Source organism: Inquilinus sp. CA228 (assembly GCF_052078665.1).
GTDB lineage: Bacteria > Pseudomonadota > Alphaproteobacteria > DSM-16000 > Inquilinaceae > Inquilinus.
Genome location: NZ_JBQJIK010000021.1, coordinates 54,759 through 100,006 on the forward strand (window position 1 = coordinate 54,759; position 45,248 = coordinate 100,006).

General features: G+C 69.5%; 45 protein-coding genes (1 of these 45 only partly in view). 22 read left to right on the top strand and 23 right to left on the bottom strand.

Annotated features, from left to right (window positions below; translation table 11 throughout):
- Positions 1–262 carry the final stretch of an MDR family MFS transporter gene (locus ACTOWL_RS12595; RefSeq protein ID WP_441321574.1) on the top strand. 1,229 nt of this gene lie to the left of the window's left edge, so the window shows 262 of its 1,491 coding nt (coding positions 1,230–1,491); its start codon lies off the left edge, out of view; its stop codon occupies positions 260–262.
- Between the two features lie 155 nt (positions 263–417).
- Here ACTOWL_RS12595 and ACTOWL_RS12600 read toward each other — a convergent pair whose 3' ends face one another.
- From ACTOWL_RS12600 to ACTOWL_RS12615, 4 genes are all read right to left on the bottom strand, one after another.
- Positions 418–1,257, bottom strand: coding sequence for a carbohydrate ABC transporter permease (locus ACTOWL_RS12600; protein WP_441321575.1), 840 nt, complete (start codon positions 1,255–1,257; stop codon positions 418–420).
- 9 nt (positions 1,258–1,266) lie between these two features.
- Positions 1,267–2,376 carry a carbohydrate ABC transporter permease gene (locus ACTOWL_RS12605; protein ID WP_441321576.1) on the bottom strand — a complete coding sequence of 370 codons (1,110 nt, stop codon included), beginning with the start codon at positions 2,374–2,376 and terminating at the stop codon, positions 1,267–1,269.
- 66 nt (positions 2,377–2,442) lie between these two features.
- On the bottom strand, positions 2,443–3,720 hold the full coding sequence (locus ACTOWL_RS12610; RefSeq protein ID WP_441321577.1) for an ABC transporter substrate-binding protein: 1,278 nt from the start codon (positions 3,718–3,720) through the stop codon (positions 2,443–2,445).
- Between the two features lie 131 nt (positions 3,721–3,851).
- Positions 3,852–5,492, bottom strand: a complete 1,641-nt coding sequence (locus tag ACTOWL_RS12615) for an alpha-glucosidase family protein (protein WP_441321578.1) — start codon at positions 5,490–5,492, stop codon at positions 3,852–3,854.
- A gap of 131 nt (positions 5,493–5,623) precedes the next feature.
- Between ACTOWL_RS12615 and ACTOWL_RS12620 the strand changes: the two genes are divergently transcribed.
- Positions 5,624–6,709: a LacI family DNA-binding transcriptional regulator gene (locus tag ACTOWL_RS12620; RefSeq protein WP_441321579.1), complete on the top strand. Its 1,086-nt coding sequence runs from the start codon at positions 5,624–5,626 to the stop codon at positions 6,707–6,709.
- 119 nt (positions 6,710–6,828) lie between these two features.
- Here the strand turns inward: ACTOWL_RS12620 and ACTOWL_RS12625 are convergent, their stop codons facing one another.
- Positions 6,829–7,899, bottom strand: a complete 1,071-nt coding sequence (locus tag ACTOWL_RS12625) for a glycosyltransferase family 4 protein (protein ID WP_441321580.1) — start codon at positions 7,897–7,899, stop codon at positions 6,829–6,831.
- A 299-nt stretch (positions 7,900–8,198) separates the two neighbouring features.
- Here ACTOWL_RS12625 and ACTOWL_RS12630 point away from each other — a divergent pair, with 299 nt between their 5' ends.
- The 4 genes from ACTOWL_RS12630 (at position 8,199) to ACTOWL_RS12645 (ending at position 12,581) form a co-directional block, all read left to right on the top strand.
- Entirely contained in the window at positions 8,199–9,992 is a 1,794-nt protein-coding gene (locus ACTOWL_RS12630) for an ABC transporter ATP-binding protein (protein ID WP_441321581.1), read from the top strand.
- A gap of 78 nt (positions 9,993–10,070) precedes the next feature.
- Positions 10,071–11,084: a D-cysteine desulfhydrase gene (locus tag ACTOWL_RS12635; RefSeq protein ID WP_441321582.1), complete on the top strand. Its 1,014-nt coding sequence runs from the start codon at positions 10,071–10,073 to the stop codon at positions 11,082–11,084.
- Positions 11,081–11,662, top strand: a complete 582-nt coding sequence (locus ACTOWL_RS12640) for a DNA-3-methyladenine glycosylase I (protein WP_441321583.1) — start codon at positions 11,081–11,083, stop codon at positions 11,660–11,662. The genes ACTOWL_RS12635 and ACTOWL_RS12640 overlap by 4 nt, the downstream gene beginning before the upstream one ends.
- Positions 11,663–11,693: 31 nt before the next feature.
- Entirely contained in the window at positions 11,694–12,581 is an 888-nt protein-coding gene (locus ACTOWL_RS12645) for a fatty acid desaturase (RefSeq protein WP_441321584.1), read from the top strand.
- Between the two features lie 6 nt (positions 12,582–12,587).
- Here ACTOWL_RS12645 and ACTOWL_RS12650 read toward each other — a convergent pair whose 3' ends face one another.
- Entirely contained in the window at positions 12,588–13,484 is an 897-nt protein-coding gene (locus ACTOWL_RS12650; protein ID WP_441321585.1) for a LysR family transcriptional regulator, read from the bottom strand.
- 108 nt (positions 13,485–13,592) lie between these two features.
- On the opposite strand from ACTOWL_RS12650, the gene ACTOWL_RS12655 reads away from it, so the two are divergent.
- Positions 13,593–14,594, top strand: a complete 1,002-nt coding sequence (locus tag ACTOWL_RS12655; RefSeq protein WP_441321586.1) for an aldo/keto reductase — start codon at positions 13,593–13,595, stop codon at positions 14,592–14,594.
- A 16-nt stretch (positions 14,595–14,610) separates the two neighbouring features.
- Here the strand turns inward: ACTOWL_RS12655 and ACTOWL_RS12660 are convergent, their stop codons facing one another.
- On the bottom strand, positions 14,611–15,510 hold the full coding sequence (locus tag ACTOWL_RS12660; protein ID WP_441321587.1) for a LysR substrate-binding domain-containing protein: 900 nt from the start codon (positions 15,508–15,510) through the stop codon (positions 14,611–14,613).
- Between the two features lie 102 nt (positions 15,511–15,612).
- Between ACTOWL_RS12660 and glyA the strand changes: the two genes are divergently transcribed.
- On the top strand, positions 15,613–16,929 hold the full coding sequence (gene glyA, locus ACTOWL_RS12665) for a serine hydroxymethyltransferase (protein ID WP_441321588.1): 1,317 nt from the start codon (positions 15,613–15,615) through the stop codon (positions 16,927–16,929).
- Between the two features lie 92 nt (positions 16,930–17,021).
- The gene (locus ACTOWL_RS12670) at positions 17,022–17,444 is read left to right on the top strand and encodes a group III truncated hemoglobin (protein WP_441321589.1); all 423 of its coding nucleotides are present in this window, start codon (positions 17,022–17,024) and stop codon (positions 17,442–17,444) included.
- Between the two features lie 6 nt (positions 17,445–17,450).
- Here ACTOWL_RS12670 and ACTOWL_RS12675 read toward each other — a convergent pair whose 3' ends face one another.
- From ACTOWL_RS12675 to ACTOWL_RS12705, 7 genes are all read right to left on the bottom strand, one after another.
- Entirely contained in the window at positions 17,451–17,696 is a 246-nt protein-coding gene (locus ACTOWL_RS12675; RefSeq protein ID WP_441321590.1) for a hypothetical protein, read from the bottom strand.
- 96 nt (positions 17,697–17,792) lie between these two features.
- Positions 17,793–18,362: a hypothetical protein gene (locus ACTOWL_RS12680; RefSeq protein ID WP_441321591.1), complete on the bottom strand. Its 570-nt coding sequence runs from the start codon at positions 18,360–18,362 to the stop codon at positions 17,793–17,795.
- Positions 18,353–18,988, bottom strand: coding sequence for a lysophospholipid acyltransferase family protein (locus tag ACTOWL_RS12685; RefSeq protein WP_441321592.1), 636 nt, complete (start codon positions 18,986–18,988; stop codon positions 18,353–18,355). The genes ACTOWL_RS12680 and ACTOWL_RS12685 overlap by 10 nt, the downstream gene beginning before the upstream one ends.
- 7 nt (positions 18,989–18,995) lie before the next feature.
- Entirely contained in the window at positions 18,996–19,928 is a 933-nt protein-coding gene (locus tag ACTOWL_RS12690; protein WP_441321593.1) for a phosphatidate cytidylyltransferase, read from the bottom strand.
- Positions 19,925–20,533, bottom strand: coding sequence for a CDP-alcohol phosphatidyltransferase family protein (locus tag ACTOWL_RS12695; RefSeq protein WP_441321594.1), 609 nt, complete (start codon positions 20,531–20,533; stop codon positions 19,925–19,927). The genes ACTOWL_RS12690 and ACTOWL_RS12695 overlap by 4 nt, the downstream gene beginning before the upstream one ends.
- Positions 20,534–20,608: 75 nt before the next feature.
- On the bottom strand, positions 20,609–20,938 hold the full coding sequence (locus tag ACTOWL_RS12700) for a YnfA family protein (RefSeq protein WP_441321595.1): 330 nt from the start codon (positions 20,936–20,938) through the stop codon (positions 20,609–20,611).
- On the bottom strand, positions 20,935–21,435 hold the full coding sequence (locus ACTOWL_RS12705) for a CinA family protein (RefSeq protein WP_441321596.1): 501 nt from the start codon (positions 21,433–21,435) through the stop codon (positions 20,935–20,937). The genes ACTOWL_RS12700 and ACTOWL_RS12705 overlap by 4 nt, the downstream gene beginning before the upstream one ends.
- A 153-nt stretch (positions 21,436–21,588) precedes the next feature.
- On the opposite strand from ACTOWL_RS12705, the gene ACTOWL_RS12710 reads away from it, so the two are divergent.
- Both ACTOWL_RS12710 and ACTOWL_RS12715 read left to right on the top strand, forming a co-directional pair.
- Positions 21,589–22,275 carry a fumarylacetoacetate hydrolase family protein gene (locus tag ACTOWL_RS12710; protein WP_441321597.1) on the top strand — a complete coding sequence of 229 codons (687 nt, stop codon included), beginning with the start codon at positions 21,589–21,591 and terminating at the stop codon, positions 22,273–22,275.
- Positions 22,276–22,288: 13 nt separating this feature from the next.
- Positions 22,289–22,864, top strand: coding sequence for a pyridoxamine 5'-phosphate oxidase family protein (locus ACTOWL_RS12715; protein WP_441321598.1), 576 nt, complete (start codon positions 22,289–22,291; stop codon positions 22,862–22,864).
- On the opposite strand, the gene ACTOWL_RS12720 is transcribed toward ACTOWL_RS12715, so the two are convergent.
- Positions 22,854–23,756, bottom strand: coding sequence for a LysR family transcriptional regulator (locus tag ACTOWL_RS12720; protein ID WP_441321599.1), 903 nt, complete (start codon positions 23,754–23,756; stop codon positions 22,854–22,856). The two genes, ACTOWL_RS12715 and ACTOWL_RS12720, sit on opposite strands and share 11 nt — an antisense overlap.
- Positions 23,757–23,897: 141 nt before the next feature.
- Here ACTOWL_RS12720 and ACTOWL_RS12725 point away from each other — a divergent pair, with 141 nt between their 5' ends.
- Both ACTOWL_RS12725 and ACTOWL_RS12730 read left to right on the top strand, forming a co-directional pair.
- Complete coding sequence (locus tag ACTOWL_RS12725; protein WP_441321600.1) at positions 23,898–24,896, top strand: DUF1254 domain-containing protein; 999 nt, start codon at positions 23,898–23,900, stop codon at positions 24,894–24,896.
- 141 nt (positions 24,897–25,037) lie between these two features.
- Positions 25,038–25,262: a hypothetical protein gene (locus ACTOWL_RS12730; RefSeq protein ID WP_441321601.1), complete on the top strand. Its 225-nt coding sequence runs from the start codon at positions 25,038–25,040 to the stop codon at positions 25,260–25,262.
- Positions 25,263–25,266: 4 nt separating this feature from the next.
- Here ACTOWL_RS12730 and ACTOWL_RS12735 read toward each other — a convergent pair whose 3' ends face one another.
- A complete protein-coding gene (locus tag ACTOWL_RS12735) occupies positions 25,267–25,617 on the bottom strand; it encodes a DUF4112 domain-containing protein (protein WP_441321602.1) in 351 nt (116 codons plus the stop codon).
- Between the two features lie 257 nt (positions 25,618–25,874).
- Between ACTOWL_RS12735 and ACTOWL_RS12740 the strand changes: the two genes are divergently transcribed.
- Positions 25,875–27,461, top strand: coding sequence for a DUF262 domain-containing protein (locus ACTOWL_RS12740; protein ID WP_441321603.1), 1,587 nt, complete (start codon positions 25,875–25,877; stop codon positions 27,459–27,461).
- A 325-nt stretch (positions 27,462–27,786) separates the two neighbouring features.
- Here ACTOWL_RS12740 and ACTOWL_RS12745 read toward each other — a convergent pair whose 3' ends face one another.
- Together ACTOWL_RS12745 and ACTOWL_RS12750 are read right to left on the bottom strand one after the other, a co-directional pair.
- Positions 27,787–28,695: a hypothetical protein gene (locus tag ACTOWL_RS12745; protein ID WP_441321604.1), complete on the bottom strand. Its 909-nt coding sequence runs from the start codon at positions 28,693–28,695 to the stop codon at positions 27,787–27,789.
- 62 nt (positions 28,696–28,757) lie between these two features.
- Positions 28,758–29,417: a hypothetical protein gene (locus ACTOWL_RS12750; RefSeq protein ID WP_441321605.1), complete on the bottom strand. Its 660-nt coding sequence runs from the start codon at positions 29,415–29,417 to the stop codon at positions 28,758–28,760.
- Positions 29,418–29,877: 460 nt separating this feature from the next.
- Between ACTOWL_RS12750 and ACTOWL_RS12755 the strand changes: the two genes are divergently transcribed.
- From ACTOWL_RS12755 to ACTOWL_RS12770, 4 genes are all read left to right on the top strand, one after another.
- Entirely contained in the window at positions 29,878–32,847 is a 2,970-nt protein-coding gene (locus tag ACTOWL_RS12755) for a hypothetical protein (RefSeq protein ID WP_441321606.1), read from the top strand.
- A 63-nt stretch (positions 32,848–32,910) separates the two neighbouring features.
- Positions 32,911–33,576 carry a winged helix-turn-helix transcriptional regulator gene (locus ACTOWL_RS12760; protein WP_441321607.1) on the top strand — a complete coding sequence of 222 codons (666 nt, stop codon included), beginning with the start codon at positions 32,911–32,913 and terminating at the stop codon, positions 33,574–33,576.
- Entirely contained in the window at positions 33,573–34,208 is a 636-nt protein-coding gene (locus ACTOWL_RS12765; RefSeq protein ID WP_441321608.1) for a class I SAM-dependent methyltransferase, read from the top strand. Before ACTOWL_RS12760 ends, ACTOWL_RS12765 begins: the two co-directional genes overlap by 4 nt.
- Positions 34,209–34,296: 88 nt before the next feature.
- Positions 34,297–34,887, top strand: coding sequence for a LysE family translocator (locus ACTOWL_RS12770; protein ID WP_441321609.1), 591 nt, complete (start codon positions 34,297–34,299; stop codon positions 34,885–34,887).
- Between the two features lie 24 nt (positions 34,888–34,911).
- Here ACTOWL_RS12770 and ACTOWL_RS12775 read toward each other — a convergent pair whose 3' ends face one another.
- Complete coding sequence (locus ACTOWL_RS12775; protein ID WP_441321610.1) at positions 34,912–35,895, bottom strand: Tim44 domain-containing protein; 984 nt, start codon at positions 35,893–35,895, stop codon at positions 34,912–34,914.
- 233 nt (positions 35,896–36,128) lie between these two features.
- Between ACTOWL_RS12775 and ACTOWL_RS12780 the strand changes: the two genes are divergently transcribed.
- Entirely contained in the window at positions 36,129–37,331 is a 1,203-nt protein-coding gene (locus ACTOWL_RS12780; RefSeq protein ID WP_441321611.1) for a class I SAM-dependent methyltransferase, read from the top strand.
- A 92-nt stretch (positions 37,332–37,423) separates the two neighbouring features.
- On the opposite strand, the gene ACTOWL_RS12785 is transcribed toward ACTOWL_RS12780, so the two are convergent.
- Positions 37,424–37,924: a hypothetical protein gene (locus ACTOWL_RS12785; protein ID WP_441321612.1), complete on the bottom strand. Its 501-nt coding sequence runs from the start codon at positions 37,922–37,924 to the stop codon at positions 37,424–37,426.
- 383 nt (positions 37,925–38,307) lie between these two features.
- On the opposite strand from ACTOWL_RS12785, the gene ACTOWL_RS12790 reads away from it, so the two are divergent.
- Positions 38,308–38,607 (top strand): hypothetical protein, encoded by a 300-nt coding sequence (locus ACTOWL_RS12790; protein ID WP_441321613.1) that lies wholly within the window; start codon positions 38,308–38,310, stop codon positions 38,605–38,607.
- A 36-nt stretch (positions 38,608–38,643) separates the two neighbouring features.
- Here ACTOWL_RS12790 and ACTOWL_RS12795 read toward each other — a convergent pair whose 3' ends face one another.
- Entirely contained in the window at positions 38,644–40,263 is a 1,620-nt protein-coding gene (locus ACTOWL_RS12795) for a PBSX family phage terminase large subunit (RefSeq protein ID WP_441321614.1), read from the bottom strand.
- A gap of 428 nt (positions 40,264–40,691) precedes the next feature.
- Here ACTOWL_RS12795 and ACTOWL_RS12800 point away from each other — a divergent pair, with 428 nt between their 5' ends.
- Positions 40,692–41,129 (top strand): hypothetical protein, encoded by a 438-nt coding sequence (locus ACTOWL_RS12800; protein WP_441321615.1) that lies wholly within the window; start codon positions 40,692–40,694, stop codon positions 41,127–41,129.
- 172 nt (positions 41,130–41,301) lie between these two features.
- Here ACTOWL_RS12800 and ACTOWL_RS12805 read toward each other — a convergent pair whose 3' ends face one another.
- Both ACTOWL_RS12805 and ACTOWL_RS12810 read right to left on the bottom strand, forming a co-directional pair.
- Complete coding sequence (locus tag ACTOWL_RS12805; RefSeq protein WP_441321616.1) at positions 41,302–42,075, bottom strand: ion transporter; 774 nt, start codon at positions 42,073–42,075, stop codon at positions 41,302–41,304.
- A gap of 85 nt (positions 42,076–42,160) precedes the next feature.
- Positions 42,161–43,723 (bottom strand): Fic family protein, encoded by a 1,563-nt coding sequence (locus tag ACTOWL_RS12810; RefSeq protein WP_441321617.1) that lies wholly within the window; start codon positions 43,721–43,723, stop codon positions 42,161–42,163.
- Positions 43,724–44,059: 336 nt separating this feature from the next.
- Between ACTOWL_RS12810 and ACTOWL_RS12815 the strand changes: the two genes are divergently transcribed.
- Positions 44,060–45,046 carry a methyltransferase gene (locus ACTOWL_RS12815; RefSeq protein ID WP_441321618.1) on the top strand — a complete coding sequence of 329 codons (987 nt, stop codon included), beginning with the start codon at positions 44,060–44,062 and terminating at the stop codon, positions 45,044–45,046.
- Positions 45,047–45,248 lie beyond the last annotated feature (202 nt).

The following is a 45,248-nucleotide window of genomic DNA, read 5'->3' on the forward strand; positions in this document are numbered from 1 at the left end:
CTTCCGCTCGCTCGGCAGCGCCATCGTCGTCGCCGGCTTCGGCGCCATCGTGCTCGGCGCCATCGGCGGCGACGGCCGGTCGCCCGAGAACCTCGGCGATCTCACCCCGGCGATGCGCGACGGGCTGGTCGGCGCCTTCCACTGGATGTTCCTGGCCGCCGCCGCCGGCCTCGTCCTCGGCTTCCTGGCGCTGCTGCTGATGGAGGAGCGGCCGCTGCGCAGCGGCGCGGCCCAGCACGCCAAGGAAGCGCTGGTCGAGTGAGGTGAGGGAGCCACACCGCCGGATCGTCTCAGAATTGAGGACGATTGTCCTTTCCAGGCGCGGCCGCTGCGCATAGGATCCTAGTCTTCCAAACCGACCTGTGCATCGCATCCCGGCGCCGCTTCCCAAGCGCCGGGATGCATTTCCGCAATCCGCTACCCCTTCACCGCGCCGGCGGTGAGGCCGGAGACGATGCGGCGCTGGAAGATCATCACCAGGATGATCAGCGGCACGGTCACCACCACCGACGCCGCCATGATGTTGCCCCAGGGGATATCGAACTGGGTGGCGCCGGAGATCAGCGCGATCGCCACCGGCACCGTCCGCACCTCGTTGGTCAGGGTGAAGGTCAGGGCGAACAGGAACTCGTTCCAGGCGGCGATGAAAGCCAGCAGGCCGGTGGTCGCCAGGGCGGGGCCCAGCAGCGGCAGGAACACCCGGACCAGGATCTGCCACGGCCTGGCGCCGTCGACGATCGCCGCCTCCTCCAGCTCGCGCGGCAGCTCGCGGATGAAGGTGGTCAGCACCCAGACCGAGAAGGGCAGGGTGAAGATCATGTAGCTGAGGATCAGCGAGCCGAGCTGGTTGTACAGGCCGGCCCAGCGCACCAGCTCGAACAGCCCGGTCAGCACCGCCACCTGCGGGAACATCGACACCGCCAGGGTCAGCATCAGGATGGTGCTGCGGCCGCGGAACCGCACCCGGCCCAGCGCATAGGCGGCGCTGACCGACAGCGCCAGGCAGATCAGCACGGTCGACCCGGCGACGATCAGCGAGTTGACGATGTTGGTCAGGAAGGGCTGCTCGCGGAACACGCTGACATAGTTGTCGATGGTCGGCGAGGGCGGCACCAGGTCGGTGCCGAACAGCTGCTGGCCGCTCTTCAGCGACGAGATCACCGCCCAGTAGAACGGGAACACGGTGTAGACGATGATCGCCGCCACCAGCACGTAGAACAGCGTGCGGCCGACGCGGCGCTTGGATGCTCTGGTCATGGCCGCCTCCTATTTGTCGAAGCGCACGCGACCCGCCACCATCCACAGGGCGGCGAGCACGGCGATGATGAGGAACAGCAGGGTCGAGGCGGCGGAGCCGAAGCCGACATTGCCGAAATCGATGCTCTGCTGCCGGGCGAAGACCGACATGCTCATGGTGTTGATGCTGTTCGAGGTCAGCACGTAGATCAGGTCGAACACCCGCAGCGAGTCGAGCGCCCGGAACAGGATCGCCACCATCAGCGCCGGCCAGATCAGCGGCAGGGTGATGCGGGTGAAGACGCGCCAGGGCCGGATGCCGTCGACCTTCGCCGCCTCATACACCTCGCCCGGCAGCATCTGCAGCGCGGCCAGGATCAGCAGCGTCATGAACGGCGTGGTCTTCCACACATCGACCGCGATCACCGAGGCCAGCGACAGGCTGGGGTCGGCGGTCCAGGCGATGCGGGTCGAGATCACGCCGAGCGACAGCAGCACCTCGTTGATCACGCCGTACTGGTCGTTCAGCATCCAGCCCCACATCTTGGCTGAGACGATGGTGGGGATGGCCCAGGGGATCAGCACCGCGGCGCGCAAGAGTCCCCGCCCCGGCAGATGGGCGTTCAGCGTCATGGCGATGACGAGGCCGAGGATGGTCTCGATCGTGACCGAGACCACGGTGAACAGGATGGTGTTCCAGGCCGACCGCCACCACACCGGGTCGACCAGCAGCCCCTGCCAGCTGAAGATGCCGCTGGTGTCGACGTCGTAATCGACCGGCTTGTTCTGGTCGATGTCCCAGAACTTGCCCTCCTCCGGCTTCCACACCAGGTTGGTGCCCTTGGGGTCGTAGAACACGTAGTAGCCGCCCAGCTCGGCGTCCCAGTCGGCCCGGTTCGGGCCGTAGAACAGGTAGTTGTCGAAGCCGACCAGGCGGATCGGCTGCTCGGCCTTCAGCGTCGCGTCGGTGAAGCTCAGCGCGATGGTCCGCACCAGCGGCCAGCCGGCGACCAGCGCCAGCACCACCAGCATCGGGATCAGGAACAGCCAGGCGGCGCGGATGCGCTGCCGGCTGAGCTTCGAGGCGGTGTCGGCGGCGGCGCGCGCGGCTGGGGCCGGGGTCGAGGTGGCGACGGTCATGGGGGCCTCCCCTGGTTCGTTGACGGGGCGGAAGGGCCGGCAGGCAACGCCCGCCGGCCCGGTCCCCTACCAGCGGCCGCCGCGGCTCAGCCGGTTCAGGTCCTTCTGCAGCTGCGCCAGGTTGGTGGCGCCGTCGCCCTGCTTCGACAGGGTGTTGTGGACCGCGTTCCAGAACAGGGTGGAGACCTCGTTGTAGCGCTCGCCGGTGATCGCCGAGGGGCGGGCCACCGCGCCCTCGAACGCGGTCTTGAGGAGGGCGAAGAAGGGCTGGGCCTTCAGTACGTCCGGGTCGTCGTACAGCGCCGGGATGGTCGACTGGAAGGCGCCGACGATGGCCCGGCGCTTCTGCTCGTCCTTGCCGGTCAGGAAGGCGACCAGGTCGGCCGCCTCCTTCGGATGGGCCGAGTATTTCGACACCGCCAGCTGCCAGCCGCCGAGCGTCGCCGCGACCCGCGCGCCGTCGCCGTCGCCCTTCGGCAGGGCCGCGGTGCCGACCTTGCCCTTGACCGGGCTGTCGCCCGAATTGACCAGGCCGTAGGCATAGGGCCAGTTGCGCATGAAGGCGGCGTTGCCGGACTGGAACACGCCGCGGGCGTCCTCCTCCATGTAGTTCAGCACGCCGTCGGGCGCGATGGTGCCGACCCAGGAGGCGGCGAGGTCCAGCGCCTTGGCCGCCTGCGGGTTGTTGACGGTGATCTTGCCATCGCCGCCGACGATGGTGCCGCCGCCGAAGCTGACGATCCATTCCAGCGCGTCGCAGGTCAGGCCCTCATAGGCCCGGCCCTGGAAGACGAAGCCGAAAAACCGGTCGTTGCCGGCCTGGCGCTCGCCGTCCTGGATGGTCTTGGCGGTCTCGGTCAGCTCGGCCCAGGTCGCGGGCACCTTGAGCTTGTATTTGTCCAGCAGGTCCTGGCGGTAATACAGCAGCCCGGCATCGGTGAACCAGGGCAGGGCCAGCAACTGGCCGTCGCGGGTCAGGCCCTCGATGATTCCCGGGAAATGCTGGTCGATCGTGGCCTGGTCGACATAGGGCTTCAGGTTGACGAAGTGGCTGCCCAGGATGCCGGGCCAGACCACGTCGATCTGGAACACGTCGATGTCGCTCGACTGGGCGGTCAGGATCTGCTGGTAGAGGGCGAGCTGGTCCGAGGTCGATTGCGGGGCGGCGACGACCTTGACCGTGTTCCCGGTCTTCGCCTCCCACGCCTTGGCGCCCTCCTGGCACTGCGCCTGTTCGGCGCCGACCGAGCCGCAGGCGATCGCGACCGTGACCCCTGCCGCCTGTGCGGCGGTGCCGGCCAGGATCAGGGCCAGTGTGAGGGGAAGGATTGCGCTCCTCGACATGGTCTCCTCCTTGTGGTTTTGGCCGCGGGGGAGACCGGCGCGCCCCCCGCGTGCTTATCTTGGGGCAAAGGGTGACTCGCCAGGCCGGCCTCTGGCGAGTCGAAATGAATTTAGTCTTGCACCGAACGTCGTCAGGCCGCGCTGCGTTCCGCCTCCGCCGCCTCGGCCGCCAGGGCGCCGAAGAAGGCGGCATAGGGCGGCAGCGCCACCCGGCCATTGTCCAGCCGGGCGCCCAGCCCGGGCGCGTCGGTCGGCGCGATCTCGGCCGGCGGCGCGGTCCAGATCCGGGTCTCGCCGGTCAGGTTGAAGACGCAGAGGATGCGCTCGTCCTCCAGCCTCCGTTCGAAGGCCAGCACGCCGTCGGCGGTGTCGAGGAATTTCAAAGAGCCCGAGGCGAAGGCCGGGCGGCTGCGGCGCCAGCGCAGGAACTGCCGGGTGAAGGCCAGGGTCGACTCGGGGTCGTGCTGCTGCGCCCCGGCGGCCAGGCGGCGATGCGCGTCCGGCACCGGCAGCCAGGGCTCGGCGGTGGAGAAGCCGGCCTGTGGCGCCTCCGCTTCCCATGGCATCGGGGTGCGGCAGCCGTCGCGGCCCTTGTAGTCCGGCCAGAAGGTGATGCCGTAGGGGTCCTGCAGCTTCTCGTACGGCACCTCGGCCTCGGGCAGGCCCAGCTCCTCGCCCTGGTACAGGAAGGCGGTGCCGCGCAGCGAGGTCAAGAGCGCGATCAAGAGGCGCGCCAGCCGCGGGTCGGCCGCGGCCCCGCCCCAGCGCGACGGCACGCGCTTGACGTCGTGGTTGGAGAAGGCCCAGGACGGCCAGCCGTCGGTGGTCGCCTGCTCGAAGGCGATCAGCGCGGTGGCGATATGCGCCGCGCTGAAATTCTCGTTCAGCAGGCTGAAATTATAGGCGGTGTGCAGCAGGTCGGCCTGGACGTATTCGGCGGTCCGGCCGATCGGGTCGTCGTCGCCGATCTCGGCCACCGCCATCCGGTCCGGAAAGCGGTCCATCAGCGCCCGCAGCCGGCGCAGGAACATCAGGTTCTCGGGCTGCGACTTGTCGTACAGATGCAGCTGCATGTAGTAGGGGTTGTCCGCCCGGTCGTCCCCGGTCGGCGCCCGGTCGGCCGGCTTGCCCGGATTGTCCCGCAGCATGCGGTCGTGCATGTAGAAGTTCGCGGTGTCCAGGCGGAAGCCGTCGGCGCCGCGCTGCAGCCAGAACTCCAGCGCCGCCAGCACCGCCTCCTGCACCTCGGGATTGTGCAGGTTCAGGTCGGGCTGCTGGGTCAGGAAGTTGTGCATGTAGTACTGGCGCCGGCGGGTGTCCCACTGCCAGGCCGAGCCGCCGAAGATCGACAGCCAGTTGTTCGGCGGGTTGCCGTCCGGCTTGGCATTGGCCCAGACGAACCAGTCGGCCTTGGGGTTGTCGCGGCTGGCCCGGCTCTCGCCGAACCAGGGGTGCTGGTCCGAGGTGTGGCTGATCACCTGGTCGATGATCACCTTCAGCCCCAGCGCATGCGCCTTCTCGACCAGCCGGTCGAAATCGGCCAGCGTGCCGAACATCGGGTCGACGTCGCAGTAATCCGAGACATCGTAGCCGAAGTCCTTCATCGGCGAGGTGAAGAAGGGCGAGATCCAGATCCCATCGACGCCGAGATCGGCGATGTAGTCGAGCTTGGCGGTGATGCCGGCCAGGTCGCCGATGCCGTCGCCATTGGTGTCCAGGAAGCTGCGCGGGTAGATCTGGTACATCACCGCGCCGCGCCACCATTCGCGCATTCAACCCCTCCGCATGTCCCCCTGCATCCGATCCGCGATTCGCCAACCGTCGCGCTCATCTGAATGCATTCAGTTTTTACAGTATCAGAGACTTTCTTGATCGATCAAGAGGGAGTCTTTAGGGTGCCCGCATGAGTGACGGATCGGAGAAGCGGCGGGGCACCCTGCTGGACATCGCGGCGGCGGTCGGTGTGTCGCGCACCACGGTGTCGAACGCCTTCAACCGGCCGGACCAGCTGTCGAAGGATCTGCGCGACCGGATCATGGCGGCGGCCCGGGCGCTGGGGGTGCACGGGCCGAACCCGGCGGCGCGGATGCTGCGCACCGGCAAGGCCGAGGCGATCGGCCTCCTGTTCCACGAGACCCTGCCCTTCGCCTTCGACGACCCGGCGGCGGTCGGCATGCTGCGCGGCGTCGCCACCGCCTGCGAGAAGGCGCGCTCCGGCCTGCTGATCCTGCCGGCGGTGAAGAGCCCGGCCAGCCGCAGTGCCATCCACCGCGCCGCGGTCGACGGGTTCCTGGTCTACGGCTTCCTGAACGGGGCGGAGGCCTGGGCGCCGCTGCTGCGCCGCGGCCTGCCGGTGGTGGCGATCGACAACCAGGTGCCGGACGGCGTGCCCTTCGTCGGCATCGACGACCGCGGCGCCGCCCGCCGGGTGGCGCAGCATGTGGTCGGGCTCGGCCATCGCCGGCTCGGTATCATCAGTTTGGAATCGGCGGTCGACGGCTATGTCGGGCCGCTCGACGCGGCGCGGCGGCCGAAGATGACCTTCCGCACCAGCGTCGACCGGCTGGACGGCTATATCGAGGCGATCGCCGCTGCCGGCCTCGACCCGGACTCGGTGCCGGTGGAGGAGCGTCCGGCCTCGAGCGAGGCGCATGGCCGCGACGCCGCGCTGGCGCTGCTGCGCCGGGCGGAGCGGCCGACCGCGATCCTGGCGATGTCCGACCGGCTGGCGATCGGCGCGATCGAGGCGGCGCGGTCGCTGGGCCTGCGGGTGCCGGAGGATGTGTCGGTCGCCGGCTTCGACGACATCCCGCGCGCGGCTCTGGTGCGCCCGGCCCTGACCACGATCCGCCAGCCGCTGTTCGACAAGGGCGCCACGGCGGCCCGCCTGCTGCTCGACGCCGTGGCCGACGGTGGCACGATCCCGCCCGACCGCCATTTGCTGCCGACCGAGCTGGTCGTCCGCGCCTCAACCCGGGCGCCGGGGTAAGGGGGCGGGAGAGAATGAGGTTGGGTTCGCTCTCGGGCGAACCCAACCTCCCGCCGCGCGATGACACTGTTGGGTTCGCGTACCGCGAACCCAACCTTGCGGCTGTGAATGCGACCCTCTCAGTTCGCCACCGCGCGCAGCACGGCCGGCTTCTTTGGCGCCTCGACCGCCTGCAGGCCCTCGTAGATCGCGAGGTAGTCCTGGGCCATGCGGCGGGCGGTGAAGCGCTGGTCGAAGACCTCGCGGATGCGGGTGTTCGACAGCTCGGGCAGGCGCTGCACCGCCGCCACCGCGCCGATCTCGTCCTCGACGATGAAGCCGGTGACGCCCTCCTCGATCACCTCGGGCACCGAGCCGCGGTTGTAGGCCACCACCGGCGTGCCGCAGGCCATCGCCTCGATCATCACCAGGCCGAACGGCTCCGGCCAGTCGATCGGCACCAGGAGGCCGATGGCGCCGCTGAGGAAAGCCGATTTCTGTGAATCATCGATCTCGCCGATGAAGTCGACATGCGGCGACCGCGCCAGGAGCGGCTTGATCTCGGCGTCGAAATACTCCTGGTCGGCCTTGTCGACCTTGGCCGCGATCTTCAGCGTCAGGCCGCTCTTCGCCGCGATCTCGATCGCCCGGTCGACCCGCTTCTCCGGCGCGATGCGGCCGAGGAAGGCGAGATAGCCGCGCTCCGCCGGCACCGGCACCAGCAGCTGCGCCGGCAGGCCGTGATGCACCGTCGCGATCCAGCCGGCCTTCGGCATCGGCCGGCGCTGGGCGTCGGAGATCGACACCACCGGCACATGCGAGAAGGTCTCGAACATCGGGTGCAGCTCGGGCAGGTCCAGCCGGCCGTGCAGCGTGGTCACGAACGGGATGTCGCCGCGGCTGAACAGCGAGAACGGGAAATAGTCGAGATGGCAGTGGACGATGTCGAACTCGTCCGACCGCCGGTGCACCTGCTCCAGCATGTGCATATGGGGTGCGATCCAGTCGCGCACCGAGGCATCGAGCCGCATCGCCCGCGGCCAACAGGCCTCGAGCGTGGCGGAGGTCACGGAATCGCCGCTGGCGAACAAGGTGACGTCATGGCCGAGGGCGACGAGCTCTTCCGTCAGGAAGGACACGACGCGTTCGGTGCCGCCATAGAGCTTGGGGGGGACCGCTTCGAACAGCGGGGCGACCTGCGCGATTCGCATGTGGATGGAACTCCCTCCGCAGATGGGGGTTTTGTCTGACATCACCGGCGGCGCTGCGGTGCAGCAAAGCGGCGCTGCTCTTCTTCAGGTGCTTCCGCGGCAACGGGCACTCGATGACCACGACACTCGGAACGGGAAAAGGTTCCGACTCCGGTCCGACAATGTTCTGTGGGGCGCGCACAGATAGGGTGCAGTGCAGCGATGCGCTGTCGTCTGTCGGCGTGGTGCGCCAGGACTCTCGAGACGGCGGAAACGCGCCGTCCATGGTGGATGAAGACAACACAGGGGAGCTGATGGACATGACGGCGTCCACGCAGACTCGCATTCTCGAGGGATTCCGGAACCGGCCGATCGGCTTCATCCTGCATTATGTGCGGCAGGAGGCCGCATCGCATGCGGTGGTGATCGCCTCGGTCGTCGCCGCCGTCGCCTGCGGGATCGGGTCGCAATACGCGATCAAGCACCTGGTCGACGTGCTGGCCGTCGGCGCCTCCGGGGCGCTCTGGCTGGCCTACGGCCTGCTGGTCGGGCTGATCCTGGCCGACAACATGCTGTGGCGGGTCGGCGGCTGGGTCGCCGCCCGGGCCTTCGTCGGCGTCACCGGCGCGGTCCGGCGCGACCTGTTCCGGCACCTGACCGGCCACGCGCCGAGTTATTTCGCCGACCGGCTGCCCGGCATGGTGGCCGGCCGCGTCTCGGCCACCGCCAACGCCATCTTCATCACCGAGAACACCTTCTCCTGGAACGTGCTGCCGCCGGCGCTGGCGCTGGTCGGTGCGATCTGCGTCCTGGCCACGGTCGATCCGGTGATGGCCGGCACCCTGGTCGCGGCCTCCGTGGCGCTCTCGGCCTTCATCCACCACCTGGCCAAGCGCGGCGGTTCGATCCACCGCGACTACGCCACCGAGGCGGCGAAGGTCGATGGCGAGCTGGTCGACGTGATCGGCAACATGGGCCTGGTGCGGCTGTTCGGCGCCACCTTCCGCGAGCAGGCGCGGCTGGCCGACCGCATCGGGGTCGAGCTTTCCGCCCGGCAGCGCAGCCTGCGCTATATGGAGCGGCTGCAGCTGATCCACGCCGCGATCACCGGCATCCTGACCGCCGGCCTGCTCGGCTGGGCGCTCCTGCTGTGGCAGGCGGGGCGGGCGACGCCCGGCGACATCGTGCTGGTCAGCTCGCTCGGCTTCGCCATCCTGCACGGCACCCGCGACCTCGCCGTGGCGCTGGTCGACCTGACCCAGCACATCGCCCGGCTGTCCGAGGCGATCTCGACCCTCCTGGTGCCGCACGACCTGCCCGACGCGCCGCATGCCGAGCCGCTGCCGGCGCCCAAGCATGGCGGCGGCGTGCCGATCGGTTTCGCCGGCGTGCGCTTCGCCTATCCCAAGCGGGCGCCGATCCTGGACGGCTTCGACCTGCGGATCGAGCCCGGCGAGCGGGTCGGTCTGGTCGGCCTGTCCGGCGCCGGCAAGTCGACCGTGCTGACCCTGTTGCAGCGCTTCTACGATGTCGGGCTGGGGCGGATCGAGGTGGCGGGGCGCGACATCCGCGACCTGACCCAGGAGAGCCTGCGCCAGATCACCGGCGTGGTGCCGCAGGACATCTCGCTGTTCCACCGCAGCGTGCGCGAGAACATCCGCTACGGCCGGCCCGACGCGACCGATGCCGAGGTGATGGCCGCGGCCGAGGCCGCGCATTGCCGGGCGTTCATCGAGGCGCTGCCGGAGGGTTTCGACACCGTGGTCGGCGACCGCGGGGTGAAGCTCTCGGGCGGCCAGCGCCAGCGCATCGCCATCGCCCGCGCCTTCCTCAAGAACGCGCCGGTGCTGCTGCTGGACGAAGCGACCTCGGCGCTGGACAGCGAATCCGAGCGCGCGGTGCAGGAGGCGCTGGACGATCTGATGCAGGGCCGCACGGTGATCGCGATCGCCCACCGCCTGTCGACGCTGCAGCGCTTCGACCGGATCGTGGTGATGGAGGCCGGCCGGGTAATCGACCAGGGCACCCCCGCCGCCCTGGCCGCCCGCCCCGGCATCTACCGCACCCTGCTGCAACGCCAGCTCGGCCACCCGGAAGAAGCCCACGCGGCGTGAGGCGGTTCGCACCGGCCGTCCCGGCGTGATATGCAGCCGGAGGCGGCCGCCCGGGGCCGCGCCTCAGGGACGGATCCGATGCCATCGCTCGAACAGCTGCCGCGCCTCCGCCTGCAGCACGCGCCGACGCCCCTGGAGCCGCTGCCGCGGCTGACCGAGGCGCTGGGCGGCCCGCAGCTCTGGATCAAGCGCGACGACTGCACCGGCCTGGCGCTGGGCGGCAACAAGGTGCGCAAGCTGGAATTCCTGCTCGGCGACGCGCTGGCCCAGGGCGCCGACACCATCATCACCGCTGGCGGCCCGCAGTCGAACCACGCCCGCCAGACCGCGGCCGCCGCCGCCCGGCTGGGCCTCGACTGCGTGCTGGTGCTGACCGATGCGGTGGCCGGGCGCGACCCGTCCTATCACTCGAGCGGCAACCTGCTGCTCGACGAGCTGTTCGGGGCGCGCATCGAGCTGCATCCCGGCACCGCCGACCCCGATGTCGAGATGGCGCGCGTCGCCGAGGAGTGCCGGGCCGAGGGCGGCACGCCCTATGTCATCCCGGTCGGCGGGTCCAACGCGCTCGGGCTGGTCGGCTATGTCGACGCGGCGCAGGAGCTGCTGCGCCAGGGCCGCGACCAGGGCGTCGCCTTCACCCATGTCACCCTGGCCAGCGGCAGCGGCGGCACCCAGGCCGGGCTTGCGCTCGGCCTCGCCCTCGGCGGCAGCAAGGCCCCGGCGGTCGGCTACTGCATCAGCCGGAGTTCGGCGGAGCAGCGGCCGAAGGTCGCCGGGCTGGTCCAGGCCGGGGCCGATCTGCTGGGCGTGGTTCCGCCGCTGGCGCCGGAGGACCTGGTGCTGGAGGACGGCGTGGTCGGCGACGGCTACGGCCTGCCGACGGAGGGCATGGTCGAGGCGCTGCAGCTGGCCGCCAGCCGCGACGCGATCGTGCTCGACCCGGTCTACAGCGGCAAGGCGATGGCCGGGCTGATCGCCGGCATCCGCGCCGGCGGCTTCCGGCCCGACGATGTCGTGGTGTTCCTGCACACCGGCGGCACGCCGGCCCTGTTCACCTATCCCGACGCCTTCCCGATCCATTGGGGCGAATGAGCGACCCGGACCTGCCGCGCTGCGGCTGGGCCGCGGGCGGCCCGGCGATGCTGGCCTATCACGACCACGACTGGGGCACGCCGGAGCGCGACGACCGCGCCTTGTTCGAGAATCTCAGCCTGCAGGGCACCCAGGCCGGCCTGTCCTGGCGGCTGGTGCTGGAGCGGCGGCAGAACTACCAGCGCGCCTTCCACGGCTTCGACATCGCCCGCGTCGCGGCGATGACGGATGCGGAGATCGAGGTGCTGCTGGCCGATGCCGGGCTGATCCGCAACCGGGCCAAGCTGAACGCGGTGCGGACCAACGCCCGGGCGACGCTGGCGGTGATCGAGTCCGAGGGCGGCCTCGGCCGCTATCTCTGGTCCTTCGTCGGCGGCGAGCCGCTGGTCAACCGCTGGGCCGCCCATGCCGAGATGCCGGCCACCAGCGACATCTCCGACCGGATGAGCCGCGACATGAAGCGCCGCGGCTTCGTCTTCGTCGGCTCCACCGTCTGCTACTCGCTGATGCAGTCGGCCGGGCTGGTCAACGACCACATGGTCGGCTGCTTCCGGCACCCGGAATTCGGGCGGACTTGATCCCGCCCGCCGTCCGGCGCCAGGATGGCGCATGGCGGAGACCAGGGCGTTGCCGCCGGAGGCGCTGAAGGCGCTGTCCCGGCGATCGGATTTGGATGGGCTGCGGGCGCTGGCCCGGCATGCCGGGCTGATCGCGCTCGGCGTCGCCCTGGTGCTGGCGGCGCGCGGCAGCCTCTGGGTCTGGCCGGCCATGGCGCTGCTCGGCGCCGCCGAGATCTCGCTGTTCGCGCCGCTGCACGAGACCACGCACCGCACGCCATTCCGGTCGCTGTGGCTGAACCGGCTGGTCGGCTGGATCGCCGGCTTCGTCCTGGTGCTGCCGCCGGAGGGCTTCCGCCTGTTCCACATGGCGCATCACCGCCATACCCAGGATCCCGTGCGCGACCCGGAGCTGATCGGCGCCAAACCGCTGACCCGCGGCCGCTACTGGCTGATCCTGACCGGCCTGCCCTATTGGTCGAGCCAGATCCTCGGCCTGCTGCGCACCGCGGCGGGCCGCGACCGCTCGCCCTGGATCCCGGCGGCCGACCGGGCCCGGGTGGCGGCCGAGGCCCGGCTCTACCTGCTGCTCTACGCCGCGGTGCTGGCCGTCAGCCTCGCCACCGGCAGCGCTCTCGTCTTGCTGCTTTGGATCGGGCCGGTGGTGCTGGCCCAGCCGCTGCTGCGCTGGGTGCTGCTGGCCGAGCATTCCGGCTGCGTCCGCAGCAACGACCGCTGGGCCAACACCCGCACCACCCTGTCCGGGCTGGTGCTGCGCGGGCTGTTCTGGAACGCCAGCTATCACACCGAGCACCATCTGGCGCCCGGCGTGCCGTTCCACGCCTTGCCGCGGATGCACGACCTGGTCTCCGCCCGCCTCGCCGTGCTGTCGCCGGGCTATCCGGCCGCCCATGCGGAGATCCGGCGGACCCTGGCCTGATCGTCCTCAGCCCCGCTCCGCCTTGATGAAATCCACGAACACCCGCAGCGGCGCCGGCATGTGGGTGCGGCTGGGGTAGTAGAGGAAGGGGCCGGAGAAGCCCTGCCACCACTCCTCCAGCACCGGCACCAGCGCGCCGCTGTCCAGGGCCGGCCGCAGCGCTTCCTCGAACATCGCCATCACGCCCAGCCCGGCGACCGCGGCCGCGACCTCCATCTCGATCGAGGTCGCGATCATCGGCCCCTCCGGGCTGATGCGGATGACTTGGCCGTCGCGCTCGAACTCCCAGGGCGCGACCCGGCCGCTGGGGAAGCGGTGGCGGATGCAGGCATGGTCCAGCAGGTCGCGCGGATGAAGCGGCCGGCCCCTGGCCGCGAGATAGGACGGCGCGGCGGCGATGACGAAACGCTGGCGGCGCGGGCCGATCGGCACCGCGATCATGTCGCGCTCGACCCGCTCCTCGTAGCGCACGCCGGCGTCGAAGCCCCCGGCCAGCACGTCGACGAAGCTGTCGTCGCCCACCACCTCCAGCGTGATGCCCGGATGGGCCAGCAGGAAGCGGCAGGCGATCGGCGGCAGGATGTGGCGGGCGACGATCGACGGCACGTTCAGCCGCAGCGTGCCGGCCGGGCTGTCGCGAACGCTGTTGACGGCGTCGAGCGCGCCGGCGATCTCGCCCAGCGCCGGGCCCAGCCGCTCCAGCAGCCGCTCGCCGGCCTCGGTCGGGGTGACGCTGCGGGTGGTGCGGTTCAGCAGGCGCACGCCCAGCCGCGCCTCCAGCCGCCGCAGCGCATCGCTGAGCGAGGAGGCGGAGACGCTGCGCAGCCCGGCGGCGCCGCGGAAGCTGCGGGCCCGGGCCACGGCGACAAAGGCGTCCAGATCGGACAGGTCGGGGCTGCTCATCGTTCGGATTTCCGTACGGCTTGTTCGCCATTGCCCGGATTATCGCACGAAACAGGCCTCGCCATATTGCGGGATATCGAACCCCGTCCCTCCCCATCGGAGCCTGTCATGCAGTATCACCCGCTCGGCGCCACCGGCCCGCGCGTCTCCGCCCTCGGCCTCGGCGCCATGGGCATGTCCGGCATGTACGGCCCGTCCGACCGGGCCGAGAGCATCGCCACCCTGCACGCCGCGCTCGACGCCGGCATCACCCTGATCGACACCGGCGACTTCTACGGCCTCGGCCACAACGAGATGCTGATCGGCGAGGCGCTGCGGGCCAGCGCGACGCGCGACGCGGCCATCCTCAGCGTCAAGTTCGGCGGCCTGCGCGACCCGGCCGGCGGCTGGACCGGCATCGACACCCGGCCGGCGGCGCTGAAGAACTTCCTGGCCTATTCGCTGCAGCGGCTCGGCGTCGACCACATCGACATCTACCGCCCGGCTCGGCTCGATCCCAACGTGCCGATCGAGGACACAGTCGGCGCCATCGCCGACATGGTGAAGGCGGGCTATGTCCGCCACATCGGCCTGTCCGAGGTCGGGTCCGAGACGATCCGCCGGGCCGCCGCGGTGCACCCGATCGCCGACCTGCAGATCGAGTATTCGCTGGTCTCGCGCGGCATCGAGGACGGCATCCTGGCGACCTGCCGCGAGCTCGGCATCGGCATCACCGCCTATGGCGTGCTGTCGCGTGGCCTGATCAGCGGGCACTGGCAGAAGGGCAGCTTCGGCGCCGGCGATTTCCGCAGCCAGGGCCCGCGCTTCCAGGACGGCAATGTCGAGCGGAACCTCGCTTTGGTCGAGGCGCTGCGCAGTGTGGCCGAGGCCAAGGGCGTCACCGTCGCCCAGATCGCCATCGCCTGGGTGGCGGCGCAGGGCCGGGACATCGTGCCGCTGGTCGGCGCCCGCCGCCGCGACCGCCTGGCCGAGGCGCTGGGCGCGCTCGACGTCGCGCTGACGCCGGACGACCTGGCCCGGATCGAGCAGGCCGTGCCCAAGGGCGCCGCCGCCGGCGACCGCTACATGGCGGTGCAGATGGCCCATCTCGACAGCGAGAAGCGGGGGTGAGCGGCCGCGGGGGCGGTCAGCCGGCCGCCTCCGCCCGCATCCACGCCACCAGCTCCGGCATCGGCGGCGCGGCGCGCAGCCGTTCCGGCACCAGCAGGGTCAGGCGGGTCGCGGCCGGCAGGCGCGGGGCCAGCGGCGCCGCCAGCAGGCCGCGGCGGATCGGGTCCTCGACCAGCGTCGCCCGGCCGATCAGCACGCCGCCGCCCTCGATCGCCGCCTGCAGCGCCAGGCTGTACAGCGAGAAGGCGGGGCCGCGCGCCGGGTCGATGCCGGCGACCTCGGCGGCGGCCAGCCAGGCCGGCCAGTCATCGGCCCAGGCGGTGTCGCGCAGCAGCGTGTGCCGGGCCAGGTCGCGCGGCTGGTCCAGCGGCTGCGCCTGCAGCAGCGCCGGGCTGCACACCGGGAACAGCGCGTCGTCGGCCAGCACCACCGCCTCCGTCCCGGGCACCGGTGCGTCCAGGTAGAACAGCGCCAGCTCGAAGGGCTCGCGCCGCATGTTCGGCGGCTGCTCCTGCGCCGTGACCGAGACCTGCAGCCCGGGGAAGGCGGCGCGCAGCCGGGCCAGGCGCGGCGCCAGCCACAGCTGGGCCAGGCAGGGCAGGGCGGCGATGCGGATCTCCTGCCGCAGCGACGCCGCCCGCATCTCCTGCACCGCCAGCCCCAGCGCGTCGAAGGCGCCGCCCAGGGCCGGCAGCACCGCCCGGCCGCGCTCGGTCAGCCGCAGCCCCTGGGCCAGGCGGATGAACAGGGGGTAGCGCAGCCACGCCTCCAGCGCCTTGACCTGCTGCGCCACCGCGCCGGCAGTGACTCCAAGTTCCTCCGCCGCGCGCAAAAAGCTTTCGTGCCGGGCCGCGGCCTCGAAGGCGCGCAGCGCGTTCAGCGGCGGCAGGCGGGGGCGGGGCGGCTGGACGGACATGGGATCAGGCCGAGATTTTCTATGCCAGGGCGCCAGAATTCCTGCTTTGCGCCGCCGCGTCCAGCGCGCCGATGCTGGGGCATGCAAGGCAGGGAGAGGACGATGCTGGAGCGGCGGGGCTGGGTGCCCGGAGAGACCGAGGATTTCGTGCAGGCGCTGGCGCGCGACGCCGCCGGCCGCGACGCGGACTCGACGGAGGCGGAGATCGCCCGGCTGGTGGCCGAGAACCGGCGGATCCATGAGCGCGACTGCGTCAACCTGAACCCCGCCACCAACGTCATGAACCCGAAGGCCGAGGCGGCGTTGGCCGCCGGCCTGGGCTCGCGCCCGTCGCTCGGCTATCCCGGCGACAAATACGAGATGGGGCTGGAGGCGATCGAGCGGATCGAGGTGATCGCGGCGCAGCTGGCGGCCGAGGTGTTCGGCGCCCGCTTCGCCGAGATCCGCGTCGCCTCCGGCGCCATGGCGAACCTTTATGCCTTCATGGCGACGGCGAAGCCGGGCGACCGCATCATCGTGCCGCCCGGGTCGATCGGCGGCCATGTCACCCACCACCAGCCGGGCGCCGCCGGCCTGTACGGGCTGGAGATCCACGCCGCGCCGGTCGACGCCGCCGGCTACACGGTCGATCTCGACGCGCTGTGCGACCAGGCCCGCCGCCTGCGGCCGGCGCTGATCACCATCGGCGGCAGCCTGAACCTGTTCCCGCACCCGGTGGCTGCGGTGAAGGCGATCGCGGACGAGGTCGGGGCGAAGCTGCTGTTCGACGCCGCCCATCTCTCCGGCGTGATCGCCGGCGGCGCCTGGCCGAACCCGCTGGCCGAGGGCGCCGACCTGATGACGATGAGCACCTATAAGAGTCTTGGCGGCCCCGCCTCCGGCCTGATCGTCACCAACGATGCCGATCTGGCGCAGCGGCTGGACGCCATCGCCTTCCCCGGCCTGACCGCCAATTTCGACGCCGCCAAATCGGCGGCGCTGGCGATCGCGCTGCTGGACTGGAAGGCGCATGGCCGGGACTATGCCGCGGCGATGGCGGCGACGGCGAAGGCGCTGGCCGACGGGCTGGCGCAGGCCGGGCTGCCGGTGTTCGCGGCGGATCGCGGGGCCACGACCTCGCACCAGCTCGCGCTGGAGGCGGCGCGCTGGGGCGGCGGCCAGGCGGCGGCGAAGCGGCTGCGCCGGGCCAACCTGCTGGCCTGCGGCATCGGCCTGCCGATCGACCCGGTCGAGGGCGACCTCAACGGCCTGCGCCTCGGCACGCCCGAGATCGTGCGCTGGGGCATGGGCCCGGCCGAGATGCCGGAGCTGGCGCAGCTGCTGGCCCGGGCGCTGCTCGGCAACACCGAGCCGGACTCGGTGGCGGGCGACGTCACCGCCTTCCGCAGCCGCTTCACCCGGCTGCACCACATGCGGTGAGGGGGTGGGCACCGGCCCATCCGCACCTGGAAACCCAGCCCTGCGGCGATCGGCGCTGGTGCGGGTGGCGTCCGATCTGGCCTTATGTCCGCATGGATATGACGGATGCCGATTCCATCGAGCCGATCGACGAGGCGATGATCCGGACCCTGGTCCACGCCTTCTACGGTCGTGTGCGCGGCGACGCGGTGCTGGGCCCGATCTTCGCCGGGGTGATCGGCGACGACTGGGCTCCGCACCTCGCCAAGATGTGCGATTTCTGGTCCTCGGTGATGCTGCGCAGCACCCGCTACCAGGGCCGGCCGATGCAGGCCCATGCCGGCGTTTCGGCGCTGCGGCCGGAGCATTTCCCCATCTGGCTCGGTCTGTTCCGCGCCACGGCACACGAGGTCTGCCCGCCCCGGGCGGCGGCGCGCTTCATCGAGCGGGCGGAGAAGATCGCCGAGAGCCTGCGCCTCGGCGTGATGTTCCAGCGCGGCATCCTGCCGGACACCCCGGCGCGCCGCGCGGGGTGAACCGGCTCAGCGCTTCGCCGCGAGGGCCGCGATCGCGAAGCCGGCGCCGACCACGGCCAAGCCGGCGACCACGGTGACGATGGTCAGGGCGACCGAGAGGTCGCTGCCCGAGGGGCCGAACAGGGCCAGCAGGCTGGCGCCCAGCCCGGCCAGCGAGATGCCGCCGACGGTCAGCAGCGACTGCAGGTCGGACGGGCTCTTCGAAACGGCCGCAACGCTCTTCGCGCGGCCTTCGGTGCGCGACAGGTCCATGACTTTCTCCAGGCGGGCCGGCTGAGCCAACCCGCGGCTGCCGTCTCCATTATGTCAGAGGTATTGTCCCTGACATAGGGCGCCCAGGGCCCGGAGTCAGCCCCCGGCCCGCATCCAGTAGTTGCCATAGAACGCAGACCAGCCCAGCGCGGCGAGCAACAGACGCACCCGCAGCGGCTGCATCCAGCCGGGCATGGCCGGCGTCAGGGCGTGCAGGATCGCCCCGGCGCCGGCCAGGGCGAGGAAGCGCGGCAGCCGCACCAGCGGCGTCAGCAGCGCCAGCTCCCAGATCGGGACACCCAGCCCCGGCGCGCTGGCGGCGGCGATCTTGTAGGGGATGCCGGTCAGGCTAGCCAGGATCATCACCCCCGCCAGGCCGGCGGCGGAGTCGGTGCCGGCCATCATCGCCTGCAGCCGGGCGATCATGGCCGGCGTGATCGCCGGCACGGCATCGACCAGCGCCAGCGCCGTCTGCGGCGCGTGGCTGGCGAAGACCGCCAGCGCGGTGCCGCCGACCACCGCCCCGGCCGCGGCGGCGATCGCGGCGCGCAGCCCCGCCCGCCAGCCCCGTGCCAGCGCGATCAACGACACCGGCACGTCCGGCACGACGAAGAACAGGCAGGCCTCGGCCACGCCCCACAGGAAGGCGAGCCACGTCAGTCCCATTCGGAAAACCTCGTGCCCTCCACGAGCTTCGCCATCGACGCCTCCAGCGCCTCGACGAAAGCATCCGTGTCCTCCGGCCGGTCGGCCAGAGGCGGGCCGACGAAGGCGTCGCAGAAGAACGGCACCGGCAGGAAGGCGCCGCGCGGCAGCACCTTGCCCAGCCCGTGCAGGTAGACCGGCACGATCGGCACGTCGGGCCGCCGCCGGGCCAGGTGGCAGATGCCCTTCTTGAAGCGCTGCAGCCGCTCCGGCTCACCGCGCGACCCTTCGGGGAACAGGATCAGGATGCAGCCGCGGTCCAGCGCCTCGACGCAGCCGGTCAGCGGGTCCTCGCCGCGCTCCCGCGCATGCCGGTCGAACGGCAGGATGCCCATGCAGTGGATCGAGAACCAGGCCATCGCCCGGCTGCTCATGAAATAGTCCGCCGCCGCCACCGGCCGCACCTTGTGCAGGATCCGGCTCGGGAACAGCGAGGTCAGGGCCACGGTGTCGGCATGGCTGTTGTGGTTGGCGACGACGATCGCCGGCCCGGTCATCGGCAGCCGCTCCGGGTTGCGGACATGCAGCCCCACGAACAGCAGCATCAGCGGCTTGGTCACCAGCCAGTGGAACAGCAGGCGCCACATCGCAGCCTCAGTAGTAGAAATAGCGCATGAAGTGGAAGAACAGCGGCGCCGCGAAGATCAGGCTGTCGATCCGGTCCAGCACGCCGCCGTGGCCGGGGATCAGCGTGCCGGTGTCCTTGATGCCGATGTCGCGCTTGACCGCGGAAACGGTCAGGTCGCCGAAGAAGCCGCTGACCGCCATCAGCGCTCCCGCCGCCAGCGCCATGTGCAGCGACAGCGGCGACAAGAGCGGCCCGATCAGCCCGGCGACCACGGTGGTGGTGACCAGGCCGCCGACGAAGCCCTCCACCGTCTTGTTCGGGCTGACCGACGGCGCGATCTTGTGCCAGCCGAAGATCCGGCCCCAGACATACTGCGCCACGTCGTTGCCCTGGGTCAGGATCAGCAGCAGGAGGAGCAGCCCGGCGCCGCCCGGCCCGGCCTCGCCCGCCTCCGGCAGCACGAACAGATAGGCGACATGGCCGATGGCGAAGACGCACAGCATCAGGCCCCAATGCAGCGTGCCCAGCGCGCGCAGGAAGCCGGTGACCTCGCCGCGCAGCACCATCATCGCCGGCACCACCATGAACAGGTAGACCGGCACCCAGATGATGAAGAAGCCGTACTGCTCCTGCGCGATCCACCACCATTGCGTCGGGATGGCCAGGTAGGCGACCAGCAGCACCGCGCGGTCGGCCCGCCGGGTCGGCACCACCGACAGGTACTCCTTCAGCGCCAGGTAGCTCACCACCGCCAGCACCACCAGCACCGCGATCGGGTTCAAGACCAGGGCGATGCCGCCGGCGATCACGATCACCCACCAGGACCGGATGCGCAGCCGCAGTTCGGTCCAGTCCTTCTCCGGCTTGCTGCGGCGCAGGAACAGCACGGCGCCTTCCGCGACGACCAGCACGACGACCAGCGCCCCCAGCGCCCAGGCCACAGTCGGGTCGACGGTCATGCCCCGATCTCCGCCAGCGCCGCGCGGACACGGTTCAGAATGGTGAGGATCGACAGCAGCAGCAGCGCCCCCAGCACCAGCGGCATCCACAGCGCCGGGGCCAGGATCTGGAAGTAGGCGGCGACGGCGAGGGTCGAGAAGGCCAGCGCCCGGTCGGACTTGCCGAAGGGCCCGTCATAGCGCCTGCCGGCGCCGATGGTGCGCGCCGCAATGCCTGCGGCCTCGCCGATCACCGCCAGCAGCACGATCAGCACCACCAGCCAGGGCGGCGCCGGCAGCAGCAGCGCCAGCGGCAGGTACAGCGCGGCATCCGACACCATGTCGCAGACCTCGTTCAGCAGGGCGCCCAGCGGCGTCGGCCGGAAGAACTCCCGCGCCAGCATGCCGTCGATGGCGTTCAGCGCCATCCGCAGCAGCAGGAAGGGCGGGTACAGCAGCAGCAGCCAGGGCCAGCCGGTGGCGGCGACCACGAGACCCAGCAGCACCGACAAGCCGGCGGCCGCCAAGGTCACGGCGTTGGCGCCGACTCCCTTCTCGGCCAGCCGCGCGGCGGTCGGGCGCAGCAGGCCCTGGAATCTCGGCTTGATGTCGTAGAGCGACGGCATGAACCCCCCGGCCGCATCATATCCGGCCAGGATGCCGGCGCCATCATGGCGGAACCGGGGCGGAGGCTGGGCCTCTCAGGTGGCGAGGCGCCGTCCGAACAGGATCACGCCCACCCCCACCAGGCACAAGGCCGCGCCGGCCAGGTCGAAGCCGTCCGGCCGGCTGCCCTCGACCGCCCAGAGCCAGAAGAGGGAGGCGGCGATGTAGATCCCGCCATAGGCGGCATAGGCCCGCCCGGCGAAATCGGACTCCACGCGGGTCAGGGCCAGGGCGAACAGGATCAGGCTGGCCGTCCCCGGCAGCGCCCACCACGGGCTGCGGTCCAGCCGCAGCCAGGCCCAGAAGGCGAAGCAGCCGCCGATCTCGGCGAAGGCGGCCAGGATGAAGGCGAGGATCGTGGTCACGGCCGGCCGCCGTTGTCCTGGGCCAGCCCGTCCAGCAGCAGCCGCAGCAGGGCCAGGGCGAAGGCGTCCATGTTCGCGGCGCGGTCGGCGCTGCCGGTCGCCAAGGTCGCCGCCAGAGTCCGCGGGCCGCAGATCGCGATGCAGCTGTGCCCGGCGGGGTCGCCGTAGCGGTTGCCGGTGGGGCCGGCCGCGCCGGTCTCGGCGATGCCCCAATCCGCCTGGAAGCGGTCCCGCACCGTCCGCGCCAGCAGCGCCGCATAGGGCTCGGTCGACGGGCGCAGGCCGACCATCTCAGCGTCGCCGATCGCCAGCAGCGCCCGACGGGCCGCCGCGGTGTAGACCACGGCCCCGCCCTGGAAATAGGCGCTGGCCCCCGGCACGGCCAGCAGCGCGGCCGACACCAGCCCGCCGGCGGAGGATTCGGCGACGGCGATGGTCTGCCGCCGGGCGGTCAGCAGTTGCGCCGATGCCTCGGCGGCTGCGGCGATGGTGTTCATCCGGTCCTCGATCCTTCGGTCCGACGGCAGGATGCATCGGATCCTGCCGCGCATCCTAGCGGCGGCTGACGTCAAGCATCGATTCCGGTTTGACAGGTCGGGCGGCGCCGCGCAGCTTCGCCCGCGGACCATCGCCCCCTGAAGGACACCCCGATGTCGACCGTGATCACGCCGCCGCCGCAGACCCTTGTCCCGGTGCTGGGCAGCGACGCCGCCTTTCCCGTCGGCCGCATCTTCTGCGTCGGCCGCAACTACGCCGCCCATGCCCGCGAGATGGGCCACGACCCGGACCGGGAGCCGCCGTTCTTCTTCGCCAAATGGGCCGATGCGGTGGTGCCGACCGGCAGCACCATCGCCTATCCGGCGGCGACCAGGGACCTGCATCACGAGATCGAGCTGGTGGTGGCGATCGGCGCCGGCGGCACCGACATCGCGGCGGAGCGTGCGCTCGGCCATGTCTGGGGCTATGGCGTCGGGCTCGACATGACCCGCCGCGACCTCCAGGCCGAGGCCAAGAAGCTGGCCCGGCCCTGGACCATGGCCAAGTCCTTCGACCAGTCGGCGCCGCTGTCGCCGCTGCGTCCGGCGGCTGAGATCGGCCATCCGTCCGAGGGCGCGATCTGGCTGAAGATCAACGGCGAGATTCGCCAGTCCGGCGACCTGGCCGACCAGATCTGGCCGGTGCGGGAGATCATCGCCCATCTGTCGCGGCTGGTGGCGCTGCGCCCCGGCGACCTGATCATGACCGGCACGCCGGACGGCGTCGGCCCGGTCAAGCCGGGCGACCGGCTGGAGGGCCATGTCGACGGCGTCGGCGATCTCGCCGTGACCTACCGCTGATGGCCACCTGCTGATGGACGGGGACGACCTGGCCGCGGTGCTGGCCGATGTCTGGGCCCGGCTCGGCCGCGCCACCGGCGAACGCCGCCGCACCACCGGCCGGGTCGCCCTCGCCACGCTGAACGCCCGCGGCGGGCCGGCGCTGCGCACCGTGGTGCTGCGCTCGGCCGACCCGGCGGCGCGGCGGCTCGAGATTCACACCGACCGCCGCTCGGTGAAGGTGGCGGAGATCGGTGCCGATCCCGCCGTGGCGCTGCTGCTCTACGAGGCGGCGGACGAGGTGCAGATCCGGGTCGAAGGCCGGGCTCAGCTGCTGCCGCCGGGTGCCGCGCTCGACGCCGCCTGGGCGGCGACGCCGGGGCCGATCCGCGCCGCCTACCGCATGCCCGGGCCGCCCGGCACCGCGATCGCCGACCCCGCCCTGCCGCCGCCTTCGACCGACGGGTCCGAGGCGGGCCGCGAGAACTTCGCCGTGATCGTTCTGGCGGTCGACCGCATCGACTGGGTCCGCCTGGTCCCCGGCGCCGACCGCCGCGCCCAGTTCGACTGGACCGGCGGAACGGTGCAGGCGAGCTGGCTCATTCCCTGACGACACCGATCTCGCAAGCCCGGGCGATGTTCGGCAGCCAGCCCTGGCAGAAGTCCAGATAAGTCCGGACGATCGTCGACGGGTGGCGGTGCGGCGGATAGACCAGGTGCAGCGGCCATTCCGGCAACGGGTGCCGCGGCAGCAGCGGCACCAGTCGCCCGTCACGGATCGGTCCCGCCGCCAGGAAGGGCGGCAGCTCCGTCACCACGTCGCCGCCGAGCGCGCGGCTGGACAGAAAATGGTAGTCGTTGGCGGTCAGCACCGCCCGAGGCACCACCACCTGCCCGCCCAGGTCCCAGCGGGCCGGGGCATCGATGCGCGTCGACCACACCGCGCAGGGAAAGCGGTGCAGCGCCTCGGGGTCGGCCGGCAGGCCCAGCCGCTCCACCAGTTTCGGGCTGGCGACGAGGACGGTGCGGAACGACAGCACATGCCGCGCCACCATGGTCTCGTGGACGATCGCGCCGACGCGCAGGGCGACGTCGATGCCGTCCTCGATCAGATCCATGCGCCGCTCGGTCGAGGTGACATGGATCTGGATGTCCGGATAGCGGCGCTGGAACGCGGCCAGCAGCTCCCACCACGGCTCGAAGGTCTGGGGCAGCGACAGGCGCAGGCGCCCCTTCAGCCGGGCCTGGTCGCTCGCCACGGCCTGCTCGGCCTCCAGCAGCGCCTCGATGCCGCCTCCGGCATGCTCGTACAGCCTGGCTCCGGCATCGGTCAGCCTGGTGCCGCGGGTCGACCGCTCCAGCAGCTGTACCTTGAGCTGCCGCTCCAGCTCGCGGATGCGGCGGCTCAGCGTCGGCAGCGGGGTGCCCAGGCGGGCCGCCGCCGCAGACAGGCTGCCCGCCTGGACGACCGCGACGAACATGCGGGCGGCGTTCAGATCCATGCGGGCCAGCCTATCATATCCGGTAGGCCGGTTGTCATCGGTGCCGGTTCATTTCCAGATCCGGCAGGCCTACTTGTTGCGCGGGCTCCGCATCACCTGGAAAGCACCATGACGAAGACCTGCAGAAGGATCCTCGCGGCCATGTCCCTGTTGCTGGCGAGTCCCGCCGCATCGGCGCAGTCGGCGCCCGCCGTGCCGGTCACCGTCGACACCTACAGCCGGGCCCAGACCGATGTGAACTTCGCCGGGGTGGTGAAGGCCGGCGGCTTCGGGACGTTCAAGCACGGCCGCGAGCTTGCCCCTCCGGTCCAGCAGGGCATCGTCCGCCCCAACCGCGACACCCTCTATTCCTTCGCGATCCTCGACCTCGATGCCGGGCCGGCGACGGTCACGCTGCCGGACCCCGGCCAGCGCTTCATGGGCATGCAGGTCGTCAACGAGGACCAGTACACCCGGGCAACCTTTTATGATGCTGGCCCGCACATCCTGACCCGCGAGGCGGTCGGCACGCGCTACGCCATCGTCGTGGTCCGCTTCCTGGTCGATTTCTCGAGCCGGGACGACGTCGCCCGGGTCCACGCCCTGCAGGATGCGGTCACGCTCGGCCAGGACCGTCCCGGCAGCTTCGAGGTCCCGGACTGGGACCAGGCCAGCCTCAGGACGATCCAGGCGGCGCTGCAGCAGCTCGGCACCACCGTGTCCGACACGCGCCGCATGTTCGGCGCCGGCCCGGATGCCGTCGACCCGGTCCGGCACCTGATCGGCAGCGCCATGCTGTGGGGCGGCTATCCGGAGAAGGACGCGCTCTATCTCCCGACCACGCCGGCCCGGAACGACGGCACCACCATCCACCGGCTGACGGTCGGGACCGTGCCGGTCGACGGCTTCTGGTCGCTGACCGTCTACAACAGCGCCGGCTATCTCCAGGCGAATCCGGAGAATGTCTATTCGGTGAACAGCCTGACGGCGAGGAAGAACCCGGACGGCACGGTCACCATCCAGTTCGGCGGCTGCGGCGGCACGGTCGACAACTGCCTGCCGATCACGGCGGGGTGGAACTACACCGTCCGCCTGTTCCGGCCGCGGGCCGAGATCCGCGACGGCGGCTGGGCCTTCCCCCCGGCTCAGCCGGAAGGCTGAGCCCAGCGTCAAATCGGCTCAGCCGGAAGGCTGAGCTCCAGTCTGTGCGCAATCTTGGGAAACGAAAAAACCGTCCGGGCGGTTTGCGTTACGTCATGCCCGATGCTAGGTTGAGCGCCCATTCGACAGAAGGGCGACGCGATGGCGCAGCAGATTCCCCTACCCGTGCCGGACCGCACCGGACGCGCGGCGGGCAGCGGCCGGACGGCGGATCCCCGGGCTGCCGACCTGGTGTCCGAATGCAGCTGGGTCTCCCGGCCGGCGGCGGCACCGGCGGAGCCGCTCGGATTCATCTTCCCCTGCTGCGCCGTGCGGTTCGTGTCTTCGTCGCCGGGCGCCGAGCCGTCGGCGGAAGATCCCGCCTGAGGCGTCACGCCCCGGCGCCCTGCCGTTCGAAATGCTGCCGCAGCAGCCGGGCGTTGCGGCGGTTGGCCTTCAGCCCGATGTCCAGGATGTCGCCCAGCACCGGCACGGTGCCGAGGGCGACGTCGAGCACGACATTGCCGGCCATCATCGCCAGCACCCGGTTCGGCGCGCCCAGGCGCCGGGCCCGCAGGATCAGCCAGGCGGAGAGCAGTCCGCCGGCGGCATCGCCCAGCCCCGGCACCAGCCCGATGACGGCATCGAGGCCGAAGCGCCAGCCCAGCAGCGGCAGGCGCCAGCGCGAATCCAGGAGCGTGGCGAGACGGTCCAGTCGATCCAGTTCGGCGGCGTGGTCCAAGGCGCGGTCCTGCACGATCATCGGCCGGCGGATGAGATGGGGGCGCAGCAGGCGGATGTCGAGCGTCGGCTTGGAGGCCTTCGGGACATTGGATCCTGGTCATGCGACAGCCGGCGTCGACGGGTCACGAAGGTCCGGCCAGACACCGGGCCGGCCGCTCTATCGCCATCGCAGAACGCTGCGCAACCAAGTGTTGGCTATCTCTTTCCAAGAGGTTAATAATGTAGCTATTGCCAATCTCCAATTCAGAGGGAATCATGTATAAACCGGGAGGAACAATAGCAGAGACACTCACTCGCATACAAAGCAAGAGTTACGTCCTTCCGGCGATCCAGAGAGAGTTTGTCTGGAAGCCAGAGCAAATTGAGCGACTGTTTGATAGCTTGATGCAAGGTTATCCATTTGGAACATTTTTATTCTGGAAAGTCGAGGCGGAAACGAGTGGGAAATTCAAATTCTACGATTTTGTTCTGAACTATCACCAGCGCGACGCCGCCCACTGTCCGGAGCTGGGCATCATCCATCACCAGAGTGTTACTGCGGTTCTGGATGGCCAGCAGCGCCTTACGGCTCTCAATATCGGGTTGCGCGGATCGATGGCCATCAAGCAGCCAAACAAATGGTGGACGAATCCAGATGCCTTCCCTGTACGGAAACTCCGACTTGATCTTCTGGCGCCGTCATCGCCCGATGAGGATGGGGTCCGGTATCGGTTTCGGTTCCTGGACGATCAGCAGGCTGAGCGCGATGAGGCTGCGCATTGGTTTCTGGTTTCCGATGTTCTTGGGATGAAGGACGGGCCAGCGATGGTCTCGGCCTTGCGAAAGCGGGGACTTGATGGTGATGCGCTGGAAGCGGCCTATACGGGAGTCGACCGCCTGCATCGCATCGTTCACGCCCACAACCTGGTCAATTATTACGAGGAAGAGACTCAGGATCTGGAGCGCGTACTCAACATCTTCATTCGGCTTAATTCCGGAGGAACGATTCTTTCTTATTCAGATCTGCTGCTCAGTATTGCTGTTGCACAGTGGAAGCAGGTCGATGCCCGGGCCGAGATTCACAGACTTGTGGACGAGTTGAATCGGATAGGGACCGGCTTCGCTCTCAGTCAGGACTTTGTGCTTAAGGCCGGGTTGATGCTGGCAGACATTGCCTCCGTAGGGTTCAAGGTCGAGAACTTCACGACGACGAACATGCTGGTTCTGGAGGCGAATTGGCCCGCAATCCGGTCGGCGCTGGTCCGCACCGTCGAACTCGCCTCGAGCTTCGGACTCAACGGGCAGACGCTCAGGGCTGACAGCGCACTCCTGCCAATCGCCTACTATCTCTACAAACGGAATGCTCCTGCGAATTATGTATCTCACAGCCAGTTCGCCGATGATCGAGAAGCGATCAGGTGCTGGCTTGTGAGGTCGCTCATCAAGGCATCGGGCATTTGGGGGAGCGGTCTCGACACGCTTCTGACCGCGCTTCGCGAGGGAATTCAGACGAGCGATCTTTTGACATTTCCGGTAGAACAGTTGCGCCAAGTCATGAGTCAGCGTGGTAAATCATTGACTTTCGAGCCGGCCGAGATCGAAGACCTTCTGCATCTGGAGTACGGCGACAAGCGAACATTTCCGTTGCTGTCTCTGCTGTTTCCGTTTGTCGATTTGCGCAATCAATTTCATATGGATCACGTGTTTCCGATCTCACGCTTCACACCGGCGCGGCTGCAGCGGCAAGGTTTCGGCGAAGCCGACATTGATACGCTTGCACGTCATGCGAACACCCTACCGAACCTCCAGTTGCTCGATGGTGCGATCAACATCGAGAAGCGGGCCATTATGCCAAAGGAGTAGCTTGCTCAGGTTTATCAGGATTCTTCCACACAGCAGCATTATCTGACCAAGCACGAACTCGGCGAGCTACCTTCCGATCTTCAAGGTTTTGAGGAGTTCTACAGCCAGAGACGGGACCGGCTCCGAAAGAAGCTGGCGGCGATGCTTTCAAGTGCGGCGACTCCCATCGAGACGGCCGCCGCCGCTCTCTGAGGTCGCGCCGGCGGAGAGAGGCGTGCTGCGGCATCGCCCCTAGTGGCGGCCGCTGGCCTCTCCCGGCCTCACTTCGGGCGCGGCTGCGGCGGGCCGGCGCGGCGCCGAGCCCGTCCTGGCCGATGCCGGTGGCTTAGCTTCTCGCCGGCAGTGCCAGGGCGGTCTTGCTCTCCTCTTCGAAATTCACCCAGCCGCGGAGGCCCTGCATCCCGACGAACAGCTTCTGCGCCCGCGACGCGGTACCGCGCGGCAGGTAGCCGTCCTTCAGCTTGCACTTGAACGAGATCTCGGCCACCCGGGGGGCGGCGGTCTCGGCCTCGAAATACCAGAGCGTCAGGGCAAACTTGGCCGTGACGCCGTCGCCGAGATCGACTTCCGCATCCTTGAACACCAGTTCGCTGATGGTCGGCCCCGGACGCAGCGCAGCGTCCGACCGGATCTCGTCCACGGAGGTCAGCACCAGATTGCCGAGCAGCGTCGGATGGAGCTCCAGGACGTCACCCAGGCAATTGATGGCAGGGCCGTCCGGCACCGGTTGCGTCGTCGAAACGGAAAATCGGCTGCGCATGGAGCGAGGCTCGGCGACTGCGATGCTGCGGTCCCCGGATGGCTGCGTCACCGAGACCTGAAGCGGCGCGATATCCTCTTCGAACTCCGTGTCGAAACCCGGTTGAGATCCCGGCAGGGCCGTGTCCGCGGCAACGAACAGATCGGTGGTTCGCAGCTTCAGGGTCAGCTCCGGCTTCGCCGCCTCGTTCCCGTCCTCATCGATGTCGACGCGCTCCCGCAGAATGTAATCAGCGCGGTTCAGAAGATGACTGCCGGTATCCCGGAACATGATTGTCCGGCGTTTTGCCGGGTCGAAGCCCCTTCCGTGCCGGGATTTTCCGTCCTTTTTCTTGTCCAGGTGATCTCGGACGATCGACTCGATCTGGACATTCCAAAACTGATTGGCCTTCTCCAGCGACATCTCGCCGGCGAAGCAATCGGGTTTGAGCAGCAGCTTATACTCCCTTGCTTTCAGGGGAGTGCATCGGTTCATGAAATGCCTCCAATATCAATAAAGCCGACCCCTGGCCGGCGCTATGGTCCGGGTGAGGCGGCCTAGGTGCGAAAGTTCGAGGGGACGATCTTCTTGTCCATGTACTCGTTCAGCCAGAGGCGGTAGGCGGCCGATGTCTTGCCGCCGGCCTTCGTGATGTACTTGTCGGCAGCGGCGGCGCCGACCTGGCCGACCAGCTTGGCGCGGGTGTAGGTCTTCGAGCCGTTCAGGAACCCGGTCGCACCGGCCGCCCCCTCGTGATGGGCGAGATACATGTACCGGGCCCGCTGGTCGTCCGTCAGGCTCTTCGGCAGGACGCCGGCCTTGTCCAGCGTCTTGAGATTGTCGACACCGTACTCGGCCGCCGAGACGATCGACAGCAACGGATCGAAGCGCAGCTTCAGCAGGTCGGCCTTCTTGCCGGCGGCGATCTTGTTGGCGGCGGTGATCAGGCCGGCCGCCTTGCCGTGCGTGTTGAGGAGGTGGGCAGGGTTCCTGGCGTGGCCTGCCCAGGTGTTTTCCAGGAACTGGGTCATGCCGCCGGCCTTCGATGTCGGATTGTAGGAGTCCTGGTCCCACTGGCCCTTGTTGGCTCCCGAACCGATCTTGGCCGCTTCGGCGTCGATCAGCGCCGCGATCGCCGAGCCGTCGATGCCGGTGGCCTTCTCCGCGGCCTGGATTTCGCCGCGATAGACATCGTTCTTGCCGAGCTTGAGTGCCATGCTGAAATTCCTCATCGAAATAAAGAGCAGTATTGGATTTGGTCGCGTTCTTGACTTCCAAGGCCGTGGCGACGATGCGGCACGCCTCCTCTAGGAAAATTTGTGCTCGAAAAAGCCGAAACAGTAAAAAGCCGACGGTATCGCAATAGGCCGAGCGCGAACGCCGGGAGATATAGTGCCAGAATAGTGTCGGTTGGGCAACGCCACCCGGTTGACGGGAGCCGGCGCCGCCGGCGGACGTTGCCCGTCCGCTCGCGTCGCGATGCATTCGCAGAAAATTTTGCGCGAATTATGAAAATGGATATCGCCGGAATCAGGTGATAGCCTTCAGTTCTTTTCGAGATCCAAGCATTCGGTTGTTGAGACCGATTCCTATTCTGATTTCCGCCAGTGATCGGCAAGCCACCGGCAAATGATGTGGTGCGTTATGCAAAAATCAGTCGAACCAGCGGATTGGGGCATGGCGCGGCGGCATAAGGCCCTGCGCCGGGGCTGGGCCGGTCTTCTCATCGCCGCCGGCACCATGCTGTTCGCCACCCTGGGCGTCGCCGACCCGGCCCGCTGCACCGCCGAGCAGGCCCAGCCGCTGGTCCCGACGGACCCGGCGCTGTGCCAGAGCCTGATCGCCGCCGTGCGCGACCCGTCGGCCCTGCCGCTCAACCAGTACGAGGACAAGCTCAACCAGTTCTTCGGCAATTACTGCCATCGCGACACCGCCTCCGGCTGGCGCCGCGACAAACATGTCCGCGACGCCGGCCCCTTCACCGCGGCCCTGGCGGCGGGCGCCTGGCAGGGCACCGGCTTCGGCACCCATACCCCGGTGGTGATCTGGTACTCGCCCGACATGGCCGACTGGCTGGTCAAATACCGCTCCGGCGAGGATGCCGGGTCGAACCCGCCGCCACCGGTGCCGGACGGGGCGATCATGGTCAAGGAGATGTTCCCGTACCCGGCCGCCGCCTGCGCCGATGTCGACCCGCTCAAGCTGCTCCCGACCTCCGGCGCCGCGGTCATGATCCGCGACGGCAAGGCCTCGCATGACGGCTGGTTCTGGGGCTGGTACGGCTTCGGGCCGAACGGCGGCTGGTCGCCCGACTGGCCGCCCAGCCCGAACAACCTCCTGGGCAATATGGGGTTCGCCCAGTACTGCATGAACTGTCACGCCTCGGCCAAGGACAACCTGACCTTCGCCTCGCCGCGCAACATCGAGGGCGAGCCCGGGCGGCCGCTGGTCTATCTCAGCCAGTCCTGGTTCTCGGCGCCGTCGCCGCCGGCCCATCACCGCGCCGTCACGCTGCCGCCGGACGAGGTGAAGCGGCTGGGCGAGCCGCTGTACCAGGCCGACCAGGCGGTCGACCAGGCCTTGCGCGCCTATCTGCTGCAGATGCCGACCTGGGACACGGTCACCAACATGCCGTCGGCGACCTACGACAACACCTGGGTCGGCGCCGGCGGCCCGCGCCCGGCGGACCAGTTCGTCACCTCCACCCAGTGTCTCGGCTGCCACGACGCCGGCAGCACCGGGCTGCAATTCGACATGACCGTGCCGAACCCGCATGGCGACAACCTGATCAACCTGTCGCCCTACGGCACCTGGCGCAGCTCGCCGATGGGGCTGGCCGGGCGCGACCCGTTCTTCTTCGCCCAGCTGGCCAGCGAGATCCAGACCTTCCATCCGGACTCGAAGGGCGTGGTCGAGGACACCTGCCTCGGCTGCCATGGCATCCAGGGCCAGCGGCAGCTCCACATCGACCGCTTCGCCCAGGCCGACGAGTGCGCGCCCTTCACCCGCGACATGGTGAACGCGGTGCCGTGGCCGGTCGCCGACGAATTCGCGAAATACGGCGCGCTCGCCCGCGACGGCATCTCCTGCACCTCGTGCCACCGCATGGCGCTGGGCCCCGCCGCCGCCGGCGTCGCCGACGCGCCGGAGAATGCCTGCATCGCCCAGCGGCAGGAGTTCCTGAACCCGCACAACACCGGCTTCGCCCGCACCTTCACCGGCAGCTTCTTTGTCGGCGCGCCCGACACGCTGATCGGCCCGTTCGACAAGCCGCAGGTGAAGCCGATGCAGGCGGCGCTCGGCATCACGCCGGAGCACAACGCGACGATCACCACCTCCGAAATCTGCGGCACCTGCCACACCGTGCATCTGCCGGTGCTGCAGGACGGCAACGTCGTCACCCGTATCTACGAGCAGACGACCTATCCGGAATGGGCGTTCAGCGCCTATCGCACCGGCACCTCGCCCGACGGCCCGCTGCCGCTGGGGCCGGGCAGCCTGGCCCAGTCCTGCCAGGGCTGCCACATGCCGTCGAAGTCTGCGGACGGCACGCCGGTGCGCAGCAAGATCGCCAGCATCCAGGAATACAGCAATTTCCCGGAGGCCGAGAACAACCTGGGGCCGGAGGACATCGACCTGCCCGTCCGCGACGGCTTCGCCGCCCACACCCTGGTCGGGCTGAACGTCTTCCTGATCAAGATCGCGCAGCAATTCCCCGACGTGCTCGGCATCCCCACCCCGGACCCGATGATGGGCACCCGCGGCGTCGACCCGCTGGTGCGGACCGAGCAGGCGATGCTCGACCTCGCCAGCACCGGCACCGCCGAGGTGGCCGTGACCGGTCTCTCGACCGCCGGCGGCACGCTGCAGGCGACGGTGACGGTGCGCAGCGAGACCGGCCACAAGCTGCCCTCCGGCGTCGGCTTCCGCCGCGCCTTCGTGGAGTTCCAGGTGCTGGACCAACTCGGCAACACGCTCTGGGCCTCCGGCCGCACCAATGCGGCCGGCGCCCTGGTCGACCAGTCCGGCCAGGCGCTCGACGGCGAGTACTGGTGGATGGACGACTGCTCGTCCCGCATCCAGCCGCTGGCGCGGCTGCACCAGCCGCACTACCAGCGCATCACCGGCCAGGACCAGGCCCAGATCTATCAGGAGCTGGTGTCGACCCCGCCGCCGGACGCCACGGCCGCGATGTGCGGGCCGGGCACGGAGGCGCAGGGCATGCTGACCACCAGCTTCCTGTCGATCTGCAACACGGTGAAGGACAACCGCATCCTGCCGCACGGCTATCTGCCGCTGGCCGACCGCACCGAGATCGCCAAGGCCCTGGGCGCGACCGAGGACCTGGCCAAGGAATCCGGCCCGACCGCCGTCGACGACGACCCCGATTACGTCACCGGCGGCGGCGACAGCCTGGTGTACGAGGTCCCGCTCGCCGACCTTCCGGCCGGCAGCCGGCCGGCGTCCGTCCAGGCCATGCTGTACTACCAGGCGACGCCGCCCTTCTACCTGCAGGACCGCTTCTGCACGGCCAAGGGCGAGGACCCGGAGCGGCTGAAGTTCCTGGTCGGCCACCTCAACATCGACGGCACCCAGCTCGCCGGCTGGAAGCTGCAGGTCTCCAGCGGCCAGATGGCGGTGCCCTGAGGCCGAGGAGGACGGTCCGGATTCCGGACCGCCCGCGCCGGCCGGCCGTGCTAGGGTGCCGGCATGGCGGGATACGGTCAGTTCTGTGCGGTGGCGCGCGCCCATGAGGTGCTGGGCGGGCGCTGGACGCTCTTGGTGGTGCGCGAGCTCTTGTGCGGCAGCCGGCGCTTCAACGACGTCCGCCGCGGCATCCCACGGATCTCGCGCACCATGCTGTCGGAGCGGCTGCAGGAACTCGCCGCGATCGGCGCGGTCGAACGGATCGAGCCCGGGCCCGAATACGTCCTCACCGAGGCGGGGCGGGAGCTGGCGGGGCTGGTCGGCGCGCTCGGCCATTGGGGCCAGCGCTGGCTGCCGCGGCGGCCGGAGGCGGAGGATCTCGACCTCGAGCCGCTGCTGGTCGACCTGCGCCGGCGGGTCGATTTCGAGGCGCTGCCCCGCGACCCGCTGGTGGTGCGCTTCGAGATCCGCGGCCACCCACAGCACTTCCTGCTGCTGACGCCGGCCGAGGCGTCGCTGTGCACGCACAATCCGGGCTTCCCGGAGCCGCTCTGCGTCCAGGGGCCGCTCGCCGCCCTGGTCGCCTGGTGGCGCGGCGATGCCGGCTTCGCCGAGGCCCGGCGGATGGGCCTCGCGGTGCAGGGGCCGCGGGTCCTGGCGCGCGCCTTCCCGGGCTGGTTCCTGCGCTACCAGCTGGCCGGCATCGCCCCGGCGGCCGTGCCGTCATGAGCACGGCGAGCGACGCCCGTTTCTGGGACCGGACGTCACGGCGCTATGCCAAGGGTGCGATTGCGGACCAAGCCGGATATGACCGCACGCTGGACCGCACCCGCGCTCTGCTGGGATCGAGCGACCGGGTGCTGGAGCTGGGCTGCGGCACGGGCACGACGGCGCTCCGGCTTGCCGGCGCCGTGCAACGCTATCTCGCGACCGACATCTCCGCCGGAATGATCGCGATCGCCGAGGAGAAGCACGCCGCCGACCCGATCCCGGCGCTGTCCTTCCGCACCGCGACCGCGGAGGCGCTGGACCCCGGGATCGGGCCGTTCGACGCCGTCCTGGGGTTCAACTATCTCCATCTGGTCCGCGACCTGCCCGGCACGCTGCGCCGCATCCATGCCCTGCTCGCGGCGGAAGGCTTGTTCATCTCCAAGACGCCCTGCGTCGGGGACATGAACCCGCTCATCCGGCTGGTGTTGCCGGCGATGCGCGCGGTCGGCAAGGCACCCTATGCCGGCGTCTTCCGGGCGGCGGCGCTGAGCCGGCTGATCGGGGCCGCCGGCTTCGACATCCTCGCCGTTGAAAGCCACGCCACCAAGGGCGACGACGGCCGCCCCTACATCGTGGCGCGCAAGCGATGACGTGAACGGCGGTCCGGATTCCGGACCCCACGCGCAGCCGCTGCCGCGCCAGAACTCCCGTCGACATCCTCGCAACCGGAGCCGACCCATGCCCATCGATGCGCTGCTGGCGCTGTGCCTCTTCGCCTTCGTGACCTCGATCACGCCGGGGCCGAGCAACCTGATGCTGCTCGCCTCCGGTGCCAATTTCGGCCTCCGGCGCACCCTGCCGCAGGTGGCCGGCATCACCCTCGGCTTCACCGCGCTGCTGCTGGCGGTCGGGCTCGGCCTCGGCGCCGCGCTGGCGGCCTGGCCGGCGCTGCACACCGGCCTCCGGGTCGCGGGCGCCGCCTATCTGCTCCATCTCGCCTGGCGCATCGGCCGGTCGCGATCGTTCGGCGCGGGCGGCGAGGCCAGGCCGCTGACCCTGTGGCAGTCGGCCGCCTTCCAATGGGTCAACCCGAAGGCCTGGGCGGTGGCGGCGACGACCATGGCGGTCTACGCCAGCCCCGAGGCGCCGCTGCTGTCGGTGCTGCCGATCTGCGCCGCCTTCGCCCTGGTCAACCTGCCCAGCATCCTGGCCTGGGCCGGCTGCGGCCTGGCGCTGCGGCGCCTGCTGTCCGATCCGGCCCGGCTGAGATGGTTCAACCTGGCCATGGCCGTGCTGCTGGCGGCGACGCTGTGGCCGATGCTGGCGTGAGGGGAGCGCCCGCCCCGCCTCGCGTCAGGCGGCGGCCTGGACCGCGGACAGCTTCCAGTCGGCGCGGTTCTGGCGGGCGAAGGTCCAGATCTCGACGGTCTCGGTCGGCTTGTCGGCATCGCCCTCGACGATCCGCCCGGTCGCCCGGTCGCGCGTGGCGTCGACGCTGGAATACCGCATCGCGACGGTGGCGTAGTCGGTGTCGCCCTCGCGCCAGGATTCGGCCAGGTCGCCCTGCAGCAGGCGGACATCCGACACCTCGTTCTTCACGCCCCGGGTCGCGTTCTCGCCGAGCTCCTCGGCGAAATACGACATCACCTCCGGGGTGGTGCGGGCGCGCAGGCCGGCGAAATCCTCCGCCGCATGGGCGGCCTGGATCTCGCCGAGCAGCCGCTCGAAGGCATTGAAGTCCGAACCGTCGAGGCCGACCCCGTCCTTTGGCGCACCGCGTGCGGCACTCTCCGGCCGCCCCGAACCCGCAAGCCCCGGAACGGGACCGCCGGCGGCCTCGCCGCCCATGGCGGACATCGACGGGCCGGCATAGGCCGGACGGGGCGCGCGGCTGAAGAAGCGCCGGAACGCCATCACGGCCAGGACGACCAGGCCGATCTGCAGCACCAGCCCCATCAGCCCGGCGGCGCCGCCGAAGCCGTGGCCGAGCAGCATGCCCACGAGCCCGCCGACCGCCAGGCCGCCGAGGATGCCGCCGAAGCCGCCGAACCGGCCGGGGCTCTGGACGCCCGCCCCCGGCTGCGTTTGACCCAACTGGGCCGGGCCCGGCTGGGCCGCCGTCTGCGTGCGCGGCGTCATCGACCGGTCGATCGGCGCCGCGGTGCCGGGTGCGGTGGGGGTGGCGGGCGGCGCCTGGAAGGTCCGCACGCCGCGGCTGCCGAAGCCGCCCGAATTCACGCGGCGGGCGTCGGCCTGGTCGACGGCGACCAGCAGCACGCCGAGCCCGAGAACGAGGCTGGCGACGAGTCTGCCCAGGCGGCTGCGGAAGAGGCTCATCTCGGTCTCGCCATCCATGTTGGTCTCGGTGCCCGCGACATATGGGGAGTTTCGCGCCCGATTTGAGGGGGGGACCGGCCCGCTCGGTCCTCCAATTCCAGGGTTGGCCGCCGCGGCCGTCGGTGACTACACTCGGCGGGCAGCGAGAGGGCACGCGTGTCCACCACGAGCCCGCCATGGCCGATCGCGAACGGTCGTCAAATCATTGCTGAGTGCTGGGGGGATTGCGTTTCATGAATAAGACCATCGACCGATGCCCGCATTGCGGCGCCTCCGCGCTGGAGGTCCTGGTCGAGATCGAGAAATACAGCTACCTGATCCGCCCGACCGAGTTCGAGAGCATCTGGCGCACGGTGCCGATGACGGTGGGCCTGTGCCATGGCTGCGGCACCGCGATGCAGCTGCTGCCGCCCGACCGCGAGGCGCTGGACGAGATCTACAGCAAATATTACGGCTCCTACCCGACCTTCGCCTCGGACCCCGAGATGGACGAGCGCCACCGGGAGTTCCTGGAGTTCCTGGTCGCCGGCGGCCTGCCGATGTCGGGCCATGCGCTGGAGATCGGCTCCTATGACGGCCGGTTCCTGGCCCGGCTGCAATCGGCCGGCATGACGGTGCAGGGCTGCGACCCGAACGCCGCCGCGGCGGCCGAGGCCGAGCGCGCCTTCGGGGTCGAGACGACGCTGGAATACTTCACGCCCGACACCTTCCCGGCGGACAGCTTCGACTTCGTCAGTGCCCGCCTGGTGCTGGAGCACGTCACCGAGCCCGACAGCTTCCTCGGCGGCCTGCAGAAAGTGGTGCGGACCAACGGCCATGTCGCCCTGGAGGTGCCGGATTGCGGCATCGTGATGGCGGAGGGCGCGCCGTTCTGGATGTACGAGCACCCGAACTACTTCACCGCGACCTCGCTGCTGCGGGCGATGCGGCGGCACGGCTTCGACGGCACGGTGACCTCGCACAAGGGCATCCTGCGCGCCGTCTGCCGCAACACCGGCGAGGCCAGCCTGCCGACCGACGACGTGGCCGTCGACGTCGCCCTGGCGCATGAGTTCCGCCGGAAGTACCGCGACTATGTCGCGCGCTACGACGCCGTGCTGGCGGAGGTCCGCCGGCAGGGGCTGCCGATGGCGGTCTACGGCATCGGCAACTACTTCACCAACCTGCTCAGCTCGACCTCGCTCGACCACTCCGAGATCGTCGCGATCTATGACGGCAATCCGAAGAAATGGGGCCTCGAGATCGAGGGCCTGGGCCTGCCGATCCAGTCGCCCGACGGCGTCAACGACGGCGGGCCGGGCGTGGTGCTGCTGGCCAGCGCCTCGTACCAGGGCATGCTGGACCGCATCGCGCCCTATATGGACCGCGGCGGCAAGGCCCTGCTGCCGCTCCCGACCCCGGTGCTGTACCAGCGCTCGGCCGCCGCCGGCGGCTGAGGGCGCGCGATGGCGGTGACGGCGCATGATCTTGGAGGCCTTCGGATGTCGGGACCTCGGATCGGCTCGAACGCCAGGGCAGCCGCCGTCGCTCACTGCGTCGGCGGTCGGAAATCCTGATCGACGGCGGCTTCCGTCGACGGCACGCGAATGACGACGTTGCTGTGGTTCGTGCCTTCGTGGCACGCATTGCAGCCGTCGGTGAGATCGGAATAGGCCTTGTCGAAGGCGGCGGCGTCATGCGCCTTTGCTGCGGCCGCGAGATCCCGCAATGGCTGTTCCGTCACCGAGGCGATCATGTCCTGCAACGGGATGTCGCCGATGGTCGGGTGGGCGCGTCCGACGCGGCCGAAAGCGCCCGAAAGATTGCCGGCCTCATAGGCCGCATAATCCCAGTTGCCGGCCTGGCGGGCGAGCCAGAGATTGCGGTGCCGCGGCTGGATGATCGTGAGCATCAGGTCGCTGACGCTCGCCTGGTACGCCGGTGCGGTCGGCGCCGCCTGGCCTTGTGCGCCGCCCGCGACAGCGGCGGCAATCGCGCAGGCGAAGATTGACAGCGATGCAAGTCCAAGCACTTTCCGCGCCGATGACATGAGCTCGTCGCTCCTCGATGATGCCGAAGCAAGGAATTGTCCGAGCGTGACGGGCCCGGTTCACCGAAAAGCAGACGCCATTCCAGCGACGGTTGCCACTATACTGACGATGACTGGTGGGCATACGTGGTGGTGGGGCAGGTATCCGTGAGTATAGTGTCGAAATTCGATGGCAGTGCTGGACTGCACCCCTGGACTGAGTCAGAAGAGTCAGGGTGGCATGCTATGTCGCCGCGTCCCGCTCAGTCGCGGGATGGACCGGGGCGGCAAGGCCCTGCTGCCGCTCCCGACCCTGGTGCTGTGCCCGCGCTCGGCCGGCGCCGGCGGCTGAGAGCGCGCCGTCACGTCCTTGACGTCGGCCGATCCCGGCGCATGTCATTGGCATGACATCCCTCATCCGCCTGGCGGTCTTCGCCGGCGCGATTCTGGCCATCGCACCGGTGGCCAGCGCGCAATGCGTCGTGGACCCGAATGCCGTCGACACCGCCGGCGCGCCCTGCGTCGGCGGGACGGCCGGCGGGTCGCCTCCGGTGGTCCGCAATCAGCGGCCGGCTGTTCAGGACATCAAGCCCGCCCAGAGGCCGGCCGCGACCAGGCCGGCCGTGGTCCCCGCGCCGGCCAGGCCCAAGCCGGGCAACCTCAGCCCCCCGAGCCTCGCGCCCCCGCCCGCGCTGAAGCCATGATCCGACCGCCGCACAGGGTCTGAACCCGCGCTTCCGTCACCATGTCCCCACCCACTTCATCGATGTGTCGTAACCGCCCCGCCGCAGCCCCTCGACGGCATAGCGCAGGGCGTCGACGGCGTGGTTCTCGCGGTCCTCCAGCTCGGCCAGGATCACGCCGGTCTTCGGGTCGGTGCGGTAGCTGTACAGCGCCAGCTCGTCGATCAGGTGGCGGCAGCGCGGATGCACCAGGATGTCGTGCGCCTTCAGGAACTCGACCCCCTCCTTGACCGACCCCGCCCCCTTGGTCGCCCCGACCATGGCCCCGAAGCCGTTGCGCTGCATGTAGCTGATGGTCTCCGGCCGGGCGCCGTCGGCGAGGATCTGCCCGCGCCGCGACCCCGGCACGGTGTCGAACAGCGCCGGCGTGCGGTCGATCTCGCAGCCGACCTGATAGGCCTCGTGGTCGACGAACAGCGTCCGGCCCGCCACGAAGCAGCGCACCAGCACCGTCGGGTCGCGGGCGAAGCCCCAGTCCGCACCGAACAGGAAGCGCGCGTCGGCCGGCGTCTCGAACGCCTCCACCTTCCAGTTCTTGAACACCCGCGCCTCGCTGAAGGTCTGATAGCCGCCGAGCCAGACATGCTGGTGCTTGTCGGCGTCGCGCGCCCGGTCCCACTCCATCTCCGCCTGCAGCACCTCCGGAAAATGCGGGTTCTCCGTCCAGTTGGCCCGCACCACCGCGGCATCGGGCGGCGGCGTCCCGTCGCGGAACAGCGCGTCGACCGGGTCGTCCGGCCGGGTCGGGTTCCAGGAGAACCACAGCTCCGATCCGGTCTTGCGGATGGTGGGCCGCAGCAGGTCCAGGCTGCGGATCGACAGCGCCTGCGCCTCCTCGACCCAGGCGATGTCATAGCCTTCCAGCGACTTGATGCTCTCGGCCGTGTGGTTCTGCATGCCCTGGAAGATGATCCGGCCGCCGCGGGGTGTCACGATGCGGTCGGCCTGCACCCGGAAGGCCGCGCCGACGCCCAGCGCCTGGATCTTGTCCTCGATCAGCCGCTTGACCGACTGGTCCAGCGAGCGCTGCACCTCGCGGATGCACACCGCCCGCACCGGCGCCGCCTCGACGCAGCGCCGCACCAGCAGCTCGGCGAAGGCGTGCGACTTGCCGGAGCCGCGGCCGCCATAGGCGCCCTTGTAGCGCGACCGCTCCAGCAGCGGATCGAAGACGGGCGCGAGACCGGGCGGGGGCAGGGTGATCGCCGTCGGTGCCGGCATCGCGTCCAGCATCCCCTCCGGGAACAGTCCGTCCTCGGTCAGCCCCTGGTCGCGGCAGAATTCCCGGAACGCCTGTTGCAGGTTCGGCAGCCAGCGGGCGGCACGGCCCTTGACCGCGCCGGGGCGAAGGCACTCTGCGGCCGCGTCGATCAGCTTGCGCACCGCGTCCTCGTGCGGGGCCGGCCCCTTCTCCTGCCGTCGCCGCACGATCTCCTCGAAGCAGGCAAGCAGGATTCCAGGCTTGGTCATCAGCGCGACGCCCTGCTGACCGGCGTTGCTCCCCCGGTAGCCGACATGCTCGGCGGCGAGAGTGGCGTCGCCGAAGCGCGTGAGGTGCTGCGCGAACCGGCGCCAGCTCGGCTTGACCCAGATGACCCATGGTGCGATCGCCGTCATTCTCGACCTCGCATGAAAAAGCCCGCCGCGGCGGGGCCGGGCGGGCGCAACTCTTCGACTGTGCCTGAACTATGCGGCGCGACGTGCCGTCATGTCAAGAACAAAAACAGAACATCAACGGAAGGCCGGCTCCGAAGCCGTCAGAGCCTGTTTGGAAATGCGCTGGTGTGAGTCGGATGGCGGTGGTTTCGAGAACCGGCGCGCAGCGGACGTTTGGGTCCGTGAGCACCGGAAGCGCAGAAACCGCCGTCAGACGGCCGCACCAGTAGCATTTACAGACGGGCTCTCAGGCCGAGCCCCCGGATGCGATCCCCTGGCGGGGCCGGAGATGTCCGAAGCGCCATCCATTGCCTCTCCGCGGCATCGGGGTGTTGCGGACGGCCGGGACTGCGGTAGCGTGGGCGCCGGTGGCGGCGGGGATGGCGGCGATGGCGACGGATGCGGATCTGCGGGAGAAGCTTCGCAAGATCGAGGCGCTGCATGCCGGCGCCGGAACGGCGGGGGAGCGGCTGGCGGCGGAGGCGGCGCTGGAGCGGATTCGGGCGCGGCTGCGGCAGCAGCAGGCCAGGGATCCGGCGGTGGAGACAAAGGTCACGCTGGCCGATCAATGGTCGCGACAGCTGTTCGTGGCGTTGTGCCGGCGCTACGGGCTGCAGCCGTTCCGCTACCGGCGGCAGCGGCGGACGACGGTGATGGTGCGGGCGCCGCAACGCTTCTTCGACCAGATCCTGTGGCCGGAGTTCCAGGAGCTGAACATCGAGCTGACCCGCTATCTGCACGCGGTGACGCTGCGGGTGATCCGGACCGAGATCCACGCCGACGCGGCCGAGGCACCGGAGGTCGCCGAGCCGCGGCCGGCGAGGTGATCCGAAGCTGCAGGACTGACGCCCCGCTGAGGGCCGCTGCCGCCGCAATCCTCGTCACCGTAATCCCAAAGCCGTCATGGCGAGCCCCGCCCTTTGCACTTGATGGGGGGCGTGGCCATCCAGGCGGCACCGACCCCCTCGCGCCTGCCGAGGGATCGCGCAACAGGCCCGCTCAGTCGCGGGATGTCGCCGAGGGCCGACCCGCCTCCCGGTCTTCGGCGGCGGCTTCCTTGGCCCGGATCGCGCTCAGCGCCGATGCGACCAGCCCGGTCGGTATGGCGATGATGCCCAGCGCCACGAACAGCATCAGCACGGTGAACAGCCTGCCGACGGGCGTCACCGGATAGATGTCGCCGTAGCCGACCGTGGTCAGCGTCACCGCGGCCCACCACATCGCGTCGAGCACCGATGTGAAGGCCTCGGGCTGGGCCTCGTGCTCGAACTGGTGGATGACGAGCGCGCAGACATAGAGGACGACGACCGCCGCCACGCCGAAGACGACGACCTCCTCCTTGACGACGCGCCAGGCGGAGACGAGGCGGTCGATGGCGCTGTTGTAGCGGGCCAGCTTCAACAGCTGGACCAGGCGCAGCAGCCGCAGCGCCCGGACGGCGCGGAGGTCGATGCCGATGCCGGCGAAGACGAGGCCGATAAAGAAGGGGGCGATCGCCAGAAGGTCGACGATGCCGAAGAAGCTCCGCGCATAGGCGCCCGGGGCGGGGGCGGTGGCGAGGCGCAGGGCGTATTCGATCGTGAACGCCGCGACGACGGCGATCTCCGAGGCGAACAGCACCGTCCTGGCCCAGCCCGGCAGGTCGGGCAGGGTCTCGACCCCCATCGACAGGGCGGAATAGAGGATCAGCGCGTGGAGGCCCAGCTCGACCCGATGCCCCAGCCCGGGATGCCGGCCGTCGAGGGCGGTTGCCACCTGCTTCCTCCAGTCCATGATCGCCTCCGAGTGGTTCCTTGCGCCTGGGACGCCGCCTGGGTTCGGCCGCCCGCGGGCAGCGTCTGATCGACGAAATACCCGCTCATCTGGCTTCGAATACGTCAGCGTATATCCCTTCGATTCTTTCGGCCTCTTCATCCGTAAGCGCGGCAAACTCGCCGTGGCGCGCTCGCCTGGAGAGCATGCCTCCATTCTGAGAGAGGAACGCTCGCAGAAGCTCCACTTGAGCGCTTGGCATGTCGACGATGGATTGCACTTCGTTTGTGAATGTTTCGTACGCCTCCAGGAAGGCAACCTCTTCAGGAAGGTCCTTTTCGACCGTCTGGCTGACGCAGTCGTAGAGAAATTCCGCATGCGCCGTCGCGTCGAAGTAGCGATAGAAATCGGCTGTCTCGCTCAGAACCTCGACGTTACCCTTCGGCGTCGGCCGCCAGGCGATCAACGGTAGAATTTCAGCAGCATAGCTCTCCAGAACCGCTTGATACTCCGATATCCGCCGTTCGATCGCGCTGCTGATCGGGAATGGCACTCCAGGAGGATTGTAATGGGCTCGGGCGAGAACGTGGTGGAGGAGCCATCGGTGCAGTCGTCCGTTACCGTCGACAAAGGGATGCGCATAGACGAACCCAAAGCCCAAGCTGGCCGCGGCGATGACGGGATCCAGCCCTCCGGGAATTGCCCGTTGCTCGAAATCGACCATGCCTCGAATGAGGTCCGGGAGATCTTGATGGCGGGCACTGATGTGGTCCGGCACCGGTTCGCCGGTCTGCCGGTCATGCACCCCTACGAAGCCGCCTTCGTCACGCAATCCCAACGTCACGAAACGAGCATCGCCGATGACGATCTTCTGCAGACGTTCCAGTTCCTCGAGACTCAGCGTCCGCACGCCCGCCTGACCGATGGCCTGTGCCCAGCGGGTTGCCCGGTCGCCGGACACGCGCTCCTTTTCGATGGCGAAGGAGGACTTGGAATCCTTTACCAGCAGAAAGGCCGCGGCGCGCGCGACCAGGTCCTTGCGCGTTCGTCCGATGACCTCTCGTGCCCTTTCGTCCAGGCGGCTGGCGCCGAGGACTTGCAGGGTGCCTGAGCGTCGAACGAGGGGACAGAACCTGCGGGTGCCCGGAAGATTGTTCAGGACCTTGTGCCGCGTCGATGGCAGGCCGATGCCGAGCCCGTACTGAATATCGGGATCAACGACAGGGATGGCCCGCACCTTGCCGGGATCCGGCACATCGAGTTGACTCTCGGTCAACCATTCGTAGAGGAACCATAGTCTTCGAGCGAAACCGCCGGTCGGCGTGGCGCGCACGATGGCGGCGATGTCGTCCGGTTCGATCTGCCGGAACAGTGCGGCAAGCACACCGAGATCGACACCTTCCCAGCGAAGCGCGAACTGGAGCTGGCCGGCGAGGGTCTGCTCAGGCCGGTGCCGAGGGGTCAGCATCAGCCAATCCGGCGTGGAGGATGGGTGGTGCCGAAGGGCCAGGGCCGTCAGGCGTGGCGGCAGCGCTGCCTTCAGGCCATGGCGCGCAACCACGGCGGCGTACCCGGCAGGCACGCCGCGTTCGGGAAGGACCCGGCCGGCAAAGTCGCCGACAGGGAGGCTTGGCCATTCGCCCGGGCGGGGCTCGTCTGCTACCGTCAAAGACTATGCGTCCACGATCTGCGGATTGTATTCACCGACTGCGAAAATCTATCACCGCTAACCGATTTTTGCGAGATCTTTTCACGAAAAATGGAATGCGACTTCCCGTCGCGAATCCCAAAGCCGTCATGGCGAGCCCCGAAGGGGCGTGGCCATCCAGTGGCACCGAGGTGGACTGCACCCCTGGACTGAGACAGAAGAATTAGGGTGACATGGGCGATCGGAGGGCGAATGCCCGTCACGCCCTGCGGCTGGGCTGCCAGCTGGACCCGGCGAGCGTCGTCGTCACGAACAGCGGCCTCGAAACCGGTCCCGGATCGCGGAAGGGGATGTGACATGGTGGAGTCCGATCGGATCGACAAGCTGATCGCAGCCGTGCCCCCCGCCTTGGCGCTTCGCGCCGGGCTGGACCTTGGCATCTTCACCCGGCTCGGTGGCGGCGCGGCGACTGCCGACAGCCTTGGGGCCGCGCTCGAAGTCGAGCCCGATCGTCTGTCGCGGCTCCTCTACGCGCTCGCCAGCATCGGTCTCCTCGAAGTCGAGGATGGTCGATTTCGCAACGGAGCCGAAGCGTCGGCCTTCCTCGACGCGTCCAAGCCGACCTATCGCGGCGGCGATCATGCGCTGCTGCGCGAGCTCTGGGGAGCCGACCTGCTGACCGCAGAGTCGCTGCGGCAGAACCGGCCGGCTGCGCTGCACGACTTTGCCGAAGCGGGGCCCGAGGCCGCGGCCGCCTTCAGCCGCATGCTCGCACCGGGCGGGGTGATTTTCGGCCGACACCTGGCCCGGGAGATGGACCTCTCGGCGATCGGTTCGGTGATCGACATCGGCGGGGGCGCCGGAACCATTCTCGTCGGACTTCGCGAGCGGCGGCCGCAGATTGCGGCGACGCTGATGGAGCTCCCGACGGTCGCAGCGGTCGCGCCGGATATCCTGTCGGAATACGGTGCCGACGACGTGGTTGTCGAAGCGGGGGACATCACTGTCGCGCCATCGATCGGTCGGCACGATCTGGCGATCCTGAAGGCCGTCGTCCAGGTCCTTCCGCCGGACCAGGCGCGCCGTTCGATCCTGAACGCGGCGCGTTGCCTCACACCCGGAGGCGAGATCGCCATTGCGGGGTGGGGTGTCGTCGATGACGACCGCCTCGGCCCGCCTGAGGGTGTCTTTCTGAATCTCACCTTCCTGAACCTCTATCGCCACGGCGAATCGTACACGGAAGGTCAGTATCGCGCGTGGATGACCGAGGCTGGATTCCGGGATATCACCAGGTCGCGCCTGACGGACGGCAGCACGTTGTTTCGTGCGCGCCTCACGGGCTGATCGTGGCTGGATGGCTGGTGGAGTGGACCCCTGGAGTGAGACGGGTCGTTCCAACGAGGGCACAAGCCGCTAAATGTGCACTGTCAGAGCGCCGGGAGACCGGCAAGGAGTAGGTGGTGGAAGTCCACTGCGATGAAGGAGTAGCGATCCGCATCGGCCCCGAGCCGTGCGTCGTTGCCCGTGAGGGCAGGGGCGAAGCGTC

What these genes read in the sequence shown, in the direction of transcription:
- ACTOWL_RS12715 (WP_441321598.1), top strand. Translation starts at nt 22,289, where the DNA reads ATGGACGGGGACGACCTGGCCGCGGTGCTGGCCGATGTCTGGGCCCGG.
- ACTOWL_RS12760 (WP_441321607.1), top strand. Translation starts at nt 32,911, where the DNA reads ATGGCGGGATACGGTCAGTTCTGTGCGGTGGCGCGCGCCCATGAGGTG.
- ACTOWL_RS12780 (WP_441321611.1), top strand. Translation starts at nt 36,129, where the DNA reads ATGAATAAGACCATCGACCGATGCCCGCATTGCGGCGCCTCCGCGCTG.
- ACTOWL_RS12625 (WP_441321580.1), bottom strand. Translation starts at nt 7,899, where the DNA reads ATGCGAATCGCGCAGGTCGCCCCGCTGTTCGAAGCGGTCCCCCCCAAG.
- ACTOWL_RS12695 (WP_441321594.1), bottom strand. Translation starts at nt 20,533, where the DNA reads ATGCCGTCGCTCTACGACATCAAGCCGAGATTCCAGGGCCTGCTGCGC.
- ACTOWL_RS12750 (WP_441321605.1), bottom strand. Translation starts at nt 29,417, where the DNA reads ATGGCACTCAAGCTCGGCAAGAACGATGTCTATCGCGGCGAAATCCAG.
- ACTOWL_RS12710 (WP_441321597.1), top strand. Translation starts at nt 21,589, where the DNA reads ATGTCGACCGTGATCACGCCGCCGCCGCAGACCCTTGTCCCGGTGCTG.
- ACTOWL_RS12755 (WP_441321606.1), top strand. Translation starts at nt 29,878, where the DNA reads ATGGCGCGGCGGCATAAGGCCCTGCGCCGGGGCTGGGCCGGTCTTCTC.
- ACTOWL_RS12600 (WP_441321575.1), bottom strand. Translation starts at nt 1,257, where the DNA reads ATGACCAGAGCATCCAAGCGCCGCGTCGGCCGCACGCTGTTCTACGTG.
- ACTOWL_RS12725 (WP_441321600.1), top strand. Translation starts at nt 23,898, where the DNA reads ATGTCCCTGTTGCTGGCGAGTCCCGCCGCATCGGCGCAGTCGGCGCCC.
- ACTOWL_RS12805 (WP_441321616.1), bottom strand. Translation starts at nt 42,075, where the DNA reads ATGGACTGGAGGAAGCAGGTGGCAACCGCCCTCGACGGCCGGCATCCC.
- ACTOWL_RS12650 (WP_441321585.1), bottom strand. Translation starts at nt 13,484, where the DNA reads ATGAGCAGCCCCGACCTGTCCGATCTGGACGCCTTTGTCGCCGTGGCC.
- ACTOWL_RS12730 (WP_441321601.1), top strand. Translation starts at nt 25,038, where the DNA reads ATGGCGCAGCAGATTCCCCTACCCGTGCCGGACCGCACCGGACGCGCG.
- ACTOWL_RS12635 (WP_441321582.1), top strand. Translation starts at nt 10,071, where the DNA reads ATGCCATCGCTCGAACAGCTGCCGCGCCTCCGCCTGCAGCACGCGCCG.
- glyA (WP_441321588.1), top strand. Translation starts at nt 15,613, where the DNA reads ATGCTGGAGCGGCGGGGCTGGGTGCCCGGAGAGACCGAGGATTTCGTG.
- ACTOWL_RS12645 (WP_441321584.1), top strand. Translation starts at nt 11,694, where the DNA reads ATGGCGGAGACCAGGGCGTTGCCGCCGGAGGCGCTGAAGGCGCTGTCC.
- ACTOWL_RS12640 (WP_441321583.1), top strand. Translation starts at nt 11,081, where the DNA reads ATGAGCGACCCGGACCTGCCGCGCTGCGGCTGGGCCGCGGGCGGCCCG.
- ACTOWL_RS12775 (WP_441321610.1), bottom strand. Translation starts at nt 35,895, where the DNA reads ATGAGCCTCTTCCGCAGCCGCCTGGGCAGACTCGTCGCCAGCCTCGTT.
- ACTOWL_RS12630 (WP_441321581.1), top strand. Translation starts at nt 8,199, where the DNA reads ATGACGGCGTCCACGCAGACTCGCATTCTCGAGGGATTCCGGAACCGG.
- ACTOWL_RS12815 (WP_441321618.1), top strand. Translation starts at nt 44,060, where the DNA reads ATGGTGGAGTCCGATCGGATCGACAAGCTGATCGCAGCCGTGCCCCCC.
- ACTOWL_RS12685 (WP_441321592.1), bottom strand. Translation starts at nt 18,988, where the DNA reads ATGTGGCGCCTGCTGTTCCACTGGCTGGTGACCAAGCCGCTGATGCTG.
- ACTOWL_RS12785 (WP_441321612.1), bottom strand. Translation starts at nt 37,924, where the DNA reads ATGTCATCGGCGCGGAAAGTGCTTGGACTTGCATCGCTGTCAATCTTC.
- ACTOWL_RS12620 (WP_441321579.1), top strand. Translation starts at nt 5,624, where the DNA reads ATGAGTGACGGATCGGAGAAGCGGCGGGGCACCCTGCTGGACATCGCG.
- ACTOWL_RS12705 (WP_441321596.1), bottom strand. Translation starts at nt 21,435, where the DNA reads ATGAACACCATCGCCGCAGCCGCCGAGGCATCGGCGCAACTGCTGACC.
- ACTOWL_RS12740 (WP_441321603.1), top strand. Translation starts at nt 25,875, where the DNA reads ATGTATAAACCGGGAGGAACAATAGCAGAGACACTCACTCGCATACAA.
- ACTOWL_RS12770 (WP_441321609.1), top strand. Translation starts at nt 34,297, where the DNA reads ATGCCCATCGATGCGCTGCTGGCGCTGTGCCTCTTCGCCTTCGTGACC.
- ACTOWL_RS12660 (WP_441321587.1), bottom strand. Translation starts at nt 15,510, where the DNA reads ATGTCCGTCCAGCCGCCCCGCCCCCGCCTGCCGCCGCTGAACGCGCTG.
- ACTOWL_RS12605 (WP_441321576.1), bottom strand. Translation starts at nt 2,376, where the DNA reads ATGACCGTCGCCACCTCGACCCCGGCCCCAGCCGCGCGCGCCGCCGCC.
- ACTOWL_RS12680 (WP_441321591.1), bottom strand. Translation starts at nt 18,362, where the DNA reads ATGGGACTGACGTGGCTCGCCTTCCTGTGGGGCGTGGCCGAGGCCTGC.
- ACTOWL_RS12790 (WP_441321613.1), top strand. Translation starts at nt 38,308, where the DNA reads ATGACATCCCTCATCCGCCTGGCGGTCTTCGCCGGCGCGATTCTGGCC.
- ACTOWL_RS12690 (WP_441321593.1), bottom strand. Translation starts at nt 19,928, where the DNA reads ATGACCGTCGACCCGACTGTGGCCTGGGCGCTGGGGGCGCTGGTCGTC.
- ACTOWL_RS12670 (WP_441321589.1), top strand. Translation starts at nt 17,022, where the DNA reads ATGGATATGACGGATGCCGATTCCATCGAGCCGATCGACGAGGCGATG.
- ACTOWL_RS12655 (WP_441321586.1), top strand. Translation starts at nt 13,593, where the DNA reads ATGCAGTATCACCCGCTCGGCGCCACCGGCCCGCGCGTCTCCGCCCTC.
- ACTOWL_RS12610 (WP_441321577.1), bottom strand. Translation starts at nt 3,720, where the DNA reads ATGTCGAGGAGCGCAATCCTTCCCCTCACACTGGCCCTGATCCTGGCC.
- ACTOWL_RS12720 (WP_441321599.1), bottom strand. Translation starts at nt 23,756, where the DNA reads ATGGATCTGAACGCCGCCCGCATGTTCGTCGCGGTCGTCCAGGCGGGC.
- ACTOWL_RS12675 (WP_441321590.1), bottom strand. Translation starts at nt 17,696, where the DNA reads ATGGACCTGTCGCGCACCGAAGGCCGCGCGAAGAGCGTTGCGGCCGTT.
- ACTOWL_RS12795 (WP_441321614.1), bottom strand. Translation starts at nt 40,263, where the DNA reads ATGACGGCGATCGCACCATGGGTCATCTGGGTCAAGCCGAGCTGGCGC.
- ACTOWL_RS12800 (WP_441321615.1), top strand. Translation starts at nt 40,692, where the DNA reads ATGGCGACGGATGCGGATCTGCGGGAGAAGCTTCGCAAGATCGAGGCG.
- ACTOWL_RS12765 (WP_441321608.1), top strand. Translation starts at nt 33,573, where the DNA reads ATGAGCACGGCGAGCGACGCCCGTTTCTGGGACCGGACGTCACGGCGC.
- ACTOWL_RS12615 (WP_441321578.1), bottom strand. Translation starts at nt 5,492, where the DNA reads ATGCGCGAATGGTGGCGCGGCGCGGTGATGTACCAGATCTACCCGCGC.
- ACTOWL_RS12745 (WP_441321604.1), bottom strand. Translation starts at nt 28,695, where the DNA reads ATGAACCGATGCACTCCCCTGAAAGCAAGGGAGTATAAGCTGCTGCTC.